We start from the raw sequence: 57,671 nt of genomic DNA, 5'->3' as shown, positions 1-57,671 counted from the left end.
CCGGGTACATGGGAAGTGACAGAATCTCCTTGGAGACCTTCTCAGTCACCGGAAAGTCGCCGTTCTTGTACCCAAGGTCGGCATAGGCCTTCTGAAGATGGAGGGGTACGGGGTAATGTAAACCCGTGGCGATGTCGTTCTCCGAGAGGTGTTTCTGCACGTCATCTCGATCCGGGACGCGCACCACATAAAGGTGATAGACTGACTTGGCCCATTCTGGTTCAACCGGCCTCACCAGATCATCAACGTCTCCAAGCAGCTCGTTGTAACGAGCCGCCAGGCGGCGGCGCTCTTCATTCCATTCAGGCAAGCGTTTGAGTTTCACTGATAGGATACCCGCCTGTATGGCGTCGAGCCGTCCGTTGTATCCTTCCACGTCGTGGACGTATTTCTTGACCTGTCCGTGGTCCCGGAGCATCCGAATCTTACTCGCGATCCCCTCATCGTTCGTCGTCACCGCCCCCGCTTCTCCGCACGCCCCCAGATTCTTCCCCGGATAGAAGCTGAAGGCCGCGGCTTTTCCGATCGAGCCGGCCTTCCTCCACCCTCCAGCCGCCTTGGACAAGTACTCGGCCCCGTGCGCCTGGCACGCGTCTTCAACCACGATCAATCCATACCGTTCGGCCAGTTCCAAAATGGGGTCCATGTCGGCCGGCTGGCCGTAGAGGTGCACGGGGACGACGGCCGATACCGGCTGTCCCGTGGCGCGGTTGACGATCCTGCCGGTTTTCTTGTCGACGGCGCACCGGATCTCGATGTACTCGCGAAGTTTTTCGGGATCCATGTTGTAGGTGCGTTCATCGATATCAACGAAGTCCGGTACGGCGCCCGCTTGGGTGATCGCCTCGGTCGTGGCGATGAAGGTGTTCGGGACCGTGATCACCCGGTCGCCTTTTTGGACCCCCGCGGCCATCAACGCGAATCGCAAGGCGTCCGTCCCGCTGCTCACGCCGACACACTGCGACGTCCCGGAGAATTCCGCGAAGCGTTTTTCAAACTCGCTGACCATCGGTCCGCCGATGAATCCAGCTGACCTGACAGCTTGTTGAAACACCGCCGTCAACTCCCGCTCCAGTTCCACATGGGGCGTGATCAGGTCGACAAACGGTACATGAGTCTTATCGATTGTCACTGGTCAGGTTCCTCAGAAACTTTGCGGGATTGCCCGCAACCACGGAGTTCGGGCGGACGTCTTTGGTCACGACGCTGCCGGCCCCCACGATGGCGTTTTCACCGATGGTGACGTTCGCAAGAATGGTCGCCCCGGACCCGATGGACGCCCCCTTCTTGACCAGCGTTTTCTCCACCTTCCAGTCCTTTTCCGTCTGCAACGTGCCGTCCGCGGTGGTGGCTCGTGGGTAGGTGTCGTTGACGAACGACACATTGTGCCCCACAAACACGTTGTCCTCGATCGTCACCCCTTCACAAATGAAGGTGTGACTGGAAATCTTGCAGTTCTTCCCGATCGTCGCGTTCTTCTGCACTTCAACGAACGGTCCGATTTTCGTGCAGTCGCCGATCTCACATCCATAGAGATTGATAAACTTCGACAGCTTAACATCCTTGCCCAAGCGCACATCCGGCGCGACAGCCACCTCGCTCATAGCGTAACCATCCCGCCGTCCTTTGCCAGCGACTCCGTACACGCCTCGAGCATTCTCACCACCCTGAGCCCGGCACGCCCGTCATTGAACGGGGTCTCGTTGTTCGACACACAGTGCACAAAATACTCGGTCTCGGTCTTCAGTGCCTCGGTCTGTTCAAGCCTCGGGACCCACATGTCCCCCGAGCGATAACTCACCAACAGATTGTAGATCCCCTCCCCGCTCTTGACCTCAATCCCCTTGTCATAGATTCGAATCTTCTCATCAGCCTCCAAGTCGTTCCAGGCAAGCATCTTCTTCTCGCCGCCGATCAGCGTCGTTCTCACCTTCACCGGCGAGAGCCAGTTGACGTTGAAGTGGGCCAGCATATCGTTCGCGAAGTACACCGTGATATACGCGATATCCTGCAATCCGTTTCCGAAATGGGCTCTCCCGTTGGCCGTCACCGCCACTGGTTTGTCCTTGAGGAGAAAATCCATGATCGACAGGTCGTGCGGCGCCAAATCCCAGATGACGTTCACGTCGTGCTGAAACAAGCCGAGGTTCACTCTGGTGGAGTCGTAATAGTAGAGCTGACCCAGCACGCCGTCATCGATCAGCTGTTTCATCTTCCTGACCGAGCCGGTAAACAGGAAGGTGTGGTCGACCATGATCTTGAGGTTCTTTTTCTCCGCCAATTCGATGAGCCTCTCGGACTGCGCCGAGGTTACCGTGAAGGGCTTCTCCACAAAGATGTGCTTGCCGTGTTGGAGCGCCTCTTTCGCTAACTCGAAATGCGCGGAGACCGGCGTAGCGATTACCACCGCATCGATCTCCGTCGACTTCATGATCTCATCGGCACTCGTCACACCTTCAATACCCGGATAGGTCTTGGCGAGACGCTTCAAGGCCGCCGGGTTCCGGTCGCAAACTTTGACCACCTTCGCGTTCTCAAGCGCGTGAAAGTTCCGTACCAGGTTCGGGCCCCAGTACCCGTATCCGACGACGCCAACGCCAATCATTTCCGTTTACCTCTACGAACGTTCAGTGAATAGTCCCGGGCTAGTACGCGCCCCTTGCCGTGAACATCGCCCAGGGAGTCTGCAGGAGGATCTTCAGATCCAACCAGAGCGATTGCTCCCTGAGATACTTGATGTCCATCCTCACCATCTCGTCGAAGGTGGTTCTGCTCCTGCCCCTCACCTGCCAGAGGCCAGATATCCCCGGCTTGACCTCCAGCACACGCCTCCGATGCCACACTTCGTATTTCTCCAGCTCGTAGGGAATTGGGGGCCGTGGCCCGACCAGTGACATATGTCCCATCAGAACGTTAAAGAACTGAGGAAGCTCATCCAGACTCGTTTTCCTGAGGAACCGGCCAAGCGGAGTGACCCGATGATCGTTCGTAATCTTGTAGACGCCGTTCCCGTTCGATCCGTTTCCTCCATTGCCGTTGGTCTTCTGCCCAAGGATCAGGTTGTGCACATACTCCTTGTGGATGGCGGGATCATTGTTCATGTACATCGATCGGAACTTCAAGAAAACGAACTTTCGTCCGTACAACCCGATCCTCTCCTGCCTGAAGATGATTGGACCGCGGGAGGACGCTTTGATGGCGATCGCAATCGCCAAAAAGACCGCGGAAAAAACGGTCAGACAGACGAGACTTCCCAGCACGTCGATGGCCCGTTTGCTCCCGAGATAGACGCTCTTGGACAATTTCGGCCTGGTGAGATCCGGATAGAACACGGGATCATCCGAAGTGGTCTGTTTGTGAGGACCTTGTTCTCGATCATTGGAGCCCTCCGGTGGGTCCTCGGGGAACGCATGAAAGGAGATGTCGATTCGACTGGCCTGAGCCGATTTCAGTTTGTCACAAAGCTTCGCGTAAATCTTTTGCCGCAAAGACTCCCTATCCACGTCGGCGACCTCGGTAAAGAGCACCCCGATCACGGAGTCGTTCTTATACCAACCCTTGAGATCGGTCTCTCTCACCGTTGCGGATAAGACCGTCACGACTTTCTTGATCGTGTCCCTCCGCTCGCGCTCGGGCAGCCGCTCGATGTCCAACAGCATCATCAACAGCGGCTTTTGGGACCGCGCCGTCCTTTGCCGCTCGGAACACAGCCTTTCGATGAAGTAGTCTTCGATATAAATGTCGAATTCCGGGTCAACGAGAAACGACACCGGATCGTGTGGACCCGCCGGTCCACGTCCGCGTTTCAGCTTCTTCTTTGGTGGAATCATTTTCGCCATCCCTGTTGATGCCAAACCAGTTACACCCGCCGAGTCTTCGGTTCTCATCGCACGTGATAGTAGTATGAGGGCGAATACCCCTTCGCCGCGTTCAACACCGTCCCAACCAACTTGGCCCGAGGCAGCGACGCCAGGGCCTTCTGCAGCATGGCCGTCGGCGTCACGCCGGACCGCACCACCACCACCACCCCATCCATTAGATCCGCGATCAAGGTCGTATCGACGACCGTCAAGACCGGAGGCGTATCGACGATCACATAGTCATATTGTCCACCGAAATGCGCCAGCAAGTGCTTGATCGCGTCAGACTTCCACAATCGCGTGGAGTTGATCGGCACCTGACCGGTTTGGAGAACCGCGAGGTGCTCGTATCGGAGCCGTCGAACCATCGAATCCGCGTCCCGCCGGTTGGCAATTGCGTCCGATAGCCCCTTTGACGGTTTGTTGCCAACGTACTGCCAAAGGCTGGGCTTGCGAAAATCGCCATCGATTACCAGCACGCGGCGTCCGAAGTCCTTGGCCAACACGCAGGCCACGTTGATGCTGGTCAAGCTCTTACCCTCGCTAGGCAGTGTGCTCGTGATGCCCACCATCTTGAAGCCGGGCTGTTTCCACAACCCCTCCAGTCTGGCAGCGAACAGCCGGTACTGCTCGGCGACCACCGAGTCTGGCTCATCGATCGCTGCGATAAACGGGAGCTGAACCTTGTCTCCCCTTGCGGGTCGCTGACCGGTTGACGACGCTGACAGATCGTCGTTGGTCTGAGCGTTGCTGACCCCGCTTGGAGACTCCACGCGTTGCCGGATCCTTGATAACCACGAGGCGTACGGTTCGGGAGATCGCGAGTCGCTCATGGTTTCCCGGAGCCCACGTGGACCGTCGGCGACGATTCAGAGCGCGATTTCTTCTTGACCGAAGCGGGGATGACCGGAATGACCGCGAGGAGCGGAAGACCGGTGGTCGCCGCGACCAGGTCCTCCTCGCTTTGAATCGAGGGATCAAGCTGCTCGCGGAAATAGGCGAGACCCAAGCCGGCCGCAAGTCCCCCGAAAATCCCCAACAGCATCAAGAGCGGACGGTTGGGTTTATCGGGGCGAGACGGCAGATTCGCCGGGTCGAGGATGCGGAAAAATTCGGCCTTTTGCCTTCGCTCCAGACTCTCGGAGATCTTGGCATCCTGACGTTTCGCGAGCAGACTCTGGTAGCTGCGCTGAACGTTCTCGTAGTCGCGGAGGATCGCGGCCAACTGTTGTTCGCGGACCGGGGTATTCTCGACCCGCCGCTCATACTCGCGGATCTGTTCCAAGACCGTCTGCTGACGAAGTCTGAGTGCGTTGATTTCCCGCTGCTGGTCGGCCAGCTGCATCGCGAGCGGATTCCCGGCCGGAAGTTGACCGGCAGCCGAAGCCGAAGTCACTTCTTGTGCCTCCCGTGACCCCTGCGAGGCGAGTTCGGTTTCCACCGAGGCAATTTCCTTCTTGAGCAGAATGATGTCCGGATACTCGTCCCGGTATTCGGTCCGCAGGTCCGCAAGACGAGTGCGTAACGTCTGAAGCCGTCGCGCCAGATCGGACGGCGTAGCCTCCTCTGAGGCTGACGATGCCGCAAGAACCTGCCGGCTTAGATCCGCGTAGCGGTCCTCCGCGCTCTTCAAGCTTTGCTGCAGGACCTGTCGTTCCAACTGGAGTCGGTCGAGGGTCCGCAGGTTGGCGTCCAGCTGATCCGGCAACTCGCCCATCGAGCGCTCTTTGAACGCGCGCAAGTGCTGCTCGTGGGTCTCCAGCTGCACCTTCGTCTGCTGAAGCTCGGTTTCGAGGAATTCGGTGGTGCCTTCCGCCTGGGCCTCACGGGCCTTCAGGTTCTCTTCAATAAACAGCGATGCGAGTTCGTTCGTCACGGCCTGGACGGTCTGGGGCGATTCGCCGCTGAACGAGATCGAAATCGTGTTACCGCGATCACGCGCCCGTGGAACCTCAATTTCAATGTTGCTCTTCATGAGCACCACAAGGTCGAGCATCTGGGGACTGCCCGGACGGGCCGCTTGTTCTCGATCTTCGCTTCGTCCGAACCACGTGGTGAGCCATCCCCACCCGCGTTGTCTGTCCTCTCGGTACAAGCCGTATTTCTCGATGACCCGTTCGAGGCGAGTTCGGCTGAGAATCTGTTGGCTGATGGCTTGGAGGCGCTCTTCGATCGGGATCGTGACGGTCGAACGCACAAACTCTTCCGGCACTTTTTGCGCTTCGACCGTGATCAGCGTGGTGGATCGGTAGGTGGCCGGCAGCCACATCACGATGGGGACCGTGAGCGTCGCGATGACGATCGCCGGAATGATGACCCACCAGCGTCTCCGGCTGAAAACCTCCAGGTAGTGATCGACTCCGTCGCGTGTGCTGGATTGTGCCATATCGCCCTGCTACGGAACGATGACGGTATCGCCGGGAGACAACGCCACGTCCCCCCGCTGGACCAAATCCCGATATCGGACCCTGATCCGCTGCTCTTTCGAGACCGCTTCCCGTGTATCCCGCCGCACGACCACGATGCCGTCGGTATCGGCGAACTCCGTAAACCCGCCGGCTAATGCCAGCGCTTGTAGCAGGGTGGTGGAGGTCTTGACTTGATAACGGCCCGGGGTCCGGACCTCGCCAAGAATGAACAGGTTGTAGCTTCGGATATCCGCGACGGTCACGGATACCTCTGGGGTCTCTTTGTACCGTTCCAGGCGGCTCTTGATCTCGGTCCGCACCTCATCCGCGGTCAGGCCCCCCGCGCGCAGCTCCCCGATCAACGGAAGCGTGATCATCCCGTCGGGGCGCACCGACACGGTCTTGGACAAATCAGCGTTCTTCCACACCACGATTTCCAGCACGTCCTCCGGACCGATCCGATACTCCGAGCTCGGAAGCGGTACCCGCGATTCCTTCGGCGCGGGCGCCGGCGCAGGACTGGACGCGCAGGCACCCAGCCAGAGCGCGACCACACAGTTGGCCCAGAGGAACCGACGCTTCACGCTACCGATGACCTTCCCCCGGGAGCCCGTTCACTTAGGGACCCGACAAGCACGGAGTGTTCAAATATGTCGCTACGGTCGGAACGCACGCCGGAGTTCACAGAAACTACTCCTCCGAGGTTTACACGTCAGACCTGACGCGTTCCGCCTTTATTCCGATGGTTGATACGGAGTCACCACCGACGTCCGCCAGAAAGGGGCGGCCAGACGCCATGCGTGGATCGCCGGACAGTTACAACCTAGATGGGCCAAATAATATCCGAACCCTGAACAACAATGCAACGTCTATCCGTATCAACCCGCAGCAGCACTGGCCTTGCAGAGGTTCCGACAGAGATCATTCGCCAACCACGTCCCGCGATCAGAGCTCACTCGGCTCCGGAAGATCGAGAACCCACCCGCCCATGACAAGGTTGGTCGGCAATAGTGTAGAGGTTGAATGTTTCAGCTATATCAAGCGCATATGAAAGCTGAGTGAAATGATCTGTGAGTAGGTCAAAGAGATACACGCGCCGCCCACAGGCGCAGTAAATGGCTAGCCGCGAGGCTGGTAGCCGGCCAGGCGAATGGCTTCGCGCACCCGCTCCGTAGCCCCGGCAGGGCCGTCCACCGTGACATCCACCGACCGCGACGGGAGATCCACCTGCACGGCCGTGACGCCGTCAACGCGGCCGATGGCCCGTTCCACGGCCCGGACGCAATACGCGCACGTCATGCCGTCGATGACCAGGTGCAGCCGGTTGGTGCCGTTCGGCCCCCTAAGCGGAACGTCCGCAGCCGGCGGCCGGGCCACGATTTGCGCGTCTTCGGCGCCCGGGTGGTGGCTGTGCTCCAGATCAAGTTTTGTCTCGTGCTCGTGTTGGTGGAGGATGTCTCCGTGCTGGTGCGAATGCTGGTGGCGGACCGCCGCCACCGGTGAGGCCGGCAGGGGACGCACCGTGGTTCGGCGAAACGAGTCATACCCGAGTGCCAGCGCGAACACCACTGCGGCGAAGAGCACGATCGTGGCTCCCGAAGAGGCGTTGGAGGTAAAGCTCAGGTACATGCCGCCCACCCCGCACAGGACCCCGATCCCCACCGAATAAAACACCAGCCGATGGAAACTATGGGTCAGGAGCCGCGCGGTCGCCGCGGGAATCACGATCGCCGCCACGATCAACATGACGCCCAGCACCTGCATCGACACCACGATCGTCGCGGCCAGCACCAGGGCGAACGCGGTGTCCACCCACTCCACCGGGACGCCGTACACCCGCGCGACCTCGGGGTCGAACGTCGTGAACAGGAGCTGTTTGTAGAGCACAAAAATCACCAACGCCGACAGAAGGGAGACGCCCGCGATTACGATCAGGTCCTCGACGGTGACGCCGAGGATGTTGCCGAACAACGCGGCCTCGAAGTTGCGGGTGAACTTTCGCACCCGGCTGATCAACACCACCCCCACCGCGAAACTGGCGGTGGTGACGATCCCGATCACGGCATCGGCTCCGATCTTTTTGCGTTTGGCCACCGAGTTGATGAGGAGCGCGGATAGAAATCCCCACAGCCCGGCGCCGAGGTAAAAGTTCCAGTTCATCACGTAACTGACCACCGCGCCTCCGAACACGGAGTGCGACAGCCCGTGTCCGATGTAGCTCATGTTCCGGAGCACGATGTAGACGCCGATCAACCCGCAGATCGCGCCCGTCATCGCCGCGGCCAACAGCCCGTTGCGGAAGAATTCGTACTGCAGGGGTTCAAACAGGGTCTCGATCGCCGTCCTCCCCGCCGACCTTGCGCGGCGCGTAGTGCGCGCCCGCGTTGGGGCTGTCGGCGATGAGTAGAAGCCCGTTCTGCCTGACCACCACCATCTCCGAGTTGTACGTCCGGCTCAGGATCTCGGACGTGAATACCTCTTGCGGATCGCCCTGCGCCACGAGCGAACGATTGAAACAAATGACCCACGGCAGGTGGCGCGCCACGCTGTTGAGATCGTGCGTGGTGAGAATGATGGTAATTCCCTCGCGGTTCAGTTGCGACAGCAGGTGAAGGATGTGGTGTTGGGTCTTGAGATCAACGCCCGAGGTGGGCTCATCTAAGATCAACACCTGCGGTCGGCTGATCAGCGCCCGGGCCAGGAACACCCGCTGCTGCTCCCCGCCGGACAGCGCGCGGATCTGGCGCTGCGCGTATTGCCGGATTCCCAAATGCTCCAGCAGGTCGAGCGCCACCCGGCGGTCCTCACGGCTCGGCCACGGGAGCCAACCCATTTCGCGTTGCCTCCCCATGAGCACGACCTGCTCGACCGTCACCGGGAAGTTCCAGTTGACGGTCTCGATCTGGGGAACGTACCCGACGCCGCGGCTGGTGGAGCCGTTGATCCGAACGCCCGAGACCCGCACGTCGCCGGAGGTGACGTTGACGATGCCCAGGATCACCTTCAGCAAGGTGGTCTTCCCCGACCCGCTGGGGCCGACGATACCCGTGTACATGCCGCGGGGAATCGCCAGATCGACTCCCTCGAACACGACCTTGTCGTCGTAGGCGCACTGGATGCCGCGGAGTTCGACCATCGGCGGGCCCGAGCGGTCCACCGTCAGGGAGGCTCGGTCGTCAAACACGGACCGCGACGGGCGTCCCGTCCCCCGGAACAAGCACTCTCGGCGTGTCGGATCGCAACATAGCGCAACGGTTTACCGTAACAGACGTCGGAAAATGCTGTCAAGAAACATCCGGTGGCGTGCGCCGCTCCGTGCGTGCACCGCTCGGGTGTTCAACATTGCTCACCCGTCGAATTTGCTATAATGTGGCGTGCGTCTTACCACGGTTCCACGATGCCGCCGGACTCGCATTGAGCTGATGCCCGAATGATCGAAGACATCCGCCTTCACGGACAGGTCAACCCGGAGATTGAGTATTTCGCCACGATCGCCGGCCGCTCGGTCGGGCACCAGTTTTTCTACGAGCCGTCGCCCGACGGGAAACCCGGGACGATCCGATTCTTCGCGGCAGGCAACGAATTTCTCATCGGACACGACGGCATCCGGTACAAAGGCAACGGCGGAAGCTTCTGCCGGTACATGTTCGGGGTCAACCTCCCGCTCAAGGACCTGGTCAAGAAAGAAGTCGTCAATCGCCTGGTGCTCAACGGCGCCATTCTCGATCCTACCGGCCAGTCGATCCGATTCACGGACCAAACCGAGGGCCGCGAGACCTTCGAGGAAGTGTTCCGCAGCGGCAACGCGGTGTGCAATTATTATTTCTTCGTCCATCTCCCCGAGCAGCAGCCGCTTCACAAACAGCAGGAATTCCTGTTGCGGCGGATCGGCCGCGTCGTCAAACACTCGGCGCTGGTGTCGATCCAGGACGACGTGCAGATGGTCCACCAACTCTACGAGGCGCTCAAGGAGCCTCGGGCGATTCTGTACCTCTTCAAGCTGACGCACCGCGGGCACACGACCTATTACCACTCGTTCCAACACGTCTACGCCGCCCACACGCAGAACGACGAACCGGTCTCACGGCGGCTGGAAGAGATCGCGCAGCAACACACCATCGATCTCTACCAGCAGACCCGCATGCAGATCGACGTGGTCTATCAACACCCGGACAACAAGCGGTTGATCGATGAATATAAAGACCTGTTGGCCGAGATGCTCATCGATCCCAGCTCCACCCAGGCGATTCTCGCCAAGCTCAACCGTTTGCGCACGCTCTCGGTGCGCCACGCGATTCCGCTGGAAGTGTTTCACACTTTGGACGGTATCTTCCTCAAGGACAAAGCGGCCGAGCGCTTCGAAGAACCGGAGCACCTCGCGGCCGCGCGGAGCCTCCTCGACAGCATGTTCCTGCAACGCCAGTCCAGCGACGGCTCGGTGCTCAAGGAGGAACTGGCCACGCTGCTGCGCGCCAAGCGACAGGCCATCGAGCGGCGCGACTTCGCGTTCGACGCCCTGTTGCTGGACGTGGGCAAGAGCTGCGACGAATACGCCTCGCAAACCGGGGATTCCGGGATCCTGGAGCGCTTCAGCCTCATCGTCACGTGCTTCGACCGGTTCGACGCGACCTACACCTACTTGAATCAAATGGTCTTTATGGACGATGATCAGACCACTGATTCCGTGCTGAAGACCATTCACGCCAACAAAAAGATCTTCGACGATCTGGCGCCGAAGCTTTTCAAGGAACTGTTCATCGACTCGATCGTCAAGGATCGGTACCTCACGGATTTCGGTCGCCGGAAAATCTTCATCGTGTTCCAGGGGTTAAAGGAAATCGACGAGGGGCGGCTGACCCTGCAGGAGGTGGCCAATCAGGTTCGTCAGGTCAATCTGGACGCCCAAGGCTACCGCCAGGTTCACAAACACCTCAAGCGGTTCCTCAAACAATTCATCAAGGAACCCCAGGCCGAAGCGATGACGCATTTGCGGGATCAGCTCTCGCAGGAGTTGCTGAACAAGGGCGTCATCACGGCGCCTATCCCCGAAGCCACGTTCCGCAAAGTGATCCGCGATCTGCACCGGGAGGCGGTCTACTTTTACGAAGTCCTGCCCACGCTCGTGGCTTCGCCCGAGGGATCGGACGGGCGACGAGACGCGTTTTTCGCGTCGAGCGGCGTGGATCGATACGATCTCGAAGAATTGGAGCGCGAATATTTCCACCAACACCGACTCGACGAATCGCTGCTGCAGGCGTTGCAGCGCTGACCCGTCCGTCACGCACACAAGGAGTCGCACCATGACCGTTCGTTCCGCTCACCGCCCCTTTCCGGGATTCGTTTCCGCACTCGTCGCGCTCTTCCTCGCGGCCACACTGGTCGGCGCTGTTCCGCCCGCCGCCGCAGTCAAAGAAACCTCGGGCCTGAAAGCCGTGACCGAACTGCAGGACGTGTTCGTCGACCTTGCCGAACACGTGAAGCCCTCGGTCGTCAACATCTCGACCGGCGCCACGCCGCCTCCGCGCAGCGAGCGGTTCCGCCAGCGCCCCGACTCACCCAGCAGCGGATCGGGCGTGATCATCGACAAAGACGGCTACATCGTCACCAACAATCACGTGGTGGGCGACGCCGACGAGGTCCAGGTTCGCCTGCTCGACAAACGCAAATTCACGGGGAAAGTCGTGGGCCGAGATCCCGACACGGACCTGGCGGTGGTCAAGATCGAGTCCAAGACCCCCCTCCCCACGGTCCCCCTGGGTGATTCGAGCCAGGTCAAGGTGGGTCAGTGGGTGATCGCGGTGGGCAACCCCTTCGGGTTGGAGCACACGCTCACCGTGGGCGTGGTCAGCGCGCTCAAGCGGGAAAACGTCAACCTCTCCCGCTACGAGGACTTCATCCAGACCGATGCGTCCATCAACCCCGGCAACAGCGGCGGGCCGCTCTTCAATATCAAAGGAGAGGTCATCGGCATCAACACCGCGATCATCAACTTCGCCCAAGGCATTGGTTTCGCCATTCCCTCCAAGATGGTGCAGGACATCTACCCGCAACTGGTGGCCAAAGGCCGCGTCAGTCGCGGCTGGCTGGGGGTGGGCATCCAAACCGTGACCGAAGAGCTCGCGGCGCAATTCAACCTCGAAAAGGAAGAAGGCGTGTTGGTCAACGAAGTGTTCGACGGCGAACCCGCCCAGAAGGCGGGAATCCAACCAGGGGATATCATCCTGCAGGTGGACAACGCGGTGGTCGACACTCCCACCAGTCTCGCCAAAGCGGTCGCGGCCCTCACCCCGGGGAAGGCGGCCAGCCTGAAAATCCTCCGGAACGGGGAGCCGCGTGAGCTGTCCGTGGTCTTGAGCGAACGCAAGGAGGAGTCGGACGCGCCCGAGGTGGTGCCGGTTAAAACGCCCGAGTCGATTCTGGGCCTCACCATCGAGGATATTTCCAAGGAAGCCGCGGATCGGCTTAAGCTGAAGGATACCCAGGGGGTCATTATCACCAAGGTGGAAGCCGACAGCCTGGCGGATAGCGGCGGTCTCAAAGAAGGCGACGTGATCAAAGAGATCAACCGACACGCGATCACGGATTCCGGCGACTTTCGCAAGACCAGCGAAGGCCTCAAACCCGAGGACGGCGTGCTGCTTCGCATCATCCGCGAGCAACGAGGCCTGTTCGTCGTGCTCAATGACAAGTAGCAGCGCGCATGTCGCCGCCGGGGTGGTCCCTTGACCGCCTTGGCCGATCGGATAGGAACCCGTCCGACTCACCGCGAAAGCGGAGCCTGTTCAGGGAAGGCCAGATGCCAGGCGCCGCTGAGCACCGGAGCGGAGCGTACTGGGTACGTACGTGAGCACCGGAGCGCAAGCGGCAACGCCGCAGATGGCCTTTCATGGACAGGCTCCAAGACCCCGCCACCCTCGTCAACCTAGACCACGCCCACCTCTGGCACCCGTTCACCCAAATGAGCGAATGGGTGACCGAGCCTCCCCTGATCATCACCGAGGGACAGGGCGTGCGCCTGCGCGATCACGAGGGCCGCTGGTATCTGGACGGCGTGTCGTCTCTCTGGGTCAACGTTCACGGCCATCGGCGCCCGGAGATCGACCGCGCGATCACCGAACAGCTCGGGCGCGTCGCCCACTCCACACTGCTGGGTTGCTCCTCCCCGCCCGCGATCCTCCTGGCCCAGCGCCTGGTGCAGCTGGCACCGCCCGGGTTGACCAAGGTGTTCTACTCCGACGACGGCTCCACCGCCGTCGAAGTCGCGCTCAAGATGGCGCTCCAGTACTGGCAACAGGCGTCGCCCCCGCGTCCGCAAAAGACCAAGGTGCTCGCGTACTCGTTGGCCTACCACGGCGACACGGTCGGTGCCGTGAGCGTGGGGGGGATCGACGTGTTCCACAGCCGCTTCGCGCCCTACCTGTTCCCTACGTATCGCGGCCGGCCGCCGTATTGTTACCGGTGTCATTTGGACCTGACCTACCCGGCGTGCGAGATAGCGTGTTTGGGCGATGTGGAGCGAACCCTCGCCGAACATCACCAAGAGATCGCCGCCCTGATCGTCGAGCCGCTCGTGTATGCGGCCGCCGGGATGATCACCGCGCCGCCCGGTTACCTGAAGCGCCTTCGAGACCTCTGCACCCGTTACGACGTGTTGCTGATCGCGGACGAAGTGGCCACCGGGTTCGGCCGAACCGGCGCGATGTTTGCGTGCATCAAGGAAGGGGTAACGCCCGATCTGATGGCGGTCGCCAAGGGATTGACCGGCGGCTATCTCCCCCTCGCCGCCACGTTGGCCACCCAACAGATCTACGACGCGTTTTTAGGCGAGTATCCGGAGTTTCGGACGTTCTTTCACGGCCACAGTTACACCGGGAACGCGCTGGCGTGCGCCGCCGGACTGGCGACGCTCGACATCTTTGTCCACGACCGCGTCCTTGCAGGCCTGGACACCAAAATCGCCCACCTGCGCGACGCGCTCGCCACTCTGGAAAAACATCCCCACGTCGGAGAGATCCGCCAGTGCGGCCTGATGGCGGGCATCGAACTGGTCCGGGACCGCGCGACCAAGGCGAGGTTTCCGGTTCCCGACCGCGTCGGATGGACGGTCAGCCGCGCGGCGCGAGAACTCGGACTCCTCACCCGCCCCCTCGGGGACGTACTCGTCCTGGTGCCCCCGCTGGCGTCAACGACGGATGATCTCTCGGAAATGGTCTCTTCCCTCCGCGGGGCGATCAGCCGGGTGCTGGGCGACGATTGATCGGCTGGAGCGTGATCGACCTGACCAAGTTGCAGGAGAAGAGCGGCTAAGGCCTGAACGGGACGAGTCGAAGACCAGGAATGGCGCGCTAGTGCTTGGTGTTCGCAGTCGCAAGGCTGAGGCGATGTCCGAGCGCGGTTGCCGCGATCAACGCGTCAACAACTCTTAAGCCTGAAGAGGCTGCAAACCGCTTGAGCAAGTCGATCGCTCGGCTGCAGACGGACTCATCCGGAATCACGACCCGCGCGATGTTCTGGCGGTGAAACGCCTCAACCTCCTCGACCTCCTCGGGACGCCGACACCCCTGAACGAGCTCCATGAGGACGAGCGATGACGTGATGCGTTGCTCATGAGGCACCCCTTCGATAAACCGCCGAGCCTTTGCGCTCGCTCGGAAGTACCAGATCAGAATGTCCGTGTCGAGGATTACCGGGTGTACCGTGGCTTGCGTAGTCGGGTCATCCATCGCTCGACGTCTCGAAGGTCCTTGCGATCACGCCACATACCGAATCCGATCGGCTCGAAGGGTTTCTCCTTGACCGGCTCGTGGGGAACGAGTTCCGCTACGGTCCTCCCACGATACGTAATGCCGATGCGCTTGCCCCGACGCACCTCTCGGAGCAGCGCAGCCGTCTTATGCCTGAGGTCCTTCGCCGTAGCAGTCTTCATCGCGCCCCCACAATCAAGTGCACACGACGCAGTGTACACTCCTTGAAGCGGTTATGCAATAAGAGGGCGTCGCCCGTGGCGCTTCAACTAGCAGAAGCGCCACGGGGTCACACGTCAGCCCTTGTGCCCTCGCAGCGTTTTCGCGTGTTGGAGGTACCCCTCGGCGACCACGTTCGGGTCGAGCCCGAGGGCCTTGGCGTATTGGGTGAGGTAGCCGCGAAGGTAGGCGTCGTGGGGAAGGCCTTTGACGTGGTCTTCTTCGATGAACTGCAGATACGCGATGCTGATGCGGGTGTTTCTGGCGATCTCCTGCAGCGGCACGCCGATGGATTCACGGCGGGCGCGCAGCGTCGCGCCCGTCACCTCGGACAGCGCCAGCGGCGGAGCCGGCGGCTGGGGCGGCCTAGCCGACCCGTGGCGTTCGTCGCCGAAGGTCAGAAACGCGGGTGTCAGACCGAGGACTTCCCGATCGTAACGCGCCCGTTGCTCGGGATTCGACAGCGTGTGCCACGCCTCGTCCAGCCGCTTCAGAAGTTCGCTCCGCTCGTTGGCGTCGAAGAGCGAGTGGGCCCCCAACGAGTTGTGGCTGAACGTTCGCTTGACCGTCGCGTAGGCGCGGGCGAGTTGCTCGTAGGACGCGTCCGGAGCCACTTCAAGCAGCTCATAGAAGTTCTGCTCCCGGAACGGCTTCATCCCCGAACGCAGAGATCGAGCGCGATCTGTTCGCCTTTGAGGAGGTTGGTCAACACGCGCTCCATGCCGCGCGAGGAACTGGCGTCCGGGAACTCCAGCACCGGCGGCCGCTTGCGCTTGTTGGCGCGCCACACGGTGTCGTCGTACTCGATGTAGCCGATATACTCGACCTGGATGCCGAAATACTTCGAGCACGAACTCCGCATCGACAGCCCCAGCGCGGCGTCATCCTGCGAACGGACTTGATTGACCACCAACTTGGGCGAGAATTGGGCCATGGTCTTGCGCAGCCGTCCCCCGACTTCCGGATCGATCGCCTCGACGCCGGTGATCAGGTCATGGGGGGTGCGAATGCCCCGTTCGTTCTTCTGATCCATGGCGCTGGCCACCAGCGCCTTGATCTCGGGATTGCGCACCGCCCGCTTGAACCGGCGATAGAAGGAACTCTTGATGAAGCGGTAGACGTTCTCGATCGACGTGGGCTCGGGGATGACCGTGAGGATGCCGCGGTCCGCGGCCAGGAAGAAATCCAGGCAATTGAACGACGTCCCCGCGCCGAGGTCGAGAAGGATGTAATCCACGTCCAGTTCCTGCATCTGGCGGATCATCTTCATCTTCTCGGTGTAGCGGGGATTGGCGATCTCCAGAAAGTCGTGGGCGCCGCTGATCAGCCGCAGGGTGGGCAGCGACGTATCCACCAGCACGTCGGCCAGGTGCTTCACCCGGCCCTTGACGAAGTCCGACAGCGTAGCCGAGGGCGGGTCGGCGCCCAATGCGGTGTGGAGGTTCGCGCAGCCGAGATCGGCGTCGATGGCGATCACGCGCTTGCCGAGGCGGGCGAGACCGATGGCGAGGCTCGCGGCCAGAAACGTTTTCCCCGTCCCCCCCTTGCCCCCGCCGATCGCCCAGATTTCGTTTTCGACGAGGCGGCCGTTTTCGTCTGGTCCCGGCATGGCGCTAGTTGTATCGCAAGCCTCTCGCATTTTCAAGCAAAAGTGTATTGCGAGCGTTCCCTGCAGCCGACCCGCTTGCACTCGCGCCGCGCTTGGCCGTATAGTGAACTCTCGTGTCGACCCTCGATTCGCTGACCAACGAACCCAAGATCGCGTACTTCTCGATGGAAATCGGTCTGCGGACCGATATTCCGACGTACAGCGGCGGGCTCGGGGTCCTGGCCGGCGACACCATCAAGAGCAGCGCCGATCTCAAGCTGCCGTTGGTGGCGGTCACCCTCGTCACCCGTCAGGGGTACTTCCACCAGAAGCTGGACGATCGGGGGCGACAATCGGCGCACCCGTGGCCGTGGGATCCGAGCCGCTTGATGACCCGGTTGCCCGCCCAGGTGCGAGTCACGATCGACCGCCGGCCGGTCGCGGTTGCGGCGTGGTTGTACTGGGTGCAGAGTCCGACCGGCGGCCGGATCCCGGTGTTGTTCTTGGACACCGATCTCCCGGAGAACACGCCGGAGCACCGCGAGCTCACGTCGTTCCTGTACGGACGCGACGCGGCCTACCGGCTGCGGCAGGAGATCGTGCTCGGGATGGGCGGCGGCAAGATGCTCCAGGCCCTGGGCGTGACCGTGCGGAAGTACCATCTCAACGAAGGGCACTCGGCTCTGCTGACCCTCGAGTTGCTGGAGCGATTCAGGCGTCCTATCGAGAGCGTGTGGCACGAGGATCTGATCTGGGACGCGGAGCGAATCAAGGACTTGTGTGTGTTCACGACCCACACGCCGGTGGGCGCCGGCCACGACCGATTTTCGTACGATCTGGTCGAACAGGTTCTCGGCGCGCCGGTGCCGGTTCCGGTCATGAAGCGATTTGCCGGGGAACAAGAGCTGAACATGACCATGCTCGCGCTCAACCTGAGCCGCTTCGTCAACGGCGTGGCCAAACGGCACGGCGAAGTCTCGCGCGCCTTGTTCCCAGGGTACGAAATCTCGGCCATCACCAACGGCGTGCACAGCTTCAGTTGGACCGGGCCTGACATGGCGGCGCTGTATGATGCCTACCTTCCCGGATGGGCCAACGACCCCGAACTGCTGGTTCGCGTCGACAACATCCCGGACGACGCGCTCTGGCTGGCGCACCAATCGGCCAAAGCCCGTCTGCTCGCCCTGGTCAAGCAGACGACCGGCGTGGAGATGGGGCCGGACGTGCTCACGATCGGGTTCGCCCGTCGGGTGACCCAGTACAAACGAGCCGATCTCCTGTTCTCGGATCCCAAACGCTTGGCCGAAATCGGGAAGGGCCGCCTCCAGGTCGTGATCGCCGGAAAAGCGCATCCCCAAGACGTCCCGGGACAACGGATCATCGAGCGCCTGTTCAACGCCATCGAGACGTTGAGAGGCCAGATCGCGGTGGCGTATCTGGCCGACTACACCATGGACATGGCGCTCACGATCATCTCCGGATCCGACGTCTGGCTGAATACGCCGCGGCGGCCGTTGGAAGCCTCGGGCACGAGCGGGATGAAGGCCACGCACAACGGGGTGCCCAACTTCAGCGTGCTCGACGGCTGGTGGATCGAGGGGCACATCGAAGGGATCACCGGCTGGTCGATCGGGGCGCCGCCGCGCGAGACGGCGCCGGCCGAGGGCGACGACCAGCGGGACGCGAACGACCTGTACGAAAAGCTCGAGCGCGTGATTCTGCCGCTGTATACCGAAAACCGCAAAGGGTGGGCGGCCGTCATGAAACACGCGATCGGCAAGAATGCCTCGTATTTCAACAGTCACCGGATGATGCGCCGGTACGTGACCGATGCCTATCTGCGATGACCTCAACCTTATGCCGGAGTCTTCGCGAGCCCGCGCGTTCCGTGGTGGAACCCGCCGTCCCGGAACTCCCGTGCCCGCGAAGCGGAGAAAGGAATTCAGCCATGACCACGACATCCCCGTTTGACTGGCTCAAGGATCTCTGCACCCATTTCGACTGGCTGCACGCCAGTTCGCAAGCTTTGGCCGAGGGTCGCCCCCTGTCCCCGACCGCCACGTTCCCCGACCACGCCATCGGCGAGATCATGCGCGCGTACTTCCGCATTCAGGACACTCTGGCTTCTCAGCGCACCGAGCTGGGCGCGCTGCGGCAGAACATCGAGACGCGTGACGCCGAGCTTCACGCGCTGCGCGTGGAAGCCGACACGGCCCGGCGGGAACTAGGCGAGATCCGCTCGGCCTTCGATCATACCCGGCGGACGCTCGAGGACCGCCAGCGGGGCTGGGAGGAAGCCGAAGCCAAGTGGCACCACGAGCGGCGTTTGACCGAGGAGCGCATGAGCGGGCTGGAGCAACGCCTGCGGGACGTGACGGGTCGGTTGGCGGACCACGCGCGAACGCTCAACGCCGTGGCGGCCGACCTGGCCGGCGCGTCCTCGACCTGACACCCGCGACCCGATTGCAGAGCGCGCGTCGTTGTGGTACAAGTGGCGCGTTTATCGACTCACGAGAAGGAGCTCGTATGCGAATGGCTCGGTTACGCCGCCTGATGCCCAGCGCGTCGGCCACGCGCTTCACCAAGGTCCGGGGCAAGATTCGGCGGTTCTTTCTTTGTCTGGTTCCGTCGGAATACGTCCGACGCCAGGCTGCCCTCCGCCAGGGAGAATGCGTGGGCTGCGGACGATGCTGCAAGTTGGTCTTTCATTGCCCGTTCCTGGGAGGCACCGACGAGAACCCCCGCTGCTTGATTTATCACAGCGCGCGGCCCAACCAATGCGCGGCCTTCCCGATCGACGAACGGGATTTGGCGGACGTCAACTATCTGTGCAGTTACAGCTTCGCGCAACCCGCACCGGCCCAGCAACTGCTCACCTTGGCATTTGAGTGAGCCTGAGGAGGCTGCCATGCAGGACCGAATCCGCGCCATCCTGAACGGGTACACCAACGACGGAGCCGGCACCAAGACCAACCTGGCTCGTATCCTGAACCACGGGGTCCTGGGAGGCACCGGGAAGCTCGTGATCCTGCCGGTGGACCAGGGGTTTGAACACGGCCCGGCCCGGAGCTTTGCCCAGAACCCGTCAGGCTATGATCCCCACTATCACTTTCGGCTCGCCATTGACGCGGGCTGCAACGCCTACGCGGCTCCGCTCGGCTTTTTGGAAGCCGGGGCCGCTGAGTTCGCGGGCGACGTACCTATGATCCTGAAGCTCAACAATCACGATGTGCTCTACGACGAGAAGGATCCGCTGCCGTCGCAAACCGCATCGGTCCGCGACGCGCTGCGGTTGGGATGCGCCGCGGTGGGCTACACCATCTACCCCGGATCGTCACGCAGCCAGAGTATGTACGAGCAACTGCGGGCTATCGCGGAGGAAGCCAAGGCCGTGGGGCTCGCCGTGGTGGTGTGGTCCTACCCCCGCGGCTCCGGCCTCAGCAAGGAAGGGGAAACCGCTATCGACGTGGTCGCCTACGCCGCGCAGATCGCGGCGCAACTGGGCGCGCACATCATCAAGGTCAAACTCCCGACCGACCACCTCGAGCAGGCGGCGGCCAAGAAGGTCTATGAGTCGCAAAGCGTCCCCATCAAAACCTTGGCCGATCGCGTCCGGCACGTGGTCCAGGCCGCGTTCAACGGCCGACGGATCGTGATCTTCTCCGGGGGCGCCAAGGAAGACGACGAGCGCGTGTTCAGCGAAGTCCGGGCGATCCGCGACGGCGGAGGCTTCGGCTCCATCATCGGCCGCAATTCCTTCCAACGGCCCAAGCCCGAAGCGCTCAAATTCCTGGACACGATCATGAAGATCTACGCGGGAAAGATCCAGTAAGAGACGGGGTCGATCTTTATCCTCACGGATACACCCGCCCGTCCCACGCCATCAAGAACGCCGCCAACTCTTTCCGTTCCCTGGCTGAAGCGATGAAGTACGGGTGCGGCGCGCCGGCGCCCCGCTCGGGAGAGAACAACGCCTCCAACGTCGGCGCCGATCCGTCGTGCAAGTACGGCGCGGACCACGAAAGACCCAACAACGACGGCACCTTGTACCCCCGACGAGCGATCGAATCCTCCCCCGGCGTCAGGGCGATGCGATCGTCATACCCCATGCCGGGATTCTCGACCGTGGGCGCTTCGCGGCCCTGACCATAACCGGCGACCAGCGTGGCCAGCGGCACGACCGCTCCACCCGCCACCCACGCCTCCAAGTGACAATCGTTGCACCCGGACCGACGGAACACCCGGCGCCCGGCGTCGATCACGCGTTCGTCGGGAAGATCCCGCTCGGGAGGCAGCACACCGCCCAGGTATGCGGTCAACGCCGCGACCTCGTCGCGATTGACGCGGAACTTGGCATCCATTGCGTCATGGAACAGTTTGAAAACGCTCGCGCGAAAGATGGCCGCCCGCGGCCAATCGCCTTCCGGGTCGATCGCCTCCAAGGCGCGGTGATACGCTCGGCTCAACGACTCGCCGACGGGCCAGAACGGGCCGTCGGCCAGGAAGGCTTTCCCGGGAGGAGTCGCCAGCACCGTGGGATCCAGCACCACGGTGGCAAAATACTGATTCGCGTCTTCCGCCCCGGAGAACGACCCGTCCCACAAGTACGGACCGTGGGGGCCCACCAGGAACAGTGACGGGATGTCCGTCGGATTGCCCACGCCGTCCGGAAGGATATCGGCCTGACCCCGCGGCCAAGACCGGAGGGCCGCGTCCGCCGCGCCTTCAAATACCTCGGCGTCGTCCACCGCACCGAGATCAACGGCCACTCCGCTTCCGGTCCGCGACACGTTGACGAACGGCAAATACGCGCGCGAGCGTTCTCCCCAGGCGAGCACCTCGCCGGAGGCGAGCCGGGCGTTCGGCACGCCGTCGGTGCGACGGCCCACCCCGGGGGCAATCCGCCCATCGCTGCGGGAATGGCACCACGCGCAGGTGACCCCGACGCGCCCGTTTCGCGCCACGAGCCCGATGACCGCGTTGGCCCCGATCAACCGCATGGTTGCCGCGGCGTTCCCGTAGACGCCGCTGCCCACGTCCACCAGGAGGAACTCGGACGGTAGTTTGTCCGCGTCCAACTGCACGCCGGCCGCCAGCAGGTCATTGGGCGTGATGCCCCGACGCGCAAACCCCTCGTCCAGACCCAGGATGTCGGAAAAGAACCGCTCGTTCCCGAAGGTTTCGTATCGGAACACCGACTCGCCCGCGTCCTTCAGCACCACGTCGGTCGGCGAGGACCGTGAAGAAAACGGAGCGCCCCCTTGGTGCGTGCAGGCAACGAGGAGGAGCATGTATAGAGCGACGGGGAGAGCGGGCGAGGGGGCGAGGGGGCGAGAGGGCAAAAGACTCACCCCTCACCGGTTCGCTTGTTTCACCATCTCTTCGTACCGGGCCACTTCCTCTTTCGGGCCGACGATCAGCGGAACGCGCTGGTGCAGGTGGGTCGGCTCGATGTCCATGATTCGCTCCGTCCCGGTCGTGGCCGCCCCTCCGGCCTGCTCCGCGATGAAGGCCATGGGCGCGGCTTCAAACAGCAGGCGTAGTTTCCCGCTGGGTCTCTTGGGGTCTCTGTGATCCGCCGGGTACAGGAAGATGCCCCCCTTGAGCAGGTTGCGGTGGAAATCGGACACCAGCGACCCGATGTAGCGCAGGCTGTAGGGACGGCCCGTGGCGCGATCCACGGCCTTGATCGACTCGACGTACGCGCGGGTTCCCGCGTCCCAGTAGGCCGCGTTGCCCTCGTTGACGCTGTAGATCGTGCACCGCGAGGGCATTTTGATATCGGGATGCGACAGGATGAATTCGCCCACGGTCGGGTCCAGGGTGAACCCGTGGACGCCGAGCCCCGTGGTATACACCAACATGGTGGACGATCCGTAAATCACGTAGCCCGCGCCCACCTGTCGAGCCCCCGGCTGCAGGCAATCTTCCTCCGCCCCACGGCGCCCGGCGCTGCGCTTGCGGTGCAACGAAAAAATCGTTCCCACGCTCACGTTGACGTCGATGTTGGACGACCCGTCGAGCGGATCCATGTTGATGGCGTATTTGCCTCCGAATCCTCCGTCGCGGATCTCCACGATCTGCTCGTTTTCCTCGGTGGCGATCGCGCACACCTTGCCCCCGCTGCTCAAGATGCGGATGAACAACTCGTTGGCGAACTTGTCCATCCGCTGTACGATTTCGCCCTGGATATTCACCTCCCCCAGCGAGCCGAGCAGATCGCCCAGCCCCGCGCGATTGACCTCTTTCGACACCAGCTTGGCCGCCAGCGCCACGTCATACAGCAGGCCGGAGAATTCACCGGACACCCCGGGGAACTGCCTCTGCTGGGCCAAGATGTGCTGCTCAATGGTGGTCAGTCGCATCGTCGCTCCACGGGGCGGGCCGCTCAGGGTTCCGGCTCGGCATTCATCACCTTCACCACGGCCATCCCGTCGGGATAAAAGTCGATGATGTTCAATGCGCCGTAGCCCTGTTCGATCCGGAACACGTACTTGAGATCGAGCCCCAAGGCGTGGCACAGAATGGCACGATTGACGCCCCCGTGGGCGACCAATGCCAATGCCTCTTCGGGATGGTTGGCGAGAATCCCCGCCAGCGACTTCAGCACCCGATCCCGCATTTCCGCGTACGTCTCCCCGCCTCTGGGTCTCACGCTGGGCGGATCGATCAACCAATTCGCCCACGCCTCCGGAAAGCGTTCCGCGACCTCCGCGTAGGTCAGTCCTTCCCAGTCCCCGAAGTGTTTTTCGCGAAGCTCCGGGTACGAGACCACCGGCAACCCGTGGCGTTTGGCGATCTGCTCGGCGCCTTGGCGGCTGCGCCGCAGCGTGCTCGAGTACACGGCTCGGATCCGCGTCGACGCAAGGCGGTCCGCCACCCGCTCCAATTGGTCGATCCCGTTGGGAGTCAGTTCAACGTCCCGGTGACCGTTGTACGTATTGGGTTTGTCCCTCACCACCTCCCCGTGCCGAATCAGGTACAGGCGGGTAGGCAGGGTGGTGAAACGGGCGGTCAGGGGCTGAGGAGCCGGATCCAACGTGTCGAGACCTTACCGGTGGCCAAACAAAGAGCGGGCGACGGGATTTGAACCCGCGACAACCAGCTTGGGAAGCTGGGACTCTACCAGCTGAGCTACGCCCGCGAAAACGCAGTGCATCTTAGGAGAGCGCCGGACGGAAGTCAAGGCGTGGAGCCAGTGGAGTCATTGGGATCGCCTCGGGATTGCCCTGGGACCGCCCCAGGCGCGAGGTTGTGCAGCGCGGTCGAATACCGGGTCAGGAACTCTGCCACCGACCGCACTTCATCCTCATTGAGCCCGGCGGGTTTGCTCATTCTGCGGACAGTCGTGGTCCAATCGCGACGGTTGGCGGGCATCAGCCACAGGCTGTGGGCGGTTTGATTCAGGGCCGGGTCCGTCCACCCGTGGCAGCGATTGCACTTCTCGAACGCCGCCGGCGGCTCGATATCTGGAACCCGTCGCGAGGGATCGGGACGTTTCAGCGCGGCGATGATGTCGTCGGCCGAGGTTCGCGGGACGCGGTCGAGCGCCCTCCAATGGCCGCCGCCGTCGGAAGAGGTGTAGACCCCGGCCCCGTGGGTGCCGGCGTACAACCGGTTCGGGTTGGTGGGGTCCACGATGAGCGCGCGCACGTCCGTTCCACCCAGGCCCGCATTGCTCGGCGACCACGTGCGGCCCCCGTCCGAACTCTTGAGCACGCCCCGCGTCGAGGTGGCCACGTACATGATCTGATGCCGGCTCGGCTCGAACCGGATGACCCGCACCCAATCCGCATCGAGCCCTGCTCCGAACCGTTTCCAAGTAGCGCCGGCGTCCTGGCTCTCGTACAACCCTCCGCCCGCCAATGTTGTGCTGTCCCGCAGCACCGCCGCAAGGATGCGACCGCCCTTGGGATGCACGGACAATGCACTGATCTTGCGGCCCTCCAGGTCCGGTGATGCGCTCCGCCACGCGGCATCGCCTTCCCGACGCATGAACAGACCCCGTTTGGAGGCCAGCAAGACCGTTTCGGGGTTGGTGGTGGTATCGATGAGCAGATCTTGAAACTGCTGGCTCTCGGTGAAGCGATCGCCTTGGTTCCAGGCCGACCAGGTCATCCCTTGGTCGAGGCTGCGGTACACGCCGGTCGAGGTGACGACGTAGACCTCTTGGGGCCGGGTGGGATGGAGCGTCAGGAACCCGATATCGGTGTTTCCCAGGCCGTCGTTTCGCTCCTCAAACGTGTTGCCGCCGTCCCGGCTCACGTACAGGCCGCCGCCGCCCGCGCCCACGTACACCGACTCCGGATCGGACGGATCGATGATGAGGCGGTACAGCGAGAAACTGCGGATGCCGCTGTTGGCGAGCGACCAGGTTTCGCCGCGATTCGCACTCCTGAGGAGCCCGATCGAATAGGTGGTCAACGCGAACACCCGCTCGGGTTTGTCGGGATGCAGCGCGACCTGGGTAACGAACAGCCCCTTCCCCGCCTGGTCGGCGCGGGAAGGGGCTGCCTGAATCATCACCCCGCACGCTGCGGCAATCACCACCAGCCGGCGCATGCTGGAGTCTTCCGACAGTGGCCTACGGCGACACGGTGAACCCACCTGTCTTGATCGCGCTCTGTCCGCCCGCAGGAACCGTATTGTACACCAGGATATCGTACGTGCCGGGCGGCAACGAGGTGCTGGGCCACCAGAACTTCAACTGCCCGCTGTTCACAAAGACGAACGGCGTACTCGCCGAGGCATTGCTGCCTTGCACGGTCCCGCCATTCAGATACCACGTTCCCCCGTTATTTCCAACTGCAATCCCCGCCCCAAGCACGAAGTTCGACCCGGTCACTGTGATCTGTTGGCTCGTCGAATTATAGGTGACCGTCGCCGGAGTCGCCGCGGTGATCACCGGCGTCGGCGCCGACACCTGGAACGCGTTGTGCAGGATGGTGCTTTGTGCACCTGCGTGAACCGGGTTATACACCAGGATGTCGTAGGTGCCGGCCGGCAACGACGTGTTGGGCCACCAGAACTTCAACAGCCCGCTGTTCACGAAGACGAACGGCGTACTCGCCGAGGCATTGCTGCCTTGCACGGTCCCGCCATTCAGATACCACGTTCCCCCGTCCGTTCCAATCGCAATCCCCGCCCCGAGCACGAAGTTCGACCCGGTGATGCTCACCTGCTGGCTGGAGGAGACCGCGTACGTGACGGTCGCCGGACTCGCCGCGGTGATCACCGGCGTCGGCGCCGACACCTGGAACGCGTTGGGCAGGAGGGTGCTTTGTCCCCCCGCGGCCGCTGGGTTATATACCAGGATGTCATACGTGCCGGGCGGCAACGAGTTGTTGGGCCACCAGAACCGCAACAGCCCGCTGTTCACGAAGACGAACGGCGTACTCACCGAGGCATTGCTGCCTTGCACGGTCCCGCCATTCAGATACCACGTTCCCCCGTTATTTCCAACTGCAATCCCCGCCCCAAGCACGAAGTTCGACCCGGTAATGCTCACCTGTTGGCTGGCGGAGACCCCATACGTGACCAAACTCGGGGACGTGGCGACGGGGGCTGGCGTCGGAGCCAACACCTGGAACCCGCCTGTCAGGGTCGAGATTTGTCCACCCGCGGCAGCCGGGTTCGACACCAGGACGTCATACGTGCCGGCCGGCAGCGAGGTGTTGGGCCACCAGAACCTCAACAGCCCGCTGTTCACGTAGACGAACGGCGTACTCGCCGAGGCGGTGCTGCCTTGCACGGTCCCGCCAGCCAGATACCACGTTCCGCCAGCGCCCTGAATCGCGATCCCTGCCCCGAGCACGAAGTTCGACCCGATGATGCTCACCGACTGGCTGGGGGAGATCGCATACGTGACCGTCGCCGGACTCACCGAGGTGATCGTCGCCGTGGCGTCGCTGATCACGAAGCCGTTCGCCAGTGTACCCGATTGGCCTCCCGCAGCCGTTGGATTCTGGACCGTGACCGAATACGACCCCGACGGCTGCGAGGTGTTCGACCAGTAGAACCTGAGTGTCGTGGTATTGACCCACACGAACGGATTGGACGCAGTCGCTGTCGTCCCCTGCACCGTGGTTCCCGAGACGCTGCCGATCGTGATCGTGGCTCCCAGGACGAAATTGGTCCCCGATATACTGAGGGCGGTGCTCGGCGTCACGCCGTAGATCGCAGTGTTCGGCGACACCGATACCACGTTCGGCTGGGGAGCATTGACCGTGAAGCCGTTCGTGAGCGTCCCCGTAGCACCACCGGCCGCAACAGGATTCGTCACCTGGACGGTATACTGTCCCGGTGGAAGCGACGTGTTGGGCCAGTAGAACCTGAGGAGGCCGCTGTTGACGAAGACGAATGGATTGGTTGAAGTCGCCGTGGTCCCTGGCACGGTGGTCCCCGTCAAGTCCCCGACCGTGACCACGGCACCCGCCAAGAAGTTCGCGCCGCTGATCGAGACCGACGTGCTCGACGTGATGGCGTAATTCACGCTGGACGGCGAGACCGATGCGACGTTGGGTTGCGGTGCAACCATCGTGAAACCGTTTGAGAGCGTCGCTGAGCCCCCGCACGCATCGACGTTCTCGACGGTCACGTCGTATGTGCCGGCTGGCAGATCCGTGCTGCCGACCCATACCCGGATGGCGGCACTGTTCACGAAGACGAAGGGCGTTGTCGCGGACGCGAACGTTCCCGCGACCGTAACTCCGTTGAGCGAGCCGATCGTGACTTCCGCTCCCAACGTGAAGTTGGTCCCTATGATCGTGACCTGACCGGCAGGGTCGACGCCGTACACCTTCGATGCCGGCGAGACCGAAGAAACGGTCACGTTGCGAGGATTGATCACCAACGTGCCGGAGCCCGACGATGGGCCGAGCGACACGACCACCGAGTGGGTTCCCGCAGTGGCGGTGTTAGGCACGCTCACCACCAGGCTGGTGTTGTCGGGAGAACCTGAAACGACCGGCAACGGTAGCACGCCGTCCAGGGTGACGGTTGCGCTGCTGAGCAACAACGAGCCCATGATCGTGATGTTCGTCGGCAGCCCCGTGCAATCCACCGTATTGGGCACGATGTCGGTGACCTGCGGACCCTGGGCGACCGCAACCTCGATGTTATACGTGTAGGCCGGAGCACCGGGGAACTGCCCGGTGCCGGCGCCCATGAAGATCAACAGATGCCCCATCAGACCATCCAATTGGACGGTCGCCACGGCCAGATCCAAGTTTCCGTCTTCGTTGAAATCCCCCGTCGCCACACCGGTTGGGGGATCGGCGAGCGCGATCTGGGCCACTGGCGTGGTCTCGAACCCAGATGGAGAAGTTCCCAGAAAGATCGCCACGTTCTGTGACGCCTCTCCAAAGTTGGCCACCGCGAGATCATCGAAGCCGTCTTCGTCGAAGTCAGCCTCCACGCCGCCTGACGTGATGGCGCTGGGCGTAGTTCCCACGTTGGTCAATGTCGGACCCGCCGTAAATGCGCCGCTTCCCGGGCCTCCGGTGCCCAAGAACGTGAGCACGTGGCTCTTGGTACTCACACCCACCCCGATATCGAGGTGGGTGTCGGCGTTATAGTTCCCGACCGTTACCGAGGCGATGATTCCCAGGGCGCCGCCACCGCCGCCACCGCCACCCGGAAACGTCGTCACAGTCGCTGCCCCGGCATAGGTCGCGGTGTTTGCACCGGCCGTCGAGCGATGAACCACGAAATACTGGGTCAGAGGCGAGAGCCCGGTGACCCTGACCGAGTGGTTGGTCACGAAGCTGCTGCCGTTGGGATCATAGGAAGGGTCGGATGGATTGCACGTATCCCCGGTCATCTCGGCGAGCGAGGTGCCGTAGATCACACAACTCGTCGCCGCCAGATCTCCGAACGCGTTCCCCGAGGTCGTCCAGCTCACGGTGAATTGATCGCTGGCCACGTCGGAAATCGTGGCGCTGGACATGATGGGCCCGGTGCAGGTGGGACAGTAATTGGTGTCCAGATACGCGGCAATGGTGGCTGCAACGCCGCCACCGCCCTTGGCGATCATGCCTTGCACCGTGGACAGCCAGCTCGCCATCGGCGGCCCCAGGATATGGCGGTTGGAGGCGGAGCTGACCGTGATCATGCGGTCCGTGCCGTTGCGGTTCCCCCCGGTAATCCCCATGCTGTGACACTGCGTGCAGTTGTCGAGCGCGGTGTCCTCCGCACAGGGTGCTGGAGCCCCTTCGCACGACGCGGCGTCGGCCACGGACGGTACCACCATCCAGCCGGCCGCTGCCGCTAGGAACACCCCTAGAAACATCGCCAATACGCGCCAGCTCCACTGTGCCTTCATTGTCGCCCTCTGGGTTGGGGATGGACCGACCGAACGCTCACCCTAAGCCTCTGGGTTCGATTGCGGAAACCGAACCCCGCCTCATAATTAGGTCGATATTAAAAGAACGCACGCACGTCACGCCTTACGGGAGATGGCCAGGGTCGGAACGGCAGTGACGTGCTCAGACCGGAGGGAGGCCATCCGTATGGTCCCGTATCTGCGGTTAGACTAACCTCTTAGCACAGCCAAAAACGTCGAGTCAAGAGATTTCTTCCGGCGCTCGCAAAAACCTACGATCTCTTTCGAGCTCGTCTCTATCTCCCTGTTTTGTCGGGGTTCAGGCCGTGCTTAGGCTGGATCAGCGCCCGACGATCGATCAGATTCGCCCGCGGTACCTCCACGAACCCGCCGTCCGACTGTTTGACCGGGGATGACAATGGGGATCGGATGACGGGCCACTCGCCTTTGGTCACGTTGGTCGGTTCGCGGCCTTCGAACCCCAGGTACCCGTATTTCCCGTAGTGGGGTAACTTCCGCGCAAGCCCGGGCAGCGCCTCGAGCTGCTCAGCAGCCGCCCACCCCACACCAAGGTCCGGGGCGTCAGGTCGGCGGCCCGCGATCACCACGGCCTGGCTCTGGCGCGTCAGCTCGGTGCCGTTGATACGGACGGTCTGATCATCGATGGTAACCGGCAGCCCCGCCAGGGCCTCGGTGATCGCGCGCCGAAAACGGTTGTCCCAACCCAGGACCCAGACGGCGCGATCCAGCGGCAGCGCGCCCAAGTTCGCGTCGAAGACCACCTCGTACGACCCAGTGGACCGCCCCAGTGATTCGGCCAACCCGCGATACGCATCCTGCAGCTCCGGCGACGCAGCAGCGGGCAGGACGACCATCAATCGGCTCGCCCCGAACAGTTGGGAGAGGGCCGGCGGGAGCTCCGTCCGGTCGAGCCGGCGGAAGAGATCGAATTCAGGATCAAAGTCGACCCGCAACGGGCGTCCGGGAACGAACAGCTCCAGGCCTCGGTGTTTAGTGGTGAGTTCGAACGTCGTCTGATACGCTTGCTCGCGCCCTTCGAGCGTGACCGCGATCGGAACTTGCAATCGGTAAGCCGCACCGGACTGGGTCTGCTGCACGAGCGCGGTGAGGAGATATCGGTCGCCCATTCGAGACGCTTCGGCATTGCTGACTCTCAAAGCCGGCGCACCGGCTCGCTCCACCCACTGCGCCAGGGGCCCTTTCCTTCGACCCATTGCGCGGGCGAAGGCGCGGTCCAGATCCTTGAACGTGGCGCGCCGAAACCGAAATCGCTCGAAAAATCCGCGGAGGGCGCTCAGAAACACGTCGTCTCCCAGGTCGCGGCGCATCATGTGGAACACCATGAGGGCCTTGCCGTACCCCACGGCTTCGGTTGCGGGGCTGTGGCGGGCGCGAAAATCGGTCAGCGGAAAATCGCGGTCGTGAGTCACGTAGTCCGCGTACTTCTGGAGCGCGGCCCGCCGGTATTCTGCTCCGGTGCCGCGCTGCTCCGCAATCAGATGGTCGGCCAAGTACGCGGTGAGGCCCTCCGACCAGTTCCCGCGACTCGCGTCGACGTAGACGCCGTTGCCCCACCAGTTGTGAAGAATCTCGTGCGGGTAGGACGAGTGGAGGATGAACGGCAAACGAATGACCGTTGACCCGAGGAGCGTGAACGACGGCATGCCGAATCCGGTCTCCCACGCGTTCTCGACCAACGCGAACTTCGAGTAGGGATACGGCCCCAGCAATTCCGCGTACATGGCCAGGTACCGGGCCGTGGCCTCAAGGTACTGGTCGGCCAAGTCAGGATCGGGCGTTCGCAGAAACGCCATGGTCGCGATCCCGCCGGCCTCGCACGTATACTCGGTCAGCGGGCCGCCGACCAAGTAGATGTCGTCCTGGGGCTCCGGCGACTCCCAGCGGACCTCCACGTAGTCCCCTTCGCGCCGATGGATGGTGCGCGTCCCCTGGCTGATGATGTCCCACCCCGCCGGCGCGCGGACCGAGAGCGCGAACGTGACCAACTCCTCACCAAACGCGGGGTACCAGCGACTCTCGTGACTCAACACCGCAGCGTCCGCGGACAGCGCGTCCCCGTGGTCATCATCGCCGGCCGCGTTGTCGGGCCCGTTGAGCCGACCCGTGTAGCTGATCCGAACGGTCCGCTGACCACGGGGGAGCACCAGCGCGTGCGACTCCCCCTCGGACGCTGCCTTCAGGACCACCTGGGGATCCGAAGTAGTCGGCTTCCAGCCGCGGCGAAGCGAAAAGTGATACGCCCCGCCGCGGGACGGGAACTCCTTGGGGAGCCTGATCGTGTCCTCAACCGACAGCGCCCCCTCGCCGGGATTCAGCACCACCGTCAGCTCGTGGTGAACCGGCTCGCCTGCCGCCGGCCCTGGGCACAGCATGAGCCACAGCCAGACCGGACCAACGGTCGCCGTCAGGGTGCGCACTGTGTTCAGCCGGGGATCCACCGGCCGGTATTCCCTCACATTTCCCACGATGGGTCAAGCCGTCCTGGATCGCAGATCGCCGGGACGACGCCACAAAAACGTGACGCCTCCGTCACATCCCCGTGATCTTGACGAATTATCCTTTTCACCGTGAAATAGATGATCGCACGGAGAGGCAGCACAGTGACATGTTGATCGGACGGCCCCATCAGATCCCGTCTTCGGAGATCACTCCTGAGCGTATCTTCCGAGCATTCATGGATCGACGGCGGTTCCTGAAGACGGTGGTAGGCGTTGGTGCCGCCTTGTCGGTCCGCGGGATCGTAGACCCGGCAGCCTTGCCCTCGGCCTGGGCCGCGCCCAGCTTCAAGGGCGTTCGCCGGAGCAACCTGAGCACCGACGAGCCGCAGACGTCGCTGCGCAACGTGACGACTTACAACAACTACTTCGAGTTCTCCTCCGAAAAGGACCTCCCCGCCACATTGGCCAAGGACTTCCAACCGCGGCCGTGGACCGTGGCGATCGAAGGCGAAGTCGCCAAGCCCGGGGTCTACGACGTCGACGAGTTGATCAAACCCTACACCCTCGAAGAGCGCGTGTACCGGCTGCGCTGCGTGGAGGCCTGGTCCATGGTCGTACCCTGGATCGGGTTTCCTTTAGCGGACCTCATCAAACGGGCGCGGCCCACCGGCAAGGCCAGGTTTGTGGAATTCGTCGGTCTCTACGACCCCAAACGTATGCCAGGGCAACGGAGCCTCACCATGGGCCTCGAATGGCCCTATCGCGAGGGGCTGCGTCTGGACGAAGCGATGCACCCTCTCACCATCCTGGCGGTGGGCCTGTACGGTCAGGTGCTGCCCAACCAGAACGGAGCGCCGATTCGGCTGGTCGTGCCGTGGAAATACGGGTTCAAGAGCATCAAGGCCATTACCAAAATTCGCTTCGTGGAGAACCAGCCCGCCACCACCTGGTCGTCGTACGGCCCCAGAGAGTACGGGTTCTACGCCAATGTGAATCCAACGGTCGATCATCCCCGCTGGAGCCAGGCTCGCGAGCGGCGGATCGGCGAGTTTTTCAAGCGGGATACGCTGCCGTTCAACGGCTACGCGGACCAGGTGGCGTCCCTGTATTCCGGCATGGACCTTCGCACACACTATTGAGCGGCTCGGCATGGACACTCAACGGCATCAGACGACACGGACGGACAACCGGATCGGGCTGGCGCGAGTGGCGTTGGGTGCGCTCGGCCTGGCGCCCCTGGCCGTCTTGACCTGGCGCGCATTCACCGACGATCTTGGCGCCAATCCCATCGAAACGGTCGAGCGGTTCACCGGCTGGTGGACGCTCACCCTGTTGATGGTGACCCTGGCCGTGACGCCGATCCGACTCCTCACCGGTTGGACCACGATCACGCGCCTTCGGCGCATGCTGGGGCTGTTCGCGTTTTTTTGGGCTTGCCTCCACCTGTCCGCTTACGCGGGCCTCGACCAGTTTTTCGCGTTGAAGGACATCGTGAAGGACGTGGCAAAACGCCCGTACATCACGGTGGGGTTCACCACCTTCCTGTTGCTGCTTCCGCTGGCCGTCACGTCGACCGACCGGATGATTCGCCGCTTGGGTGGCGCGCGGTGGCGCAAGCTGCATCGCCTGGCGTATGTCGCGGCAGCGGGAGGCGTCCTGCATTTCTTGTGGCTGGTAAAAGCGGATATCGCCCGTCCGTTCCTGTTTGCGTCGGTCCTGATCGTTCTGTTGGCCGTGCGGTTGCGAAAGCCCGTGGCTGGCAAGGCCCGGCCCTCCGAGTCCGGCGATCTCTTGGAGACACGCCGCGCAGCCTAACAGGTTGCTCAGAACGTCCAACCGCTGCGAAGGTTTCGGGAGCCCGGCCGCCTCACCGTCTCGGCGGCGCTCGTAGCTTGGCGCCACTTCTTCATGGCGCCACTCGCCCCGCGGACCGGTCAGACCGACGACCGTGCGCGTCCGTCAGCGAACCGCGGAGATTCGGGTCCAGAAATTGAGGGTCGGGGGTTGTTGCCCGCCGGCGTCCGGCGGTGGAGGCACTTCGCCCTTGTCGGTGAACGACATCTCGCCCACCAAGCGCCCGTCCTTTGAACTCAGCGAATAGAGGTCGTAGCCGGCCCCGGTGCCGTGGTGGGTCCGGGCCGTCACGTTCCATGTGGCCTCGATACCGGACAAAAGTTGCTGAAATGCTTGCCGCGGAAGAAACGAGAGGAACACTTCGCTCCGGCTAACCAAATCCTTCCAGCCGATGTCGGGCGGATCCTTCTGCACCCGCTCGACCAGCCCCGCTCCCTGATAGTCAAACGTCGCCACCACGATCCCCTTCATCACGGCGCCCGAGCGCAGCGGATCATACGTGACCTGGGGCCAGTAAATGCGACTAAGCTGCGCGCTGCCCGCCCGCACCGCCTCGATCGCCGGCACCGGCGGCGACACATACCCATTCGCCGACGGCCCGAGGTCCCGTATCAGTTCCTCCGCCGTCTCCCCCGGAAACGCCCCGACCTGCTGCGCCACCACGCTCAGCAAACCGGCCACGCCAATTGTCCACACCGTCCACATTATTTTCCCCACTCGGCGGGAGCCGAGCCCGACGAGCAACGCGCCGGATGCAAGGCGGAGCGAGAACCGGACCGCAGCGTACTGGGTCGTACGTGAGGACCGGAAGCGCAGCGACAACGCCGCAGACGGCCGTTGATCGTCGGGCTCCCCCGATCTACGGAGCGGGGAGCCCCACATCCATCACCTGCCCCCGATTCTGATCATTCATATACGCCTCCAGCGCCACCAACTCATCGCTGCCGAGCTCTCTGAGTTTGCCCTGGAGCGGGACTTGAATGCACCAGTTGATAAACTGCTGCACCGACACCACCCTCCCGAACTGCTGCTTGTACTTCGGATACGTCTCAGGGTGGGTCACCGCGGCGTCGGGGTGACACATGTTGCACGCCATGCCGTTGGTGCCGAGGTTGCGATCGTGCCACAGTTCGTCGCCCCGCTTGATCGCCTTGGCCATTTCCTCCTCGGACTTCTTGACCAACTCCGGGGACAACTGCGGACTCTGAAGGGTCTTCCGTTGCACAACGTCTGCGCCTTGGGCGGCCGACACGCCAGCGAACAACACCGCCACCACCGGCAGCGCCCACTTCGCCCATGTCCTTGACGTGGTCATCGCGTCTCCTCTGCTCGTCACGCGCCTGAACGCAGCGTCACACCTTCGGCGGTTTGAGGGTCCATAACACGTCCTCGTGGCTGACCACCCCGCCCGCCACCTTGTTGTTCGACCACCCCAGACCGTCGAACGGCAGGGCGGGATTCGAGCGAGGCATCTGACCCTTCAACCCCAATTTTTTATAGGTCTCGGGGTAAGGATGGGGCCACGACGTGGACACCGTGCTCAGGAATTTCATGTTCGCCATCTGGTGCTGAACGATCTGATGGACGTGGCCGTGGAACACCTGGACGTTCTGGAAGGGCTTGAGGATGGCGTGCGCGTCGGCCGCGTCCTCGGTCCAGAAATTCCAGGGTCGGTAGTAGTGGTACAGCGGCGGGTGGGTGAACACCAGGACCGGCGCGTTCTTGGGCACGTTGGCCAGATCCTTCTGGAGCCAATCCAACTGCGCCTTTCCGAGCAGAAACGGTCCCGGCATGGGATGATTGAGCGTTCCCGCCACGTCCATCCGCTCCTCCGGAGTCAGCTTGCGGGCGCTCCAGAAATCATTGAAGTTGATCCCGTTGAGCCCCACGACGTGCACGCCCTTGTGGTCGAACGAATAGGGAACCTGTCCTTTAATCAGGTTCTTCTGATAGTAGTCACCCATGTCCAAGTACCAGTCATGCTCGCCCGGGATGTAATACGCCTTGGGCTTGAGCGCCGCCATGATCTCCTCAAAGTACTTGAACTGCTCCGCCGACCCATCGTGGACCGCGTCACCCATGTACATGACGAAGTCCGGCGTCGGGCTCAGCGCGTTGATCTCTTTGATCGCGGCCACGAGCCGCGTTTTCATCCGCGGGTTCTTGGATCCCATGGTGTGGCTGTCCGCGATGATCGCGAACGTGAAGTCCGACGCCGCAGCGAGCGAGGCCGTGGGGCGTACCAGCCCCCCCAAGGTCGGCGCAACGACCAACGTCGCACCGGTCAAAGCCGAGACCTTCAAAAACCCTCGCCGGGTCAATCCCTTTGACAGAACGGCGTGGTCGGCGTCGTAGATGAGTCCGTCGCGGGTGACGCCGGCAGACGGACTTGGGACCACCTCCGGGGTGACTTCATCTTCGTTTCGTGGTGTCATAGCCGAATCCTCCCTGGTGCCTACCGAGGACTGTTTGGCGGCGCCTGCGTGGTGAACGATCTCCGGTTCCTTACGAGAGGGGGGATCGGGCGGGACAACAAAATGCTACTGACTTGATTGCGCGGGTGTCAAGGCCTCCGAGTCCCCGGTGTAACCCCGAGTTCCCCTTCGCGCCGGACCGCGGTCTCGCATATAATGAAGACGTTCGGAGACACGATGCGTTCCTCCAACGGGTCACCATCCCCCCAAGAGCCTTTGTCCAGCGCCGCCGCGTTTTCCGACGCGGTCATCGGCCGGAAACTCCTGTTCTCGATCGTCCTCAACGTGGCCATCATCGCCGTCGAGCTCATCGGCGGCTGGCTCGCCAACAGCGTGGGCCTGCTCAGCGACGCCGCGCACAACGCCACCGACGTTGCGGTCCTCGTGGTGTCCTGGTGGGCCTTTCACCAGGCCGCACGTCCGTCGCACGGCCGCCGGACCTTTGGATACCATCGCGCCGAGATCCTGACCGCGCTGTTCAACGCGGCCTTGTTCCTTGCGACGACGGGCTGGATCATCGCGGAATCGTTCCAGCGCGTGCTCAACCCGACCCCGGTCGACGGTCCCGTCGTGGCGGCCATCGCCGCGGTCGCGTTCGGCGCCAACCTGTGGACCGCCCTCCTGCTCCGCCGCCCGGCCGCCGGCAACTTGAACGTCAAGAGCGCGTTCATCCACATGGTGGCCGACGCGCTGGTCTCGTTGGGAGTGATCGTGTCGGGCGTCATGATCGGGTTGACCGGGTGGACCGCCCTGGATCCCGCGATCGGCACCGTCATTGCGCTCGTCATTGCGAGCGAAGCATGGAAGATCCTTCGCGAATCGGTCACGATCCTGCTCGAAGGCGTGCCGCACGATATCGACACCGACGCCGTGGCGGAAAGACTTCGCGCCGCGCCGGGCGTGCAGGACATCAATGATCTCCACATCTGGGCCTTGGGGTCGGGCTTGAGCGCGCTGAGCTGCCGCGTGGTGGTCAACGACATGCCGATCAGCCAGACCGAACAGCTCACCCGCTCGCTGCGCCACGAGCTGCGCGAACGGTTCGGCATCGGCCACGCCACGTTGGAATACGAGACCGTGGCGGAGCCCAAGCCGCTCTACTGCGACCTCAAAGCGCCGCACCCGGCCGGCGCTCACGCGCCGCGTTCCGAGCCTTCCTGAGTTTTGCCTGGCCCGTAGGACAGGCCCGCCATCCAATCGATTTCAGGAACCATGCCTGCGCTGCTGCGTTACGCGTCGATCCCGTACTCTTTGATCTTGTACTGAAGTGCGCGCGGACTGATGCCGAGGATTTTGGCCGCCTTTTCGCGGTGCGAGGTCACGTTGCGGAGCGTCTCGATGATCGCGTGCTTTTCGATGTCTCGGAGACTTTTCCCCGCCAGCCGATTTCCGTCCATTCTCACGGGAACCTCGTTCAGCATCTCCGCCGGGAGATGCACCGGGCCGATCACCGATTCCCGACTGGTGATGACCAGACGTTCGAGGAGGTTGCGGAGTTCCCGAACGTTGCCCGGCCACGGATAGTCCGTAAACCGCTCGAGCGTTTCCGGCGCGAGGACCTGACGTTCGCGCTGGTACGTCGTGGCGAATTCGTCCAGGAACGCCTCGATCAACAGCGGCAGATCGTCTGCGCGTTCACGCAGCGAAGGGACGCGAATCGGCACCACGTTTAACCGGTAATAGAGGTCTTCTCGAAACCGTCCCTCTTCAACGGCTTTCTTGAGGTCGCGATTGGTGGCCGCCACGATACGGACATCCACCTTGACGAGACGGGTCCCGCCGACGCGACGGAACTCCCTGGATTCGAGCACCCGGAGGAAATCGACCTGGGTCTTCGCGCTCATTTCACCGACTTCGTCCAGGAAGAGGACGCCTTCGTGCGCGAGCTCAAAGCGGCCCGGTTTGGTGGTCGTCGCACCGGTAAAGGCGCCCCGTTCGTACCCGAACAGCTCGCTTTCCTGAAGCGCCTCCGGGAGCGCCCCGCAGTTGACCGCGATGAACGGCCCATTGGCGCGCGGCCCCCGTTCGTAGATGGCGCGCGCGACCCGTTCCTTCCCGACCCCGCTTTCCCCCGCGATCAACACGGTGGCGTCGCTCCCTGCCACCAGGTCGATCAGCTCGTACACCCGGAGCATCGCGGGACTGTGGCCGATCAGGGAACCGCATCCATTCCGGCGTGCCAGTCGTTCCTTGAGCGCTTTGTTCTCGGCACTCAACAGATGACGTTCGACCGCCTTTTTCACCACAATGGGGAGCCGCTCTCGGTCGATCGGTTTCTGGAGGTAATCGTAGGCGCCCAACCGCATCGCCTCGACCGCGGTCGCAACAGAACCGAACGCCGTCACGACAATGATCTCGGTGTCCGGACGCTCGGATTTCCACCGATGCAGACACTCCAGGCCATTCGCCCCGGGCATGCGTAGATCCAACAGGATGACGTGGCAGTCGGAATGACCCAGCAGACGGTCAGCCTCGCCGGGGTCGGCCGCGCTCTCGACCGCGTATCCCGAGCGGTCGAGAATAGTGGCGATCGCGCTGCGGATGTTGGGCTCGTCGTCTACGACGAGAATTCTCGGTTTCGCGTTCATATCTGCTGGACCGGCTGCTCGTCGGGAACGCGAGCGGCTGGGAATGATAGGACAAACGTGGTTCCAGCCCCCGCCTCACTCGTCACCCGAATGGTCCCCCGGTGGTCTTCAATGATGCGGTAGGCGATCGCGAGCCCGAGGCCGTGGCCGTCCGGCTTGGTGCTGAAGAACGGCTCGAAGACCTTCGCGAGGTCGGCTTTGTTGATGCCAAGCCCCGTGTCGCTGACCGAAACCTCGACGAGCGGCCCTGCGTCGGCGACCCGCTCTTCGCCGAATACCCGCAGGATCCCTCCTTGCGGCATGGCTTGGACGGCATTGATCATGAGATTGAGAAAAACCTGCCCCAATTGAGTCTCGTCGCCTGGAACTGCGGGAAGATTCTCGGGGAAATCGATTCGGATCTCGACTCCGCGCTCCTCGGCCTCGTACCGGACGAGCTCTCCGATATGTCGAGCGATGCCATCGAGTTTGACCTCGCCCAAGACGAGTGACGTCGGCCTCGCAAAGCGGAGAAAGTTATCCACGATGCCCCTGATTCGTCGGACCTCCGCGTTCACGATGTCCGAGTAACGCTGGACCGCCTCCGGATCCATGGCCTCGACGCCGATCTCTTCCTGCAAGAGATGCAGATTGAGGTCGATCGCGCTCAAGGGGTTGCGGATCTCGTGAGCCACACCGGCCGAGAGCGTATGGAGCGCCGAAAGTTTCTCGCTCCGCCGGAGCTGTTCTTCCAACACCAGGAGGTCAGTGACATCCTGGAGCAGGATCACCACGCCGTCTCTCCCGTGGTCGTGATCGGCGAGCGATGACGTCGTGAGCCGAATCCAGCGGGCTTCCTGCAACGGATATCGAATATCGAGATTCCGAACGAACTCGGCATGATCCAAGGCCGCACGCATGCATCGGAAAATCGGATCGTCGACGCCGAACCGTCGGTCAAGCCCCCGACCCAATGTCGATTCAGCCGTGACACCCAAGATTCGCTCAGCCATCGGATTGATGGCCGTCACGCGGCCCGCCTGATCCACCGTCAACACCCCGCTGGGAATGCTGTGAAGGATATTCCGAGCAAGTCCTTTGACCCGCTCCAGCGTTCGTTTGGTCGATTGATAGCTCTGGTACGTCAGAAGCGCTGAGATACAGAGGCCCGCAAAGAGGAAGAGGAGGGCGGTCGTTTGGATGAGGCGGGCGCGGGCCGACTCGACAGGCGCCCCTTGGTTGGTGACCTGTTCGAGGATCCGCCGCTCGTGTTCCAGTCCGAGAAAGGCCACGATGGCGACAACCGCGGCGACGATAACGAGCACCGGGACGATGACCCTGAGCGGGAAATACCCGAGTATGGGCTGTTGAGGACTGGGGCGAAACATCACACCGACATAGCGGTGGCGCATTATAACACGGGTGCAAGTTTTTCCCGAGGCCGCAAAGTTTGCTCCCGTTCATCAGGATTACTCGCAGTTCCTGCTGTTCCGCCACAGCGCCGTCCTTGGCATGCTCGGTGCAACGCCGACATCTTTCGACCGTGGGAACACGGGTCGTTGCTCGCCACGTCTGGATGAGCAGTTTGTTCGACTAACCGCGAAAGCGGCGCCTGTTCAGGGAAGGCCAGATGCAAGGCGCCGCTGAGCACTGGAGCGGAGCGTACTGGGTGCGTACGTGAGCACCGGAGCGCAAGCGGCAACGCCGCAGATGGCCTTCCCTGGACAGGCTCATAGCGAAGGAGACATAGATGTCCACTCAGCGTGCCCCCCAAAAACGCAGAGGCCCAATTCAACCCGGACCAGGTGAGCTGCTTCCACCGGCCGCGGCTTCTTTGGCGACGCGATTCCCAATCCCGGGCGAAGGGTGGCTGGAAGGCAACGTCGTGCCGGAGGAGGAGCTGATTCCGCGTATCGCGGAAAAATTGCTCACGGGACGTAATCCCACGTTCTTCCCCGGGCCCCTGTTGTTGTGGGGATGGAACGAAGCGACGCGGGTACGTGCGGCCGCCGCGCTCGAGTTGGTCGGGCACATCCCCGGAATCAATATTATCCCCATGCCCGACTATCGCCCGATTTATCCCAAGATTGATCCCGAGGCCGTGATCAATCCCTGTCACCCCAACCTGACGATCTGGCACAACAAGATCGAAGTAGGCCTGTTCATGGACGCTCACTGTCACTTCGTCAATGTCATGATGAAGATTATCCGAGGGGGAACCAACTGCTACACGATCGCGATCTGCGCCAACGATACCCACGAAGACGCCATCGCCAGCTTGGGATGGGTTGATCTGAAGAAACTCGCGAAGCTCCGCGACGCGATCGTCGCGTTGCGTACCGGTGGAAAGATCGTCCCCTGGGCGCTGACCGAGGCCGGAAAAGCCGAACTCGCAGCGCGCAAGCGGCACAAGGTGGAGGCGAGAAAGCAGATGATGGCTTACATGAAGGAACTCGGGCACGAACTTGAAGTTGGTCTCGACGAGCACGCCGAGTAGCGCGGGATCTCTGGTGGACCATCGTCACCGTCGACGCGACCTCGCGAGCGAGCGTGAACAGGCCGAGTGGCTCATCAACTACTTTCGGCGTCACTTGGCGGCGAATCCCCTTGATGTGGATCTTCGCCTGAAATTCGGCCTCTTTCTCCTCGAAATCGGGCGGACTGCGGATGCACTTGCCGAGTTACGAGAGGTGCTCCGCCTTCAGCCCAACCACCTTCGTGCGCGAGAGGCGCTCGCCCAAGCCGAGGCACAACATCCCCGTTCCTAGATGGAGACCACAACGAGTCCGCTCGACTTGGCCGCACCCCTGAACCGACGGTATCGGGACGAAAGCCTCGCGATTCGCGTCGTCGGCGCCGGCGGGGACGGGATTGTCACGGCCGGCGCGCTCCTTGCGCGCACCGCTGCGCTCAGCGGCCTAGAAGTGCTCTCCGACACCACGTTCCCGAGCGAGATCCGCGGCGGCCTAGTCGCCTCCCAGGTCCGAATGGCCCCGCATCCGCTGTGCACCGAGGGAGACGGAGTCGATGTCCTTGTCGCGTTCAATGCCGACGCCTACCTCGCCCACCGGGACGTCATACGTGACGACGGCATCCTTATTTACGACATTTACGACGCCCTGAGTGACGTGGTGACTCACAGCAATCGCATCATTTCCTATCCCGTCCCCATGGCGGAGATCGCTCAACACAGCGGACAGGCGGTGACCCGAAACCTCGTGGCCCTTGCCGCCTTGATCGAACTCATTGGCCTCTCGCGATCGAACTTGGAGGGCGCGGTGTGCGAGCACTTCGCCTCGAAAGGCCCCGACACGATCGCTGTCAACCTGCGGGCGCTCGAAGCAGGCCTCTCGTACGCAGAACAACACCTGATCAAACGCGACCCCGTGTTGGCTCCGGTCGGCGCCTCACGGGACCAGACGCTGCTGTTGACCGGCAACGACGCCATCGGGTTGGGCGCGCTCGCCGCGGGATGTCGCCTTTATTCGTCCTATCCGATTACGCCTGCGACGTCGCTCGGCACCTGGCTCGCCAGACACTTGCCGCTGGTCGGCGGACGGGTTCACGAAGCCGAGGACCCCATCGCCTCCCTGGGCGTCGCGATCGGCGCTTCGTTTGCCGGGACCAAGGCCATGACCGGCACGTCAGGTCCGGGACTCGACCTGATGCAGGAGATGATCGGGTTTTCGGCGATGGCCGAAGTTCCGGTGGTGGTGGCGGTGGTGCAGCGCGGCGGGCCGAGCGCCGGCCTGCCCACCAAGCACGAGCAGGCCGACCTTCTGTCGGCGGTCTTCGGCAGCCACGGCGACGTGCCCAAGATCGTGCTCGCCGCCGCTGATGTCCGCGATTGTTTCTCCCTCACCGTGGAGGCGTTCAATCTCGCCGAGCGCTACCAGACCCCGGTGCTCCTGCTCACCGACGCGTCGCTGGCCAGGCGCATGCAGACCATCCCTCGACCCGATCTCACGTCGATCCCGCTGATCGAACGCGATGCGGCTCACACCGCCGACGCTCCGTACCACCGGTATGCGGCGACCGACGATGGCATCGCGCCCATGGCCCTTCCGGGGTCCGAGGGTGGAGCATACGTGGCGACCGGGTTGGAGCACGACGACACGGGCCGGCCAACGGACGCCGGCGACGTTCATAAGGTCATGATGGCCCGACGCTTCGCCAAGCTGCGCGGAGCCGAATTCGAGATGGTCGAGCGCGAAGGGCCGGAATCGACGCCTGTTGGGCTCGTGAGCTGGGGCATCACGCAAGGCGCTGTGCGCGAGGCGGTTGCGCGTTTCGAGCGTTTGGGAATGCCGATCGCGGCCCTGTATCCGAAGATGCTCTGGCCGCCGCCCGTCAATGCCCTTTCGCGGTTCGCCGAATCCGTCGAACAGATCGTAGTGGTCGAAGCGAACCACCAAGGCCATCTGGCTCACTTGATCGGCGCCACCACCCCTATCCGTCCGAAACGTCTCACGCTCACTCGCGGCGAGCCCATCTCGGTGTGGGACATTTTCGGCAAAGAGGATTTGACCCGGTGACTCCGGTCGCTGCGACGTCGCCCGCCGCCCCAAGCGGCCTCACCTGGTGCCCGGGCTGCGGCCACCGCCAGGCGTTCGACGCACTGGTCAGCGCGCTCCAACGCGAGGGAGTCGCGCCGTCCGACACGGTCGTGGTGACCGGCATGGGATGCGCAAGCCTGGTCAGCTTTCACCTCAACGCTTACGGTCTTCACGGCGTGCACGGACGGGTGCTTCCCCTGGCGATCGGAGTCAAAGCCGCTAATCCACGGCTTTCCGTCATTGTCGTGGCCGGAGACGGCGACACGGGATCAATCGGCCTCACGCACCTGCTCCACGCGGCCCGAAGAAACTATGATCTGACCTATCTGATTCTCGACAACCTGTCGTACGGCATGACGGGTGGCCAGCCTTCGGCGACGAGTAACCAGAACGGCCGACACCCGTTGAATGTGCTCTCCTTGGTACTCGCGGCGGGCGGCACCTTCGTGGCCCAGTCCGTAGCGTGGGAGATCGAGAGAACGAGTGTCCTCATCGGCCGTGCGCTCCGGCACCGTGGTTTTTCAGTCGTGAACATTCTGTCGCCGTGTCCGACGTTTCATCGGGTGGACCAGGGCGCCGCGGTGAGTGAAGCGCCGGCGGAATCCGATGGCGGATTGATCGCCGCGATCGGGACCGCCTTCACTCCCAACGCAATGCCCGTGGGCGTGCTGTACGAAACGGAGCGGCCGCCGGACGACCTCACCGGAGCGAGCAACCCGCGACGTCAGCGGTGGGAGCACGAATCTATCATCGAAGGCATCTTGGATAAACATCAGATTGTCTGGCGTTGAACAAGGAGGAAACCGATATGCAAGACGCCCGAAGAATGCCCACGTACCGCGTCCTTCCCGGCCCCGAAGCATTCCTTCCCCCGGCGGCTGCGATGCTGGGCGTCATGACGCCCGACGAGGGAGAGGTCCTCGTTGAAGGACGACCCGTTCCGGTCGCCGAAGGGATGGAGATTGCGGCCCGCCGACTGCTGGAGGCCAAAAATCCCACGATCTTTCCGGGTCCCCTGGTGCTCTGGCGGTGGTGCGACCGGGCGGCGGAAGAAGCGACGGCCGTGAAGGAGCTCGCCGAAGCCATCCCCGCACACGTGATTCCCATGGCCGACTACCGACCTAAATACCCCAAAATTCATCCGGACCGAGAGATCAACCCGAACCATCCGAATTTGACGATCTGGTACAACCGCATTGACGTCTGTGTGTTCGTCGGGGTGCACTGCCACCAAGCCAACATCGCGCTGAAGATCATCCGGGGTGGAACCAATTGTTACACCATTGCGCTCTGCACGTTCCACGGCGATGAAGAGGCCAATCTGACCATCCGCGACCTCACCGCCTCGACGATCCGGCAATTGGCCGACACCGTCAAGCGGCTCAAGGTCTCGCCTACAAAACGATCGAAGTCTCAACCGGGTTCACGATCCTGATCCCCCTCTTACGACGCCCCTAATTGCCGGCCATTGTATTCGCACCGAGCTTTGGCCTATGATGCGACTCGCGTCGCGAACTCGCCCGGGCAACGTCATCGCATCATCGAGGATTCGAGACAGTGAGCCGCACCGCGTGGAATCCGCGTGTTTGATCCGGCGGTAATCGTTCCTCCAGCCCTGTTCAGCCTCATGACCGCGCATGTCGCCGGCGCGCTGGTCCCCCTCATCGCGCCCTGGAGGGACGAGGCCAAGAACCGGCTGGCCCACGGCTCCGCGATCGTGGCGTGCGCGGCGGGCGTGCTCGTCGGGATCGGCGGCTTACTGGCTCCCGAACCCCTCGTCTTCTCGCTTCCATCGACCATTCCGCTGCTCACCATCCAGCTCCGTCTGGACCCCCTGTCCGCCTTCTTCGTGTTCGTCATCTCTCTCTCGGGTGTCGCGGCATCGATCTACGCGCTGGGGTACGTCCGCGAGTTCTACGAACGCCACTCGATCGGCGCCTTGGGCGCCCTGTACCACGGCTTTCTGCTCTCGATGATCCTGGTGGTGACTGCGGACGACGCCTTCTTCTTCCTCATCGTGTGGGAAGTCATGTCCCTCGTCTCGTACTTGCTGGTGGTCACCGAACACGAGAAGGCGGAAACCAGGTACGCGGGTTTCTTTTATCTGGTGATGACCCATGTGGGCACCGCATTCATCCTCATCGCCTATCTGGTCTTCTATCAACAGACCGGCAGTTTCACGTTTGACACATTTCGCCAGTCGGGCCACGCCCTCCCCGAAGGCTTCCGAACCATCGCCTTCGTGGCGGCGTTCATCGGGTTCGGCGCCAAAGCCGGCATCGTTCCCTTGCACGTGTGGTTGCCCTACGCTCACCCCGCAGCCCCATCGCACATTTCGGCCCTGATGTCCGGCGTCATGATCAAGACGGCGATCTACGGTCTGATCAGGGTGTATTTCGACTTTCTCGGCGGCGCGTTCCCCTGGTGGTGGGGCTTTGCCGTGTTGGCCATCGGAGCCGTGTCCGCACTATTGGGAGTCATGTACGCGTTGATGGAACACGACCTCAAGAGCCTGCTCGCCTATCACAGCGTGGAGAATATCGGCATCATTCTGCTGGGGATCGGCGCGGGCATGATCTTTCAATCGTACGGCCTGTCGCATCTCGCCGCGCTCGGCCTGCTCGCCGGGCTATACCACACCATGAACCACGCCATGTTCAAGGGACTCCTGTTCATGGGAGCCGGGTCGTTGCTCTACGCGACCCACACCAGAAACATGGAGGAATACGGCGGACTGATCCGCGCCATGCCGTGGACCGCATTCTTCTTTCTGGTGGGGTCGATCTCGATCTCGGCGCTCCCCCCCACCAACGGTTTTGTCAGCGAATGGCTGACCTTCCAGAGTCTCTTTCTCAGCTTCATGCTCCCCGACCTCTTGATGAAGATCTTGATTCCGATCGGCGCGGCCATGCTGGCGCTGACCGGGGCCTTGGCGGTGGCCTGTTTTGCCAAGGCATTCGGGGTCGCGTTCTTGGCCATGCCGCGCAGCCACCACGCCAAAAACGCCAAGGAGGCGCCCCTACCCATGCTCGTCGGGATGGGCACGCTCGCCACTGTATGCGTGGCGCTCGGACTGGCACCCATGCTGGTGGTGCCGGTCCTCGATCGCGTAATCGCGCCATTCACCGGCGCCCAGCTCGCGCAGAGCGTGGTCACGGAAGGGGGGTGGGCGCTCATGCCCATGGGGGTCGGGTTCGCCAGCATTTCCACCCCGGTGCTGACAATCCTGCTCGCGGTGATCATCCCCGCAACGCTCCTAGGGGTGTTCCTCTTCGCGGGAAAACTGAAACGACGCTTTTATAAGACGTGGGGATGCGGCATCAATCTCAAGCCGAGCATGGAATACACGGCCACCGGCTTCGCGCAGCCGATTCGTCAGGTCTTCAGCACGATCTACCGCCCAACTGTGAAGATCGAGAAAGACATGCTGGAGGAATCCAGGTATTTCGCCAGACGGATGCGGTTCGAGGTGCACATCGAGCCGACGTTTCAACGATATCTCTACGACCCCGTGGTGTGGGTGTTCAACATGGTGGCCAACCGGCTCCGCGTGGTGCAGGCGGGAAGTCTGCATTTGTATCTTGCGTACATTTTTCTGACGTTGCTGGCGTTGCTGCTATGGGTCGGGTAAGGGTTCTCACTGCGAAAGCGGAGCCTGTTCAGGAACGGGCCAGATGCAAGGCGCCGCTGAGCACCGGACCGCAGCGTACTGGGTGCGTACGTGAGGACCGGAGCGCAAGCGGCAACGCCGCAGATGGCCCTTCATGGACAGGCTCCTAATGACGATGCTCCAATCAGCGGGCATCGCCCTCCTTCAGACCGCTATCATTCTTGGCGTCTCGCCATTCGTCGTCGGGCTGATCCGCAAGGTCAAGGCGCGGCTGCAGTGCCGGCGCGGGGCGAACCTGTTGCAGCCGTACTCGGATCTGGCCAAGCTGTTCAAGAGGGGCGTAGTGGTCTCGACCACGACGTCATGGATCTTCACGGCAACGCCGTATGTCCTGTTTGCCTCCACGCTTGCGGCCAGTGTCTTGGTGCCCATTTTCCTCTCGCGCGTCCCGCTGAGTTTTGCGGGCGATGTCATCACCATCGTCTCGTTGCTGACCGTGGGCACGTTTTTTCTCATGCTCGCGGGGCTGGACGCGGGCTCGGCCTTCGGCGGCATGGGAAGCAGCCGCGAGGCCATCGTGTTCTCGTTGACCGAACCCGCCATGATGCTCTCCATTTTTGCGGTGGGCCTCACCGCGGGCTCCACCAACATGAGCACGATCGTGCACAACACGGCTTTGCTCCAGGGCATCGTCACCGATCCCCCGCCCCATCTCATGGCCTTGGCGGCCCTGTTCATCGTGGCCTTGGCTGAGACCGGCCGCGTGCCCGTGGACAACCCCGCCACGCACCTGGAGCTCACTATGATCCACGAGGCCATGGTGCTGGAATATTCGGGGCGATACCTGGCCCTGGTCGAGTGGGCCTCCGCCATGAAGCTGCTCCTGATACTGACTCTCTTGAGCAACATCTTCGCCCCGTGGGGGATCGCTATCGCGGCGCACCCAGCCGCTCTGGCCGTCGGGCTGGGCGTGTGGTTGATCAAGATTTCAGGGCTCGCCGTCCTCGTGGGCGTGATCGAGTCTATGTTCGCCAAGCTCAGGCTGTTTCGCGTGACGGACCTGCTGGGGGTCGCGTTCATCCTGTCACTGCTAGCTCTGGTGTTCTTCTACATCCTGCGGGGGACACCATGACCGGGATCACCCCGGCGATGGTGCCCGCGGACCTGGGTTCCCAGTTGGTGAACCTGTGCTCCATGATGTTGTTGGTCACCTCGTTCGCCATCGTGGCGCAACGTCGGCTCTCCGCGTGCGTGGATCTCTTCGCGGTCCAGTCCGTCTTTCTGGCGGTGACGGCGGCTCTCGTGGCGTTCTTAACCGGCATCCATCACATCTACGTCGCCGCAGGGCTCACGATTCTGATCAAAGCCGTGATCATCCCCTTGATCTTGAAGCGGGTCATTGAGCGACTGAACGTCCAGCGGGAAGTAGCCTTTGTGATCAATATTCCTCCCTCTCTCCTGATTTGCGGCGCCCTGGTCATCCTGGCCTTTTCGGTCACCGAACCCGTGGCCAGCATCGGATTTCTTCTCACCAAAGATTCCTTGGCCATTGCGCTTGCAATCGTGCTGATCGGGTTCTTCACCATGATCGCGCGGAAAAAAGCCGTCACGCAGGTCGTGGGGTTCTTGATGGTCGAGAACGGTCTGTTCCTGGGAGCAGCCGCGGCCGCGTACGGGATGCCGTTGATCGTGGAGCTCGGCGTGTTCTTCGACGTGCTGGTGGCCGGCCTCATCATCGGCATCTACACCCATCGGCTCCAAGACGCCTTTGACAGCGTGGATGTGAGCAAGCTCACCGGGTTGAAGGAATGAGTCCGGGCGCCTCCCTGGCTGTTCTCACGCTGGCTCCGCTCTTTGCAGGCCTGTTGAGCCTCACCACCCGCACCAAACGAGCGATGGAATGGCTTCAAGGCGCGCTCGTGGTCGTTCTCCTGGTCGCGATGGGGCTCATCGTCGGGCATGTCGCTTCCGGGGACGACGCCGTGGTTGGACACCTCCTGCGTGCCGATGCGCTCGCTGCCTTCATGATCCTCATGCTGGCGACCGTGGGCGGGACCGGGCTGATCTATGCCCTGGGGTACATGGGTGAGGAACTCGCGCGCGGCCACCTGGAGCAGACTCGGTACCGGTTCTTCTTTTTCTTATTGAACCTGTACCTCGGTGCGATGTTGTTGGCCACTACCCTCGACAACATCGCTCTCATGTGGATCGCGGTCGAGGGCTCCACGCTTGCCGCGGCGCTCCTCGTGGGCTTTGAGCGAACCAAAGCCGCCTTGGAGGCGGGATGGAAATACATCATTTTGAGCTTCATTGGCATCGCACTCGCATTGTTCGGCACAGTGCTGGTGTACTATGCGTCGGAACGCGTATTGGGCGTAAGCATGGAAGCCTTGAGCTGGAGTGCGCTCCGCTTGGTCGCGCCTGCATTGGATCCGACCACCCTCAAGCTGGCTTTCGTCTTTGTGTTGATCGGGTACGGGACCAAAGCCGGTGTGGCGCCCATGCACACCTGGCTGCCTGATGCGCACGCCGAAGCGCCCACGCCAATGAGCGCCATGCTATCCGGCCTCATGTTGAACATCGCCCTGTATGCGGTGCTGCGGCTGAAGAACATCGTGGATCAGGCAGCCGGCGCGGACTTCACAGCGCCAATCGTCATCGGGCTCGGCCTTTTATCGATCGCCGTCTCCGCGGTCTTCATGCTGATCCAGCGCGATTACAAGCGGCTCTTCGCGTACTCGAGCATCGAACACGTGGGAATCGCCCTGGTCGGATTCGGCGTCGGGGGACCGGCCGGCGTGTTCGGCGGCTTCTTCCACATGCTCAACCACGCTCTCGCGAAGTCCACCGCGTTTTACGCCGCGGGCTTGGTCTTGCTGCGGCACGGACACAAGGTGACAGAACGAGTTACTGGCCTCCTCAGACATGAGCCGGCCACCGGGGGTGGTATGCTGGTGGCCACCATCGCCCTCGCCGGCATGCCGCCGTTCGGCCTGTTCATCAGTGAGGTGTTGATCGTGACCGCCGCGTATCAACAGCGTCCCTGGCTCGCAGCCGTTCTCTTAGGACTCCTCGCGCTGGCCTTCGCCACGCTGCTGGCCCAGGTATTGCCCATGATCCTGGGGGAGCCGCACGACGACGGCCAACGCGTGAGCGTTCCGACTCGGCGTTTCACCACCTCGGCCTTGATCGTCAACATCATAGCGCTCGGCTCACTCGGGTTTTCCATGCCCGATTTTCTGCGCGAACTGTTCATTCCCATGATCGCGTTGTTTGGCGCAGACGTCGCGGTGGAGATCCCATGATCGCCGTGACACTGCTCCTGACCATCCCCCTCGGAGCGAGTCTCCTCAGCCTGGGACTTCGAACCCCGAAATCGTTGTACACGATCAATTTTGCCGCGATGACGTTCCTGGGAGGCGCTCAAGCCCTGTTGATGTCGCGCGTTCTGCGCGTGGGATCCTTCCTCGCCTACGATGACCTGGTGCACGTGGACGCGCTGGCCAGCATCGTGCTCCTCGTCATTACCACGATCGGATTCACCTCCTCGCTCTACGCCTGGAGGTACTTCGATCATCACCTGGCTGAGGGAACCATTACCCCTCACCTGATGAGGCGGTATTTCTCGCTCTTTCATCTCTTTATGTTTGCCATGATCTTGGCCACCCTGGCCAACAGCCTCGGCATTCTCTGGGTGGCGATCGAGGCCACCACCCTGGCGACCACGTTTCTGATCAACTTTTTCGGACGCAAGGCCTCGCTCGAAGCCGGATGGAAGTACCTGATCCTCTGCTCGGTGGGGATCGCCCTGGCCTTGTTCGGAACCGTCTTGATGTACTCGTCCTCGGTCCGGGCTTTGGGAGACGTCAGCGCGGCGCTCAACATCACCGAATTGTTGGCGGTCGCCGGCCGACTCGATCCATACGTCGTCAAGTTGGCGTTCGTGTTCATCCTGGTCGGCTACGGAACCAAGATCGGCCTGGTTCCCATGCACACCTGGGTTCCCGAAGCCTACGGAGAGGCGCCAGCGCCGGTCACAGCGATGTTGGCCGGCGTTCTGGAGACCGTCGCGTTTTACGCCGTCCTCAGGAGCAAGGTCGTGGTCGATGCCGTCGTCTCCCCGGAATACGCGGGCAATCTCCTGATCACCTTCGGTCTCCTCTCCTTCGTGGTGTCCGCGCTGTTTATCTTGGTGCAGCGCGACTATAAACGCTTGTTCGCGTATTCCAGCATCGAGCACATGGGTATCGCGGCGATCGGGTTCGGAGCCAGCGGAGTGGGGACGTTCGGGGCCCTGTTCCATCTCATCAACCACGCCTTTTCCAAGTCCCTCGCATTCTTTGCCGCAGGGAATATCCACATGCGATTCGGGACGCGGGATATCGACGGAGTCCGCGGGCTGCTCAAGGCTCAGCCCTGGACCGCGACCGCTCTCTTGGTCGCCGCCCTCGCGCTGGTCGGGATGCCGCCGCTGTCCATGTTCGTCAGCGAATTCTCGATCCTGGCGGCTCTCGCGACGCGCGGGTATGCCGCTGACACGATCCATCTCGGTCGTTTTCTGACCATCATGATCGCCGATGAAGCCCGCAACCTCGTACTCGTCTTCGCGTTCACGGTGATTGCCGTCGTGGTGTTCGGAGGATTGTTCTACCGGGTGGCGGGGATGGTCTGGGGGGATCCCCCCGAAGGCGTCTCACGAGGCGAGAAACTCGGGGTGAGCCACATTCCCTTAGGGCTCGGCATCGGCGCCCTCATGGTGTTGGGTGTGGCGATTCCCCGGCCTCTGAGGGACTTGATGGGAATGGCAGTCGACATCATCACGGTGAGGTGAAGGGTGACTGACGCGGACGCGGCGGTGGAAAAACTCGTCGATGTTTTTCAACACAAGATCGCGGGCCTAAGCCGGGTTCTCGACATTCCCGTGGTCAGCGTGGCCAAAGCTGACCTTGTGGCCATCGCGCTCTATGTCCACAGCGCGACCGGCCTGAGCGGCACCCTTTCGTTGCAGTGGGCCGTGGACCTCCGACCGATGGAGCCTTGCTTTCGGATCTACTATTTGTTTTCGCTTCCCGGGCGGGGCGCCTGGTTGATCGTCGCGATCGACCTTCCCGACAGCGACCGCGTCTACCCATCGATCACCCCACGCATTCACGCGGCCAAATGGTACGAGCGGGAAATTCGCGACCTGTTCGGGTTGATTCCGGAGGGCCATCCCGACCTGCGTCGGCTGGTCCGCCACGAGCACTGGCCCAAGGGCACCCACCCGCTCAAAAAGGACTTCGCTTGGGATCACGTCATGGGACGGCAGCAGGGCGAATACCGTTTCCGGCACATCGAAGGCGAGGGCGTATTCGAGGTCCCGGTGGGCCCTATCCACGCCGGCATCATCGAACCCGGACATTTCCGATTCTCGGTCGCGGGCGAACCCGTGATGCAACTCGAGCTGCGCCATTTCTGGAAACACCGGGGCGTGGAGAAACTCTTCGAGAACCGGCCGCTGGTGGACGGCGTCTCGCTCGCGGAAAAGGTCTCGGGGGACACGTCGTTCGGCCACAGTCTGGCATACTGCGAGGCCGCGGAGCGCCTGATGGGAATCACGGTCCCGCCTCGTGCGCGGTATCTGCGCACGCTGTTTCTGGAGTTGGAACGGATGCATAACCACATCGGGGACGTGGGCGCGATCTGCAACGACGCGGCCTACGCGTTGGCGTTGGCGCACGCGAGTCGGATGAAGGAGCGGATCATGCAGCTCGCAGACCGGCTGACCGGCAGCCGGTTCCTGCGCGGCGTCAACGTGGTGGGCGGCACCGCGATCGACGTCAGCCGGACGCAGATGGACGAGACCGCCCGTGAAGTGGACTCGATCGGTCGGGATTTTGGAGATTTGGCGTCGATCATATTCGACAACGCCTCACTGACCGACCGGCTCGAGAGCACCGGGGTACTATCCGAGCGGACTGCCTGGGACCACGGGGTCATGGGTGTGGTGGGCCGTGCGTCCAACATCGACCGCGACGTACGACGCGATCACCCGTTCGCCGCGTATGCTGATCTGGCTTTGCGGGTGCCGGTCTTCAACTACGGCGACGTGCGAGCGCGGGTGCGCATACGGATCGAAGAGGTCAAGGAGTCGATCAGCCTCATCCGGCAGGTCCGTGAGCGCATTCCGGACGGGGCCGTTCGGGTTCCAGCCTTGAGCGCACCCGAAGCTGGCCTCTGGGCGCTCGGCGCTGTGGAAGGCTGGCGGGGGGAAATCCTGTACTACCTGATGGCCGGCAAAGGCGGGACCATCCACCGCTGCAAGGTCCGCGACCCCTCGTTCGTGAACTGGCCCGCGATCCAATTCGCAGTGCTCGGCAACATCATCCCGGACTTCCCGCTGATCAACAAGAGCTTTAACTTGTCGTACGCGGGGACGGATCTGTGAAGGAATGAAAAAAACATTCGACGTGTGACGGTGCTCAGCACTCCCCTTCCCCCCTTGCGGGGGAAGGATGGGATGGGGGGCGTCGGTGCGCAGGGCGCCCCCCCACCCTGCCCTCCCCCGCAAGGGGGGAGGGATTCATGGGGTGGTTCCCGAACACCCTACAAGGAGAACCCATGTTTCGAATCATCAGAAAGAGCCTCAAGACCGGCGTGGTCACGGGACACTATCCTGATTCGGCGGCTCCGACGCCTCAGGTGACTCCCGAGACCGCGGAGAAGGCGGCGTTGTTCCGGCGCTCGCTCACGATCCGCGAGGTCGATACCGGGTCGTGCAACGCGTGCGAAATGGAAATGAACGCGCTCGCCAATCCGATCTACGACATCGAGCGGTTCGGCGTTCACATCGCGGCCTCGCCCCGCCACGCGGATGCATTGGTGGTGACTGGCCCGGTCACGTGCAACATGGAGCGCGCCCTGAAGGACGCGTACAAGTCCACGCCCGATCCCAAGATCGTCATCGCGCTGGGCGACTGCGCGATCGACTGCGGCGCGTTCAAAGGCAGCTACGCGGTCACCGGACCGGTCGACCGGCACGTCCCAGTGGACGTGAAGATCCCCGGTTGCCCCCCGCGGCCATCGGAGATTTTGGCCGCGCTCCAGGCGTTGATGGCGACACGGCGCTGATCTAAGTCTAGTGAACTGGGGCGCGCGTCCTGCGGCCGGGAGCGGCTTCCTCTCCGGCGTATTCCACGAACGCATCCTCGTAGATCGCCTCGATGTCTTCGAGGTTGAGCGCCCGCGGGTTGGTGCGCAGGAAAGTGTCCTCCAGCGCCCGTTCGCTCAAGGACGAGAGCGCGTTCTTGTCGACGCCCGCCTCCGCCAGATTCGTGGGGAGGCCCACGTCGACCAGGAGCAGTTTGACCGCCTCGATGGCGCGTTGCGCCGCCGCGCGTGGACTCGGGCCCGCAACCGGCTCGCCCAGCGCCTCGGCCACGTTGGCCATGCGCCACATGTTAGCGTTCATATTGGCCTTCATCACGTGCGGGAGCAAAATCGCATCGCCGATGCGTTGCGGGATATCGAACATCCCGGACAACGAATGCCCGAGCGCGTGTACCGCGCCGCTTTGCGCATTGGTGAACGCCAGCCCGGCCTCGAACGCCGCGAGCGACATGTACTGGCGCGCCTGCACATCTTGCCCGTTGGCGACGGCCGCGCGCAGGTTCTCCGAGATCAGGCGCACCGCGTTCAGCGCGAGCGTATCGGTCAGCGGGCTTGCCCACGTGGAGCAGTACGCCTCGACCGCGTTGGCCAGTGCCTCCATCCCGCTGCTCGCCGTCAGATCCGGGGGCATGGAGCGGGTCATCATGGGATCGATGAAGATACGCTCGGGAATCAGTTTCCGGCTGAAGATCTCGAACTTCTTTTTCCGTTTCACGTCCAGCACGATACAGAACTGGCTCGTTTCGCTGCCGCACCCCGCCGTGGTCGGGACAACGTACAGCGTCGTGATCGCGCGGCCCACGCGGTCGACACCCTCGTAGTCCTGGATCGACCCGGCATTGCTGAGGAGGATGCCCACCGCTTTCGCGGTATCGATCACGCTCCCGCCGCCGACCGCGACCAGCAACTCGGCCCCGGCTTGTTTGCAGCGGCCCGCGATATGTACGACCGCGGTATGGGGAACTTCGGGCGAGATGTCGTCGATGACCTCGCACGCGACACCGGCATCGATGAGCGACGCCTTGACCGGGTCCACAAGGCCCTTCTGGACCACGCCCGGATCGGTCACGATCATCGCCTGTTTGACGTGGTCGCGGGCCGCGTACCGGCCAACGTCCCGCGCGCAGTGGCTGCCGAACATCACTTCACGAGGCCAACTGAACAACGTGGTGACCTGCGCCATGGCGCCCTCTCCTTTCCAGTGCCGTGACAACGGCGCTCTGGAGATACCTCCCAAGGTCCGCACGTCTGCGCGCCGCCGAAGTTCCGCCGGCGTGGTCGCGCCGACCCACGCCATTGCGATGAGGATTCCGATCAACGACGCGGCGCCGTATTCCCAGAAGCCGCCCGCACCCCATTCGTAGGCATAGGGACGGAGGGTGGATTTGACGGCCTCGACGAGGCGCTGGTAGTCCTCGCCCGCGCGCCAGAAGGCCAGCCCTTCCTGAATCTCGCCCATGCGGCGCTCGGCCCACGCGTCGTGCGACGCGTCGAACATGCGCGCCGCGCGATGGCCGTCTTCGACGGCCGCGGCCAGGCGTGCGAGCTTATCGCGGGGATATTGCGCCTGGCGGGCGCTGAGTACGGCCACGCGCGCGTCGGTGTCCCGCGCCACACGGTGCTCGATCGCAGCCAGCACCTTGATCCGGGACTCAAGCCGCTCCAAGAAGCGCGGATGGTCTGGCGGGACCGACGCGGCGGTCTGGACGATCAGACTCCCCAGGTGCTCCTGAAACCACCCGCCGCTCCGCAGACGGCGCTCCGTGTCGCGGGCGTCGGCGAGGGCGGCATCGAGCGCCGCGCGCTCGACGAAGAGTGAACGAGCGGATCCGGCGATCGATTGGCCCAGCGTCTCCTGCAGGCGCGCGTCGCGGCCGGCATCGAACAGGCTCGCGGTCCGGATGATGTCGCTCCCGCGTTGAAGCAGGACCGTCTGCCGCTGGACGTCGTAGCGTCCGAGCGCCTGAATCCGGGCGCCGATCAGCTCCTGCAGGCGACCGTCTTCCCGCTCAGCGGGCCGCGCCCCAGAGCTCGGGACGACGAGAACCCCGGCGAAGGCGATCCCCACCAGCACGGGGAGGAGATTCGCCCACCGGGAGTATGCCGGCAGACGCGGGGACGTTTCTTGAAGGGGACCAAGAAAAGAAATGGGAGGCCGCGCATTCGTTTGTTGAGGTCGCGCCCCGGCATCGGGGAGGGGTCAGGGAGGGTGACGGCGGGTCGCGGGCAGTGTATCGCCCCTTCACTCCCCTGCCGACCACGCCCGCAAGAAGTCTCCCGGCGTCTGAATCGAGAACCCCAAATCCGCATTCCGAAGGGCTGGTGTCATGAAGTGCTTTCGGTCCAGGGTCAGCAGGATGGTCACACGGCTCGCAATGGCGGAAGCCAGCACGTGGGCATCTTTCGGGTCGATGAGCCCTTCGACGGACTGGAGCGCTGCCTGGCTAGGTGGACTCACTACTCGGAGGTGAGCGTTGCCGATGTCGTGATAAAACTGCCCTAGAGCCTCCACACCCATCTTGCCGCGAATATTTCGTTCGGCTTCGAGCAAGATGCGCTGGGTGGCCAGGGTGCGGACCAGTCGGCGTTGGGAGAGCTCAAGGACCAGTGCGGAGCCGCCGGTCCGCGAGCCCGCAGCCGCCACGAAAACGCATGCGTCGAGGAATACCCGCGTGACAGCGGTCACGCCGCAGATCGTTTACCAAGCAGGCGGCGAACCCGGGCTGCCGTCCTCGAATCGATGCGATCCTCGGCCAGGAACCGGGCGATCTGTGCCTTGGTGTAATCTCGCATCTCCGCGACGCCCTCCACCGGACGCACTGGGACAATCTCGATCTTTCCGGCCTTGACGCTGACTCGGAGGAGCGTCTCCTCGTTGATGCCCAGCTGCCGTCGAACCGCCACGGGCAGCGTGATCTGGCCCTTGGCCAACGGCTTGATTAAGCGAGTCTTGATTGTTCGTCTACCAGCCATCGATCATCTCGACTTTGATTTGAAAGGTGGATTTTCTGGAAGTTAGAATACTGGAAAACTGGATCCAGAGTCAATGTCGGCCTGGCCATGCGCAGCAGCTTGAGCGAATCCGCGGCGCAAGGCATCGAACACCACGTCAGCCGTCGGGCCTGAGGAGCGGCCCCACTCTACCGCACGACGGCGACCTCTTTCCCGCTCCGAGTCACGTAGCTCCACGTCGCCCTACCCCCATACGTCGCGGCCAGCCGTACGAACTCGACCGGCTCGCCGGCGTAATACTCCGGCGCCTGAATGCCCATGGCCGAGGCTTGACTCACGGTGAACGTGGCCGCGGCCGCGATCACGCTGTGCCCGCCAACGATGGTGACCGGCGCGGTGGCTGAAGACGACGAGGTCGTGCCCGCGAGCGGCGAGCTGTTCACGCTCGTCACCGCGCCGGCGGACGGTGTCACCGTGACCTTGATGACCGTCCCCACCGGAATGCCGGATGCGGAGAGCACAACGTCCACGGGATTGCTGATGTTGAAGGGAAGCGTGACATCCGCGCTGCCGGTCGGCACAGCCGGCGCCGCGACCCCGCCGACAGAGGTGATGGCCAAGGTTGGCAACCCAGGCACGCTGATCTGGCCCGGAGCAAACGAGCCCACGATCGCAGGCGAGGCCGAGCCGGTCAGGCTGATCGTGGCCGCCTCAATACGGATGCGGCCGTCACCGCCTTTGCCCGATGACCCCGTGGCACACCCCGTGGTGAAGTAGAGCACGCTCTGGCTCGCGCCACCAGTGGCAGACAGGCTCCCGCTGCCGGTGATGGTATTGGCAATCAACCGTATCGCCCCCCCGCTTCCCCCGCCGCCCCCGCCAGCACTC

Annotated in this window: 50 protein-coding genes and 1 tRNA gene (1 of these 51 running past the window's edge); 22 read left to right on the top strand and 29 right to left on the bottom strand. The window is 62.9% G+C overall.

Going from position 1 to position 57,671, the window contains the following annotated elements; all coding sequences use genetic code 11:
- From AB1451_02325 to AB1451_02285, 9 genes are all read right to left on the bottom strand, one after another.
- Nucleotides 1-1,132, bottom strand: partial view of a DegT/DnrJ/EryC1/StrS family aminotransferase gene (locus AB1451_02325; protein MEW6681743.1) — the 5' portion only. It extends 59 nt beyond the left edge of the window; only the first 1,132 of its 1,191 coding nucleotides appear in the window; it begins with the start codon at nt 1,130-1,132; the stop codon falls past the left edge of the window.
- Complete coding sequence (locus tag AB1451_02320; protein ID MEW6681742.1) at nt 1,119-1,604, bottom strand: acyltransferase; 486 nt, start codon at nt 1,602-1,604, stop codon at nt 1,119-1,121. The genes AB1451_02325 and AB1451_02320 overlap by 14 nt, the downstream gene beginning before the upstream one ends.
- Nucleotides 1,601-2,605, bottom strand: coding sequence for a Gfo/Idh/MocA family oxidoreductase (locus tag AB1451_02315; GenBank protein ID MEW6681741.1), 1,005 nt, complete (start codon nt 2,603-2,605; stop codon nt 1,601-1,603). Before AB1451_02315 ends, AB1451_02320 begins: the two co-directional genes overlap by 4 nt.
- A 40-nt stretch (nt 2,606-2,645) precedes the next feature.
- Complete coding sequence (locus AB1451_02310) at nt 2,646-3,830, bottom strand: sugar transferase (protein MEW6681740.1); 1,185 nt, start codon at nt 3,828-3,830, stop codon at nt 2,646-2,648.
- 53 nt (nt 3,831-3,883) lie between these two features.
- On the bottom strand, nt 3,884-4,633 hold the full coding sequence (locus AB1451_02305; protein MEW6681739.1) for a CpsD/CapB family tyrosine-protein kinase: 750 nt from the start codon (nt 4,631-4,633) through the stop codon (nt 3,884-3,886).
- A 56-nt stretch (nt 4,634-4,689) separates the two neighbouring features.
- Nucleotides 4,690-6,246, bottom strand: coding sequence for a GNVR domain-containing protein (locus AB1451_02300; GenBank protein MEW6681738.1), 1,557 nt, complete (start codon nt 6,244-6,246; stop codon nt 4,690-4,692).
- Between the two features lie 9 nt (nt 6,247-6,255).
- Nucleotides 6,256-6,852: a polysaccharide biosynthesis/export family protein gene (locus AB1451_02295; protein ID MEW6681737.1), complete on the bottom strand. Its 597-nt coding sequence runs from the start codon at nt 6,850-6,852 to the stop codon at nt 6,256-6,258.
- A 535-nt stretch (nt 6,853-7,387) separates the two neighbouring features.
- Nucleotides 7,388-8,584: a metal ABC transporter permease gene (locus AB1451_02290; GenBank protein MEW6681736.1), complete on the bottom strand. Its 1,197-nt coding sequence runs from the start codon at nt 8,582-8,584 to the stop codon at nt 7,388-7,390.
- 4 nt (nt 8,585-8,588) lie between these two features.
- Nucleotides 8,589-9,452, bottom strand: a complete 864-nt coding sequence (locus AB1451_02285) for a metal ABC transporter ATP-binding protein (protein MEW6681735.1) — start codon at nt 9,450-9,452, stop codon at nt 8,589-8,591.
- A 246-nt stretch (nt 9,453-9,698) separates the two neighbouring features.
- Here AB1451_02285 and AB1451_02280 point away from each other — a divergent pair, with 246 nt between their 5' ends.
- From AB1451_02280 to bioA, 3 genes are all read left to right on the top strand, one after another.
- Nucleotides 9,699-11,537: a TIGR04442 family protein gene (locus tag AB1451_02280; GenBank protein ID MEW6681734.1), complete on the top strand. Its 1,839-nt coding sequence runs from the start codon at nt 9,699-9,701 to the stop codon at nt 11,535-11,537.
- 31 nt (nt 11,538-11,568) lie between these two features.
- Nucleotides 11,569-12,960, top strand: a complete 1,392-nt coding sequence (locus tag AB1451_02275) for a Do family serine endopeptidase (GenBank protein ID MEW6681733.1) — start codon at nt 11,569-11,571, stop codon at nt 12,958-12,960.
- Nucleotides 12,961-13,154: 194 nt separating this feature from the next.
- On the top strand, nt 13,155-14,525 hold the full coding sequence (gene bioA / locus AB1451_02270; protein MEW6681732.1) for an adenosylmethionine--8-amino-7-oxononanoate transaminase: 1,371 nt from the start codon (nt 13,155-13,157) through the stop codon (nt 14,523-14,525).
- Nucleotides 14,526-14,613: 88 nt separating this feature from the next.
- On the opposite strand, the gene AB1451_02265 is transcribed toward bioA, so the two are convergent.
- The 4 genes from AB1451_02265 to AB1451_02250 form a co-directional block, all read right to left on the bottom strand.
- Entirely contained in the window at nt 14,614-14,991 is a 378-nt protein-coding gene (locus tag AB1451_02265) for a PIN domain-containing protein (protein ID MEW6681731.1), read from the bottom strand.
- On the bottom strand, nt 14,952-15,194 hold the full coding sequence (locus tag AB1451_02260) for a type II toxin-antitoxin system prevent-host-death family antitoxin (protein ID MEW6681730.1): 243 nt from the start codon (nt 15,192-15,194) through the stop codon (nt 14,952-14,954). Before AB1451_02260 ends, AB1451_02265 begins: the two co-directional genes overlap by 40 nt.
- Before the next feature lie 114 nt (nt 15,195-15,308).
- Nucleotides 15,309-15,887 (bottom strand): helix-turn-helix domain-containing protein, encoded by a 579-nt coding sequence (locus AB1451_02255; GenBank protein MEW6681729.1) that lies wholly within the window; start codon nt 15,885-15,887, stop codon nt 15,309-15,311.
- Entirely contained in the window at nt 15,884-16,840 is a 957-nt protein-coding gene (locus AB1451_02250; GenBank protein MEW6681728.1) for an AAA family ATPase, read from the bottom strand. The genes AB1451_02255 and AB1451_02250 overlap by 4 nt, the downstream gene beginning before the upstream one ends.
- Nucleotides 16,841-16,953: 113 nt before the next feature.
- Here AB1451_02250 and glgP point away from each other — a divergent pair, with 113 nt between their 5' ends.
- The 4 genes from glgP (at nt 16,954) to AB1451_02230 (ending at nt 20,651) form a co-directional block, all read left to right on the top strand.
- The gene (gene glgP / locus AB1451_02245; GenBank protein ID MEW6681727.1) at nt 16,954-18,666 is read left to right on the top strand and encodes an alpha-glucan family phosphorylase; all 1,713 of its coding nucleotides are present in this window, start codon (nt 16,954-16,956) and stop codon (nt 18,664-18,666) included.
- Nucleotides 18,667-18,767: 101 nt separating this feature from the next.
- On the top strand, nt 18,768-19,268 hold the full coding sequence (locus AB1451_02240; GenBank protein ID MEW6681726.1) for a hypothetical protein: 501 nt from the start codon (nt 18,768-18,770) through the stop codon (nt 19,266-19,268).
- Nucleotides 19,269-19,351: 83 nt separating this feature from the next.
- Nucleotides 19,352-19,711, top strand: a complete 360-nt coding sequence (locus AB1451_02235) for a hypothetical protein (GenBank protein MEW6681725.1) — start codon at nt 19,352-19,354, stop codon at nt 19,709-19,711.
- Between the two features lie 16 nt (nt 19,712-19,727).
- Nucleotides 19,728-20,651 (top strand): class I fructose-bisphosphate aldolase, encoded by a 924-nt coding sequence (locus AB1451_02230; protein MEW6681724.1) that lies wholly within the window; start codon nt 19,728-19,730, stop codon nt 20,649-20,651.
- Between the two features lie 22 nt (nt 20,652-20,673).
- On the opposite strand, the gene AB1451_02225 is transcribed toward AB1451_02230, so the two are convergent.
- The 7 genes from AB1451_02225 to AB1451_02195 all read right to left on the bottom strand — a co-directional run bounded on the left by AB1451_02225 (nt 20,674) and on the right by AB1451_02195 (nt 31,621).
- The gene (locus AB1451_02225; GenBank protein MEW6681723.1) at nt 20,674-22,110 is read right to left on the bottom strand and encodes a hypothetical protein; all 1,437 of its coding nucleotides are present in this window, start codon (nt 22,108-22,110) and stop codon (nt 20,674-20,676) included.
- A gap of 63 nt (nt 22,111-22,173) precedes the next feature.
- On the bottom strand, nt 22,174-23,184 hold the full coding sequence (fbp, locus tag AB1451_02220; GenBank protein MEW6681722.1) for a class 1 fructose-bisphosphatase: 1,011 nt from the start codon (nt 23,182-23,184) through the stop codon (nt 22,174-22,176).
- Nucleotides 23,185-23,207: 23 nt separating this feature from the next.
- Complete coding sequence (gene cobC, locus AB1451_02215; protein MEW6681721.1) at nt 23,208-23,858, bottom strand: alpha-ribazole phosphatase; 651 nt, start codon at nt 23,856-23,858, stop codon at nt 23,208-23,210.
- A gap of 32 nt (nt 23,859-23,890) precedes the next feature.
- Nucleotides 23,891-23,963 (bottom strand) — tRNA-Gly (locus tag AB1451_02210).
- Nucleotides 23,964-24,001: 38 nt separating this feature from the next.
- Nucleotides 24,002-25,381 (bottom strand): hypothetical protein, encoded by a 1,380-nt coding sequence (locus AB1451_02205; GenBank protein ID MEW6681720.1) that lies wholly within the window; start codon nt 25,379-25,381, stop codon nt 24,002-24,004.
- Nucleotides 25,382-25,403: 22 nt separating this feature from the next.
- The gene (locus tag AB1451_02200; GenBank protein MEW6681719.1) at nt 25,404-29,141 is read right to left on the bottom strand and encodes an FG-GAP-like repeat-containing protein; all 3,738 of its coding nucleotides are present in this window, start codon (nt 29,139-29,141) and stop codon (nt 25,404-25,406) included.
- 296 nt (nt 29,142-29,437) lie between these two features.
- Entirely contained in the window at nt 29,438-31,621 is a 2,184-nt protein-coding gene (locus AB1451_02195) for a M1 family aminopeptidase (protein ID MEW6681718.1), read from the bottom strand.
- 167 nt (nt 31,622-31,788) lie between these two features.
- On the opposite strand from AB1451_02195, the gene msrP reads away from it, so the two are divergent.
- Nucleotides 31,789-32,760, top strand: coding sequence for a protein-methionine-sulfoxide reductase catalytic subunit MsrP (msrP, locus tag AB1451_02190; protein ID MEW6681717.1), 972 nt, complete (start codon nt 31,789-31,791; stop codon nt 32,758-32,760).
- Nucleotides 32,761-32,770: 10 nt separating this feature from the next.
- Nucleotides 32,771-33,436, top strand: a complete 666-nt coding sequence (locus AB1451_02185; protein MEW6681716.1) for a protein-methionine-sulfoxide reductase heme-binding subunit MsrQ — start codon at nt 32,771-32,773, stop codon at nt 33,434-33,436.
- Nucleotides 33,437-33,580: 144 nt separating this feature from the next.
- Here AB1451_02185 and AB1451_02180 read toward each other — a convergent pair whose 3' ends face one another.
- From AB1451_02180 to AB1451_02170, 3 genes are all read right to left on the bottom strand, one after another.
- The gene (locus tag AB1451_02180) at nt 33,581-34,180 is read right to left on the bottom strand and encodes a hypothetical protein (protein ID MEW6681715.1); all 600 of its coding nucleotides are present in this window, start codon (nt 34,178-34,180) and stop codon (nt 33,581-33,583) included.
- Nucleotides 34,181-34,334: 154 nt separating this feature from the next.
- The gene (locus AB1451_02175) at nt 34,335-34,790 is read right to left on the bottom strand and encodes a cytochrome C (GenBank protein ID MEW6681714.1); all 456 of its coding nucleotides are present in this window, start codon (nt 34,788-34,790) and stop codon (nt 34,335-34,337) included.
- Between the two features lie 37 nt (nt 34,791-34,827).
- Entirely contained in the window at nt 34,828-35,910 is a 1,083-nt protein-coding gene (locus tag AB1451_02170; GenBank protein MEW6681713.1) for a metallophosphoesterase, read from the bottom strand.
- A 216-nt stretch (nt 35,911-36,126) separates the two neighbouring features.
- On the opposite strand from AB1451_02170, the gene AB1451_02165 reads away from it, so the two are divergent.
- Complete coding sequence (locus AB1451_02165) at nt 36,127-37,110, top strand: cation diffusion facilitator family transporter (GenBank protein ID MEW6681712.1); 984 nt, start codon at nt 36,127-36,129, stop codon at nt 37,108-37,110.
- A gap of 68 nt (nt 37,111-37,178) precedes the next feature.
- Here the strand turns inward: AB1451_02165 and AB1451_02160 are convergent, their stop codons facing one another.
- A complete protein-coding gene (locus tag AB1451_02160) occupies nt 37,179-38,537 on the bottom strand; it encodes a sigma-54 dependent transcriptional regulator (GenBank protein ID MEW6681711.1) in 1,359 nt (452 codons plus the stop codon).
- Entirely contained in the window at nt 38,534-39,928 is a 1,395-nt protein-coding gene (locus tag AB1451_02155; protein ID MEW6681710.1) for an ATP-binding protein, read from the bottom strand. Before AB1451_02155 ends, AB1451_02160 begins: the two co-directional genes overlap by 4 nt.
- Before the next feature lie 338 nt (nt 39,929-40,266).
- On the opposite strand from AB1451_02155, the gene AB1451_02150 reads away from it, so the two are divergent.
- The 12 genes from AB1451_02150 to AB1451_02095 all read left to right on the top strand — a co-directional run bounded on the left by AB1451_02150 (nt 40,267) and on the right by AB1451_02095 (nt 53,792).
- A complete protein-coding gene (locus AB1451_02150) occupies nt 40,267-41,013 on the top strand; it encodes a carbon monoxide dehydrogenase beta subunit family protein (GenBank protein ID MEW6681709.1) in 747 nt (248 codons plus the stop codon).
- Nucleotides 41,014-41,026: 13 nt separating this feature from the next.
- Nucleotides 41,027-41,284: a hypothetical protein gene (locus AB1451_02145; protein MEW6681708.1), complete on the top strand. Its 258-nt coding sequence runs from the start codon at nt 41,027-41,029 to the stop codon at nt 41,282-41,284.
- Complete coding sequence (locus tag AB1451_02140; protein ID MEW6681707.1) at nt 41,285-43,051, top strand: 2-oxoacid:acceptor oxidoreductase subunit alpha; 1,767 nt, start codon at nt 41,285-41,287, stop codon at nt 43,049-43,051.
- A complete protein-coding gene (locus AB1451_02135; protein ID MEW6681706.1) occupies nt 43,048-43,863 on the top strand; it encodes a thiamine pyrophosphate-dependent enzyme in 816 nt (271 codons plus the stop codon). The genes AB1451_02140 and AB1451_02135 overlap by 4 nt, the downstream gene beginning before the upstream one ends.
- A 17-nt stretch (nt 43,864-43,880) precedes the next feature.
- Nucleotides 43,881-44,507: a carbon monoxide dehydrogenase beta subunit family protein gene (locus AB1451_02130; GenBank protein ID MEW6681705.1), complete on the top strand. Its 627-nt coding sequence runs from the start codon at nt 43,881-43,883 to the stop codon at nt 44,505-44,507.
- 147 nt (nt 44,508-44,654) lie between these two features.
- The gene (gene hyfB, locus AB1451_02125; GenBank protein MEW6681704.1) at nt 44,655-46,703 is read left to right on the top strand and encodes a hydrogenase 4 subunit B; all 2,049 of its coding nucleotides are present in this window, start codon (nt 44,655-44,657) and stop codon (nt 46,701-46,703) included.
- A 148-nt stretch (nt 46,704-46,851) separates the two neighbouring features.
- Entirely contained in the window at nt 46,852-47,814 is a 963-nt protein-coding gene (locus AB1451_02120; GenBank protein MEW6681703.1) for an NADH-quinone oxidoreductase subunit H, read from the top strand.
- Nucleotides 47,811-48,494 (top strand): hydrogenase, encoded by a 684-nt coding sequence (locus AB1451_02115; GenBank protein MEW6681702.1) that lies wholly within the window; start codon nt 47,811-47,813, stop codon nt 48,492-48,494. The genes AB1451_02120 and AB1451_02115 overlap by 4 nt, the downstream gene beginning before the upstream one ends.
- Nucleotides 48,491-49,987 carry a hydrogenase 4 subunit F gene (locus AB1451_02110; GenBank protein ID MEW6681701.1) on the top strand — a complete coding sequence of 499 codons (1,497 nt, stop codon included), beginning with the start codon at nt 48,491-48,493 and terminating at the stop codon, nt 49,985-49,987. Before AB1451_02115 ends, AB1451_02110 begins: the two co-directional genes overlap by 4 nt.
- Complete coding sequence (locus AB1451_02105; protein MEW6681700.1) at nt 49,984-51,513, top strand: hydrogenase 4 subunit F; 1,530 nt, start codon at nt 49,984-49,986, stop codon at nt 51,511-51,513. Before AB1451_02110 ends, AB1451_02105 begins: the two co-directional genes overlap by 4 nt.
- A gap of 3 nt (nt 51,514-51,516) precedes the next feature.
- The gene (locus AB1451_02100; protein MEW6681699.1) at nt 51,517-53,109 is read left to right on the top strand and encodes an NADH-quinone oxidoreductase subunit C; all 1,593 of its coding nucleotides are present in this window, start codon (nt 51,517-51,519) and stop codon (nt 53,107-53,109) included.
- Between the two features lie 173 nt (nt 53,110-53,282).
- Nucleotides 53,283-53,792, top strand: coding sequence for an NADH-quinone oxidoreductase subunit B family protein (locus tag AB1451_02095; GenBank protein MEW6681698.1), 510 nt, complete (start codon nt 53,283-53,285; stop codon nt 53,790-53,792).
- Between the two features lie 7 nt (nt 53,793-53,799).
- Here the strand turns inward: AB1451_02095 and AB1451_02090 are convergent, their stop codons facing one another.
- From AB1451_02090 to AB1451_02075, 4 genes are all read right to left on the bottom strand, one after another.
- A complete protein-coding gene (locus AB1451_02090; protein MEW6681697.1) occupies nt 53,800-55,905 on the bottom strand; it encodes an iron-containing alcohol dehydrogenase in 2,106 nt (701 codons plus the stop codon).
- Between the two features lie 168 nt (nt 55,906-56,073).
- Nucleotides 56,074-56,517 (bottom strand): PIN domain-containing protein, encoded by a 444-nt coding sequence (locus AB1451_02085; protein ID MEW6681696.1) that lies wholly within the window; start codon nt 56,515-56,517, stop codon nt 56,074-56,076.
- Entirely contained in the window at nt 56,514-56,804 is a 291-nt protein-coding gene (locus tag AB1451_02080; protein MEW6681695.1) for an AbrB/MazE/SpoVT family DNA-binding domain-containing protein, read from the bottom strand. Before AB1451_02080 ends, AB1451_02085 begins: the two co-directional genes overlap by 4 nt.
- Before the next feature lie 167 nt (nt 56,805-56,971).
- A partial coding sequence (locus AB1451_02075; protein ID MEW6681694.1) for a hypothetical protein occupies nt 56,972-57,671 on the bottom strand: 700 nt, incomplete at its 5' end.

It is taken from the genome of Nitrospirota bacterium (genome assembly GCA_040757335.1).
Taxonomy (GTDB): domain Bacteria; phylum Nitrospirota; class Nitrospiria; order 2-01-FULL-66-17; family 2-01-FULL-66-17; genus JBFLXB01.
The sequence above is the reverse complement of the archived record's forward strand: the minus strand, read 5'-3'. Positions and strand labels throughout refer to the sequence as shown.

What these genes read in the sequence shown, in the direction of transcription:
- AB1451_02320 (MEW6681742.1), bottom strand. Translation starts at nt 1,604, where the DNA reads ATGAGCGAGGTGGCTGTCGCGCCGGATGTGCGCTTGGGCAAGGATGTT.
- AB1451_02315 (MEW6681741.1), bottom strand. Translation starts at nt 2,605, where the DNA reads ATGATTGGCGTTGGCGTCGTCGGATACGGGTACTGGGGCCCGAACCTG.
- AB1451_02310 (MEW6681740.1), bottom strand. Translation starts at nt 3,830, where the DNA reads ATGATTCCACCAAAGAAGAAGCTGAAACGCGGACGTGGACCGGCGGGT.
- AB1451_02300 (MEW6681738.1), bottom strand. Translation starts at nt 6,246, where the DNA reads ATGGCACAATCCAGCACACGCGACGGAGTCGATCACTACCTGGAGGTT.
- AB1451_02280 (MEW6681734.1), top strand. Translation starts at nt 9,699, where the DNA reads ATGATCGAAGACATCCGCCTTCACGGACAGGTCAACCCGGAGATTGAG.
- AB1451_02275 (MEW6681733.1), top strand. Translation starts at nt 11,569, where the DNA reads ATGACCGTTCGTTCCGCTCACCGCCCCTTTCCGGGATTCGTTTCCGCA.
- bioA (MEW6681732.1), top strand. Translation starts at nt 13,155, where the DNA reads ATGGACAGGCTCCAAGACCCCGCCACCCTCGTCAACCTAGACCACGCC.
- AB1451_02265 (MEW6681731.1), bottom strand. Translation starts at nt 14,991, where the DNA reads ATGGATGACCCGACTACGCAAGCCACGGTACACCCGGTAATCCTCGAC.
- AB1451_02260 (MEW6681730.1), bottom strand. Translation starts at nt 15,194, where the DNA reads ATGAAGACTGCTACGGCGAAGGACCTCAGGCATAAGACGGCTGCGCTG.
- AB1451_02255 (MEW6681729.1), bottom strand. Translation starts at nt 15,887, where the DNA reads ATGAAGCCGTTCCGGGAGCAGAACTTCTATGAGCTGCTTGAAGTGGCT.
- AB1451_02250 (MEW6681728.1), bottom strand. Translation starts at nt 16,840, where the DNA reads ATGCCGGGACCAGACGAAAACGGCCGCCTCGTCGAAAACGAAATCTGG.
- AB1451_02240 (MEW6681726.1), top strand. Translation starts at nt 18,768, where the DNA reads ATGACCACGACATCCCCGTTTGACTGGCTCAAGGATCTCTGCACCCAT.
- AB1451_02235 (MEW6681725.1), top strand. Translation starts at nt 19,352, where the DNA reads ATGGCTCGGTTACGCCGCCTGATGCCCAGCGCGTCGGCCACGCGCTTC.
- AB1451_02230 (MEW6681724.1), top strand. Translation starts at nt 19,728, where the DNA reads ATGCAGGACCGAATCCGCGCCATCCTGAACGGGTACACCAACGACGGA.
- AB1451_02225 (MEW6681723.1), bottom strand. Translation starts at nt 22,110, where the DNA reads ATGCTCCTCCTCGTTGCCTGCACGCACCAAGGGGGCGCTCCGTTTTCT.
- fbp (MEW6681722.1), bottom strand. Translation starts at nt 23,184, where the DNA reads ATGCGACTGACCACCATTGAGCAGCACATCTTGGCCCAGCAGAGGCAG.
- AB1451_02205 (MEW6681720.1), bottom strand. Translation starts at nt 25,381, where the DNA reads ATGCGCCGGCTGGTGGTGATTGCCGCAGCGTGCGGGGTGATGATTCAG.
- AB1451_02200 (MEW6681719.1), bottom strand. Translation starts at nt 29,141, where the DNA reads ATGAAGGCACAGTGGAGCTGGCGCGTATTGGCGATGTTTCTAGGGGTG.
- msrP (MEW6681717.1), top strand. Translation starts at nt 31,789, where the DNA reads ATGTTGATCGGACGGCCCCATCAGATCCCGTCTTCGGAGATCACTCCT.
- AB1451_02185 (MEW6681716.1), top strand. Translation starts at nt 32,771, where the DNA reads ATGGACACTCAACGGCATCAGACGACACGGACGGACAACCGGATCGGG.
- AB1451_02180 (MEW6681715.1), bottom strand. Translation starts at nt 34,180, where the DNA reads ATGTGGACGGTGTGGACAATTGGCGTGGCCGGTTTGCTGAGCGTGGTG.
- AB1451_02175 (MEW6681714.1), bottom strand. Translation starts at nt 34,790, where the DNA reads ATGACCACGTCAAGGACATGGGCGAAGTGGGCGCTGCCGGTGGTGGCG.
- AB1451_02170 (MEW6681713.1), bottom strand. Translation starts at nt 35,910, where the DNA reads ATGACACCACGAAACGAAGATGAAGTCACCCCGGAGGTGGTCCCAAGT.
- AB1451_02165 (MEW6681712.1), top strand. Translation starts at nt 36,127, where the DNA reads ATGCGTTCCTCCAACGGGTCACCATCCCCCCAAGAGCCTTTGTCCAGC.
- AB1451_02160 (MEW6681711.1), bottom strand. Translation starts at nt 38,537, where the DNA reads ATGAACGCGAAACCGAGAATTCTCGTCGTAGACGACGAGCCCAACATC.
- AB1451_02155 (MEW6681710.1), bottom strand. Translation starts at nt 39,928, where the DNA reads ATGCGCCACCGCTATGTCGGTGTGATGTTTCGCCCCAGTCCTCAACAG.
- AB1451_02150 (MEW6681709.1), top strand. Translation starts at nt 40,267, where the DNA reads ATGTCCACTCAGCGTGCCCCCCAAAAACGCAGAGGCCCAATTCAACCC.
- AB1451_02140 (MEW6681707.1), top strand. Translation starts at nt 41,285, where the DNA reads ATGGAGACCACAACGAGTCCGCTCGACTTGGCCGCACCCCTGAACCGA.
- AB1451_02130 (MEW6681705.1), top strand. Translation starts at nt 43,881, where the DNA reads ATGCAAGACGCCCGAAGAATGCCCACGTACCGCGTCCTTCCCGGCCCC.
- AB1451_02120 (MEW6681703.1), top strand. Translation starts at nt 46,852, where the DNA reads ATGACGATGCTCCAATCAGCGGGCATCGCCCTCCTTCAGACCGCTATC.
- AB1451_02115 (MEW6681702.1), top strand. Translation starts at nt 47,811, where the DNA reads ATGACCGGGATCACCCCGGCGATGGTGCCCGCGGACCTGGGTTCCCAG.
- AB1451_02110 (MEW6681701.1), top strand. Translation starts at nt 48,491, where the DNA reads ATGAGTCCGGGCGCCTCCCTGGCTGTTCTCACGCTGGCTCCGCTCTTT.
- AB1451_02105 (MEW6681700.1), top strand. Translation starts at nt 49,984, where the DNA reads ATGATCGCCGTGACACTGCTCCTGACCATCCCCCTCGGAGCGAGTCTC.
- AB1451_02095 (MEW6681698.1), top strand. Translation starts at nt 53,283, where the DNA reads ATGTTTCGAATCATCAGAAAGAGCCTCAAGACCGGCGTGGTCACGGGA.
- AB1451_02080 (MEW6681695.1), bottom strand. Translation starts at nt 56,804, where the DNA reads ATGGCTGGTAGACGAACAATCAAGACTCGCTTAATCAAGCCGTTGGCC.